Origin of the sequence: Desulfobacula sp. (genome assembly GCF_030145145.1) — a bacterium.
In the GTDB taxonomy this organism is placed as follows: Bacteria; Desulfobacterota; Desulfobacteria; order Desulfobacterales; family Desulfobacteraceae; genus Desulfobacula.
Genome location: NZ_JAQYWD010000014.1, coordinates 1 through 57,671, shown reverse-complemented (window position 1 = coordinate 57,671; position 57,671 = coordinate 1). Strand labels below are relative to the sequence as shown.

Annotated in this window: 52 protein-coding genes (1 of these 52 running past the window's edge); 9 read left to right on the top strand and 43 right to left on the bottom strand. The window is 45.1% G+C overall.

The genetic code is table 11. From position 1 onward, the window contains the following. The 5 genes from Q1Q15_RS09660 to Q1Q15_RS09640 form a co-directional block, all read right to left on the bottom strand. Positions 1 to 133 carry the beginning of a response regulator gene (locus Q1Q15_RS09660; RefSeq protein WP_300458990.1) on the bottom strand. 320 nt of this gene lie to the left of the window's left edge, so 133 of the gene's 453 nt are visible here — the first part of the coding sequence; the start codon lies at positions 131 to 133; its stop codon lies beyond the left edge, outside the window. 21 nt (positions 134 to 154) lie between these two features. Continuing rightward, positions 155 to 1,909: a PAS domain-containing sensor histidine kinase gene (locus Q1Q15_RS09655; RefSeq protein ID WP_300458989.1), complete on the bottom strand. Its 1,755-nt coding sequence runs from the start codon at positions 1,907 to 1,909 to the stop codon at positions 155 to 157. 436 nt (positions 1,910 to 2,345) lie between these two features. Then, positions 2,346 to 2,834, bottom strand: coding sequence for a response regulator (locus Q1Q15_RS09650; protein ID WP_300458988.1), 489 nt, complete (start codon positions 2,832 to 2,834; stop codon positions 2,346 to 2,348). A 117-nt stretch (positions 2,835 to 2,951) separates the two neighbouring features. Further along, entirely contained in the window at positions 2,952 to 5,027 is a 2,076-nt protein-coding gene (locus tag Q1Q15_RS09645; protein WP_300458986.1) for an SLC13 family permease, read from the bottom strand. A gap of 47 nt (positions 5,028 to 5,074) precedes the next feature. Beyond that, positions 5,075 to 7,120 carry a response regulator gene (locus tag Q1Q15_RS09640; protein ID WP_300458985.1) on the bottom strand — a complete coding sequence of 682 codons (2,046 nt, stop codon included), beginning with the start codon at positions 7,118 to 7,120 and terminating at the stop codon, positions 5,075 to 5,077. Positions 7,121 to 7,612: 492 nt separating this feature from the next. Here Q1Q15_RS09640 and trkA (Q1Q15_RS09635) point away from each other — a divergent pair, with 492 nt between their 5' ends. Beyond that, entirely contained in the window at positions 7,613 to 9,019 is a 1,407-nt protein-coding gene (gene trkA, locus Q1Q15_RS09635) for a Trk system potassium transporter TrkA (RefSeq protein WP_300458983.1), read from the top strand. Positions 9,020 to 9,025: 6 nt separating this feature from the next. Here the strand turns inward: trkA (Q1Q15_RS09635) and Q1Q15_RS09630 are convergent, their stop codons facing one another. Further along, positions 9,026 to 10,480 carry a TrkH family potassium uptake protein gene (locus Q1Q15_RS09630; protein ID WP_300458981.1) on the bottom strand — a complete coding sequence of 485 codons (1,455 nt, stop codon included), beginning with the start codon at positions 10,478 to 10,480 and terminating at the stop codon, positions 9,026 to 9,028. A gap of 320 nt (positions 10,481 to 10,800) precedes the next feature. Between Q1Q15_RS09630 and trkA (Q1Q15_RS09625) the strand changes: the two genes are divergently transcribed. After that, positions 10,801 to 12,165 carry a Trk system potassium transporter TrkA gene (trkA, locus tag Q1Q15_RS09625; RefSeq protein WP_300458979.1) on the top strand — a complete coding sequence of 455 codons (1,365 nt, stop codon included), beginning with the start codon at positions 10,801 to 10,803 and terminating at the stop codon, positions 12,163 to 12,165. After that, positions 12,165 to 13,616, top strand: a complete 1,452-nt coding sequence (locus Q1Q15_RS09620; RefSeq protein ID WP_300458977.1) for a potassium transporter TrkG — start codon at positions 12,165 to 12,167, stop codon at positions 13,614 to 13,616. Before trkA (Q1Q15_RS09625) ends, Q1Q15_RS09620 begins: the two co-directional genes overlap by 1 nt. Positions 13,617 to 13,630: 14 nt before the next feature. Here Q1Q15_RS09620 and Q1Q15_RS09615 read toward each other — a convergent pair whose 3' ends face one another. The 19 genes from Q1Q15_RS09615 to Q1Q15_RS09525 form a co-directional block, all read right to left on the bottom strand. After that, a complete protein-coding gene (locus Q1Q15_RS09615; protein WP_300458975.1) occupies positions 13,631 to 14,113 on the bottom strand; it encodes a Crp/Fnr family transcriptional regulator in 483 nt (160 codons plus the stop codon). 40 nt (positions 14,114 to 14,153) lie between these two features. After that, positions 14,154 to 14,660 (bottom strand): cyclic nucleotide-binding domain-containing protein, encoded by a 507-nt coding sequence (locus Q1Q15_RS09610; protein WP_300458974.1) that lies wholly within the window; start codon positions 14,658 to 14,660, stop codon positions 14,154 to 14,156. 16 nt (positions 14,661 to 14,676) lie between these two features. After that, positions 14,677 to 16,449, bottom strand: coding sequence for a Na(+)/H(+) antiporter subunit D (locus Q1Q15_RS09605; protein WP_300458972.1), 1,773 nt, complete (start codon positions 16,447 to 16,449; stop codon positions 14,677 to 14,679). Continuing rightward, positions 16,439 to 16,684: a hypothetical protein gene (locus Q1Q15_RS09600; RefSeq protein WP_300458964.1), complete on the bottom strand. Its 246-nt coding sequence runs from the start codon at positions 16,682 to 16,684 to the stop codon at positions 16,439 to 16,441. The genes Q1Q15_RS09605 and Q1Q15_RS09600 overlap by 11 nt, the downstream gene beginning before the upstream one ends. A gap of 51 nt (positions 16,685 to 16,735) precedes the next feature. Then, positions 16,736 to 16,882 carry a hypothetical protein gene (locus Q1Q15_RS09595; RefSeq protein ID WP_300458963.1) on the bottom strand — a complete coding sequence of 49 codons (147 nt, stop codon included), beginning with the start codon at positions 16,880 to 16,882 and terminating at the stop codon, positions 16,736 to 16,738. 32 nt (positions 16,883 to 16,914) lie between these two features. After that, positions 16,915 to 18,393 carry a monovalent cation/H+ antiporter subunit D family protein gene (locus Q1Q15_RS09590; RefSeq protein WP_300458961.1) on the bottom strand — a complete coding sequence of 493 codons (1,479 nt, stop codon included), beginning with the start codon at positions 18,391 to 18,393 and terminating at the stop codon, positions 16,915 to 16,917. Between the two features lie 37 nt (positions 18,394 to 18,430). Then, positions 18,431 to 19,909 (bottom strand): proton-conducting transporter membrane subunit, encoded by a 1,479-nt coding sequence (locus Q1Q15_RS09585; protein ID WP_300458960.1) that lies wholly within the window; start codon positions 19,907 to 19,909, stop codon positions 18,431 to 18,433. 3 nt (positions 19,910 to 19,912) lie between these two features. After that, positions 19,913 to 20,317 carry a cation:proton antiporter subunit C gene (locus Q1Q15_RS09580; RefSeq protein ID WP_300458958.1) on the bottom strand — a complete coding sequence of 135 codons (405 nt, stop codon included), beginning with the start codon at positions 20,315 to 20,317 and terminating at the stop codon, positions 19,913 to 19,915. 8 nt (positions 20,318 to 20,325) lie between these two features. Further along, positions 20,326 to 21,150, bottom strand: a complete 825-nt coding sequence (locus tag Q1Q15_RS09575) for a Na(+)/H(+) antiporter subunit B (protein WP_300458955.1) — start codon at positions 21,148 to 21,150, stop codon at positions 20,326 to 20,328. Beyond that, positions 21,147 to 21,392: a hydrogenase subunit MbhD domain-containing protein gene (locus Q1Q15_RS09570; RefSeq protein WP_300458953.1), complete on the bottom strand. Its 246-nt coding sequence runs from the start codon at positions 21,390 to 21,392 to the stop codon at positions 21,147 to 21,149. The genes Q1Q15_RS09575 and Q1Q15_RS09570 overlap by 4 nt, the downstream gene beginning before the upstream one ends. Before the next feature lie 2 nt (positions 21,393 to 21,394). Beyond that, complete coding sequence (gene mnhG, locus Q1Q15_RS09565; RefSeq protein ID WP_300458951.1) at positions 21,395 to 21,718, bottom strand: monovalent cation/H(+) antiporter subunit G; 324 nt, start codon at positions 21,716 to 21,718, stop codon at positions 21,395 to 21,397. A gap of 20 nt (positions 21,719 to 21,738) precedes the next feature. After that, entirely contained in the window at positions 21,739 to 22,026 is a 288-nt protein-coding gene (locus Q1Q15_RS09560) for a monovalent cation/H+ antiporter complex subunit F (protein ID WP_300458949.1), read from the bottom strand. After that, positions 22,023 to 22,574, bottom strand: a complete 552-nt coding sequence (locus Q1Q15_RS09555) for a Na+/H+ antiporter subunit E (protein ID WP_300458947.1) — start codon at positions 22,572 to 22,574, stop codon at positions 22,023 to 22,025. The genes Q1Q15_RS09560 and Q1Q15_RS09555 overlap by 4 nt, the downstream gene beginning before the upstream one ends. A gap of 50 nt (positions 22,575 to 22,624) precedes the next feature. Then, a complete protein-coding gene (locus tag Q1Q15_RS09550) occupies positions 22,625 to 23,098 on the bottom strand; it encodes a response regulator (protein ID WP_300458945.1) in 474 nt (157 codons plus the stop codon). A gap of 153 nt (positions 23,099 to 23,251) precedes the next feature. Then, positions 23,252 to 24,133 (bottom strand): universal stress protein, encoded by an 882-nt coding sequence (locus Q1Q15_RS09545; RefSeq protein ID WP_300458943.1) that lies wholly within the window; start codon positions 24,131 to 24,133, stop codon positions 23,252 to 23,254. Positions 24,134 to 24,166: 33 nt separating this feature from the next. Beyond that, entirely contained in the window at positions 24,167 to 24,559 is a 393-nt protein-coding gene (locus tag Q1Q15_RS09540) for a response regulator (RefSeq protein ID WP_300458940.1), read from the bottom strand. 16 nt (positions 24,560 to 24,575) lie between these two features. Next, on the bottom strand, positions 24,576 to 26,111 hold the full coding sequence (locus Q1Q15_RS09535; protein ID WP_300458937.1) for a response regulator: 1,536 nt from the start codon (positions 26,109 to 26,111) through the stop codon (positions 24,576 to 24,578). Beyond that, positions 26,108 to 28,186 (bottom strand): ATP-binding protein, encoded by a 2,079-nt coding sequence (locus Q1Q15_RS09530; protein ID WP_300458934.1) that lies wholly within the window; start codon positions 28,184 to 28,186, stop codon positions 26,108 to 26,110. Before Q1Q15_RS09530 ends, Q1Q15_RS09535 begins: the two co-directional genes overlap by 4 nt. Before the next feature lie 49 nt (positions 28,187 to 28,235). After that, a complete protein-coding gene (locus tag Q1Q15_RS09525) occupies positions 28,236 to 29,747 on the bottom strand; it encodes a sodium:proton antiporter (RefSeq protein ID WP_300458931.1) in 1,512 nt (503 codons plus the stop codon). Between the two features lie 478 nt (positions 29,748 to 30,225). Between Q1Q15_RS09525 and Q1Q15_RS09520 the strand changes: the two genes are divergently transcribed. Further along, complete coding sequence (locus Q1Q15_RS09520; protein WP_300458928.1) at positions 30,226 to 32,214, top strand: GGDEF domain-containing protein; 1,989 nt, start codon at positions 30,226 to 30,228, stop codon at positions 32,212 to 32,214. Between the two features lie 5 nt (positions 32,215 to 32,219). On the opposite strand, the gene Q1Q15_RS09515 is transcribed toward Q1Q15_RS09520, so the two are convergent. Continuing rightward, positions 32,220 to 33,524, bottom strand: a complete 1,305-nt coding sequence (locus Q1Q15_RS09515) for an MFS transporter (protein WP_300458926.1) — start codon at positions 33,522 to 33,524, stop codon at positions 32,220 to 32,222. A gap of 236 nt (positions 33,525 to 33,760) precedes the next feature. Here Q1Q15_RS09515 and Q1Q15_RS09510 point away from each other — a divergent pair, with 236 nt between their 5' ends. Both Q1Q15_RS09510 and Q1Q15_RS09505 read left to right on the top strand, forming a co-directional pair. After that, positions 33,761 to 35,263, top strand: coding sequence for an ATP-binding protein (locus Q1Q15_RS09510; RefSeq protein ID WP_300458923.1), 1,503 nt, complete (start codon positions 33,761 to 33,763; stop codon positions 35,261 to 35,263). Next, complete coding sequence (locus Q1Q15_RS09505) at positions 35,256 to 37,307, top strand: hypothetical protein (protein ID WP_300458921.1); 2,052 nt, start codon at positions 35,256 to 35,258, stop codon at positions 37,305 to 37,307. The genes Q1Q15_RS09510 and Q1Q15_RS09505 overlap by 8 nt, the downstream gene beginning before the upstream one ends. On the opposite strand, the gene Q1Q15_RS09500 is transcribed toward Q1Q15_RS09505, so the two are convergent. Continuing rightward, the gene (locus Q1Q15_RS09500; protein WP_300458918.1) at positions 37,283 to 39,301 is read right to left on the bottom strand and encodes a universal stress protein; all 2,019 of its coding nucleotides are present in this window, start codon (positions 39,299 to 39,301) and stop codon (positions 37,283 to 37,285) included. The genes Q1Q15_RS09505 and Q1Q15_RS09500 overlap by 25 nt on opposite strands. A gap of 279 nt (positions 39,302 to 39,580) precedes the next feature. On the opposite strand from Q1Q15_RS09500, the gene Q1Q15_RS09495 reads away from it, so the two are divergent. After that, a complete protein-coding gene (locus tag Q1Q15_RS09495; protein ID WP_300458917.1) occupies positions 39,581 to 40,555 on the top strand; it encodes a universal stress protein in 975 nt (324 codons plus the stop codon). 28 nt (positions 40,556 to 40,583) lie between these two features. Continuing rightward, on the top strand, positions 40,584 to 41,048 hold the full coding sequence (locus Q1Q15_RS09490; RefSeq protein ID WP_300458915.1) for a CBS domain-containing protein: 465 nt from the start codon (positions 40,584 to 40,586) through the stop codon (positions 41,046 to 41,048). Here the strand turns inward: Q1Q15_RS09490 and Q1Q15_RS09485 are convergent. From Q1Q15_RS09485 to Q1Q15_RS09410, 16 genes are all read right to left on the bottom strand, one after another. After that, positions 41,045 to 43,783 (bottom strand): cache domain-containing protein, encoded by a 2,739-nt coding sequence (locus Q1Q15_RS09485; RefSeq protein ID WP_300458913.1) that lies wholly within the window; start codon positions 43,781 to 43,783, stop codon positions 41,045 to 41,047. The two genes, Q1Q15_RS09490 and Q1Q15_RS09485, sit on opposite strands and share 4 nt — an antisense overlap. A 68-nt stretch (positions 43,784 to 43,851) precedes the next feature. After that, complete coding sequence (locus Q1Q15_RS09480) at positions 43,852 to 44,790, bottom strand: phosphatidylglycerol lysyltransferase domain-containing protein (RefSeq protein ID WP_300458910.1); 939 nt, start codon at positions 44,788 to 44,790, stop codon at positions 43,852 to 43,854. 1 nt (position 44,791) lies between these two features. Further along, the gene (locus tag Q1Q15_RS09475) at positions 44,792 to 45,223 is read right to left on the bottom strand and encodes a GNAT family N-acetyltransferase (protein WP_300458909.1); all 432 of its coding nucleotides are present in this window, start codon (positions 45,221 to 45,223) and stop codon (positions 44,792 to 44,794) included. 22 nt (positions 45,224 to 45,245) lie between these two features. Next, positions 45,246 to 46,112 carry a spermidine synthase gene (gene speE, locus Q1Q15_RS09470; protein WP_300458907.1) on the bottom strand — a complete coding sequence of 289 codons (867 nt, stop codon included), beginning with the start codon at positions 46,110 to 46,112 and terminating at the stop codon, positions 45,246 to 45,248. A gap of 76 nt (positions 46,113 to 46,188) precedes the next feature. Next, positions 46,189 to 47,025 carry an adenosylmethionine decarboxylase gene (speD, locus tag Q1Q15_RS09465; protein ID WP_300458905.1) on the bottom strand — a complete coding sequence of 279 codons (837 nt, stop codon included), beginning with the start codon at positions 47,023 to 47,025 and terminating at the stop codon, positions 46,189 to 46,191. A 144-nt stretch (positions 47,026 to 47,169) separates the two neighbouring features. After that, the gene (locus Q1Q15_RS09460; protein WP_300458903.1) at positions 47,170 to 47,868 is read right to left on the bottom strand and encodes an MBL fold metallo-hydrolase; all 699 of its coding nucleotides are present in this window, start codon (positions 47,866 to 47,868) and stop codon (positions 47,170 to 47,172) included. Positions 47,869 to 48,018: 150 nt separating this feature from the next. Further along, positions 48,019 to 48,390, bottom strand: coding sequence for a hypothetical protein (locus tag Q1Q15_RS09455; protein WP_300458901.1), 372 nt, complete (start codon positions 48,388 to 48,390; stop codon positions 48,019 to 48,021). A 157-nt stretch (positions 48,391 to 48,547) separates the two neighbouring features. Continuing rightward, positions 48,548 to 49,456 carry a universal stress protein gene (locus Q1Q15_RS09450; RefSeq protein WP_300458899.1) on the bottom strand — a complete coding sequence of 303 codons (909 nt, stop codon included), beginning with the start codon at positions 49,454 to 49,456 and terminating at the stop codon, positions 48,548 to 48,550. Positions 49,457 to 49,542: 86 nt separating this feature from the next. Then, positions 49,543 to 49,893 carry a DVU0259 family response regulator domain-containing protein gene (divK, locus tag Q1Q15_RS09445; RefSeq protein ID WP_300458896.1) on the bottom strand — a complete coding sequence of 117 codons (351 nt, stop codon included), beginning with the start codon at positions 49,891 to 49,893 and terminating at the stop codon, positions 49,543 to 49,545. Positions 49,894 to 49,907: 14 nt separating this feature from the next. Next, a complete protein-coding gene (gene tmcA, locus Q1Q15_RS09440; RefSeq protein WP_300458894.1) occupies positions 49,908 to 50,300 on the bottom strand; it encodes an acidic tetraheme cytochrome c3 TmcA in 393 nt (130 codons plus the stop codon). A gap of 1 nt (position 50,301) precedes the next feature. Then, entirely contained in the window at positions 50,302 to 51,657 is a 1,356-nt protein-coding gene (gene tmcB / locus Q1Q15_RS09435; protein WP_300458892.1) for an electron transfer complex ferredoxin TmcB, read from the bottom strand. Positions 51,658 to 51,676: 19 nt separating this feature from the next. Beyond that, complete coding sequence (gene tmcC, locus Q1Q15_RS09430) at positions 51,677 to 52,336, bottom strand: TmcC family electron transfer complex membrane anchor subunit (RefSeq protein ID WP_300458891.1); 660 nt, start codon at positions 52,334 to 52,336, stop codon at positions 51,677 to 51,679. A gap of 27 nt (positions 52,337 to 52,363) precedes the next feature. Beyond that, entirely contained in the window at positions 52,364 to 53,620 is a 1,257-nt protein-coding gene (tmcD, locus tag Q1Q15_RS09425; RefSeq protein ID WP_300458888.1) for an electron transfer complex subunit TmcD, read from the bottom strand. Between the two features lie 31 nt (positions 53,621 to 53,651). Next, a complete protein-coding gene (locus Q1Q15_RS09420; RefSeq protein ID WP_300458885.1) occupies positions 53,652 to 54,080 on the bottom strand; it encodes a response regulator in 429 nt (142 codons plus the stop codon). 150 nt (positions 54,081 to 54,230) lie between these two features. Further along, a complete protein-coding gene (gene proB / locus Q1Q15_RS09415) occupies positions 54,231 to 55,361 on the bottom strand; it encodes a glutamate 5-kinase (protein WP_300458882.1) in 1,131 nt (376 codons plus the stop codon). Positions 55,362 to 55,370: 9 nt separating this feature from the next. Beyond that, positions 55,371 to 56,666, bottom strand: coding sequence for a glutamate-5-semialdehyde dehydrogenase (locus tag Q1Q15_RS09410; RefSeq protein ID WP_300458880.1), 1,296 nt, complete (start codon positions 56,664 to 56,666; stop codon positions 55,371 to 55,373). A gap of 268 nt (positions 56,667 to 56,934) precedes the next feature. Between Q1Q15_RS09410 and Q1Q15_RS09405 the strand changes: the two genes are divergently transcribed. Continuing rightward, on the top strand, positions 56,935 to 57,671 hold a 737-nt coding region (locus Q1Q15_RS09405), incomplete at its 3' end, for a hypothetical protein (protein ID WP_300458878.1).

Sequence of the window (57,671 nt, the reverse complement as noted above, 5' to 3'; positions counted from 1 at the left end):
TTTTAAGTTTTTCAAGGGCCTCTCGTCCGCTTTGAGCCGTTATGGTTTCAACCCCTTTTTTTTCAATCAGTTTGCGGGTTGTTTTCAGATAACGCACCTCATCATCCACCAGCATAATTTTCATTTTTCTCATACCCAATCTCCCTAATGCTTATTAATGGTTAACCGGCAGGCCTATAACAAAGGTCGTGCCGATATTTAGTTGACTTTTTACGTCCATGGTCCCACCAAAATTTTCTATAATGCCGAAACAAACCGAAAGCCCAAGTCCTGTCCCTTTGCCCACAGGCTTTGTGGTGAAAAAAGGAGAAAATATTTTTTCAATGTTTTCCGGACTGATGCCGATGCCGTTATCCGTGATATTGATTTCAACTATATATTCATTTTTCCTGCAGACCTCTATTGTCAGGCGCCCCCCGGATGAACCGTGCCGTTCCTGGATGGCATCCATGGCATTATTCAACAAATTGAGGATCACCTGTTGAAACTGGGATGGATCCCCCATAAACCCGGGGACCTTTTTTGAAATATGTTGAACAATTTCAATACCACTGACCATTGCTTTTTTTTCTATCATCCGGATAATTTCAGGGATAATGACAAACGGGTGTAACACTTGTTTTTTTATTTCATTTTTACGTCCGAATTTTAAAATGGCATGGGTGATTTCCGAGCATCGGTTCACCTGGAGTTTTATCTGGTCCAATGACTCCTCAATATCCTTTATGTCTTCATTCTCTGAGGCCTCGTCTTTACTGAAGACATCATCGAAAAGCGTTTCGATCAGGGTATATTCACTTTTAATGATTTGCAGGGGATTATTGATTTCATGGGCAAACCCAGCGGCCATCTCCCCGATTTCAGCCAATTGGGTCGCCCGGATCAGCTGATTGCCAAGGCTTTCCTTTTCCATTCCCAGCTGCGCGATCCGTTTAAGGATATGTTCAGTGGTATAGACGGCAATGATGATGATAATCGCCCCACCGATGACCATGATCAGTATATTGATATATAATGCTGAATAGAAATATTTATACGCATCTCGCTTTTCCTGCCGAACCACCAGGAGCCATTCCCTGTTTTTAAGCCAGGTGGTGGCATACACATGTTTGTCCTTTGCAGCATCTGATTTAATAAAGGTATGAATGCTGTTTTCCAATTTGGGAAACCCGGAAAATTCATGATCTTTTTCCAGAAGCCCAATGCCCCCAGACCGCCTGAGGGTTTGGGCAATTCCGGTTTTATTTAAAATATACGCTTCCCCGGTCTTTCCGATTCTCACTTTTGATACCAGGGTATCAAAAAACAGCGTGTCAATGGTTGCCCGGAGCACCCAGGGGGTACTCCCTCTATCCTGCCGCACCGCAATAATAAAATGAGGAACGTTTCTATACCCTAAAAAGACATCACTGATATAATAACCGGTCTGCATGACTTTTTTAAACCATACTTCGTTCTTATACGCTTTTCCTTTCAACGGGTACTTACCGGTATACCTTATGTGAATCCCCTGGGAGTCAAAGAGTCCCAGGTCAACAAACGCGCTTGACCGGTCTTTTAAATTTTTAAATATGGTATGAATGGCTTCAGTGGCGTTAATGTCTTCAAAACTATAGGTGTTGGTAATCAGTTCAAGATCTGCCGTGCGTTCTACCAGGAAAGACTCAATCATATCGCAATGATCCTGGACGATTCGTTTTAACGTGTTGACTGTTTTGTTTTCAAGTGCTGTGGTGAAAAAATAAAAACTGACCCCAATGGCCAATAAAAATGGAATAAAGGGGACAATGATCATATTGGTTAAAATGGATCGTTTAACCCGGGGTTCTTTTTTCTTATGGTTTTGATTATTTCCATTCATCATGCGCTCATCAATTTTATGGTTATTTTGACACGATACCTCATCCAAACCTCTTTAATCCCCTAAGAGCAACTATGATGCCGATTTGATGCTCAGGGCATAAAAAATTTTAACTTACCGAAATATAGACGATTTTTTCTTTTTTTAATTGTAAATGGAAAAACGGACAAGGGTCAGCACATGTCAGTTTTTTTTTCAAATTGTAAATCAACAGCCCAACTTTCGGTCTCCAGCTTTAATGGCCAACCCCGAAAGTTGCGGCGACAGGAAATAATTGTTAGAAGTGACCGACAAATCATGTCCCCTGTTACGCCAAAAAAATATCTGAAAAGAAAGTGCCGGGAAAACTGTGTGTCTGGGGAATCATCTGTGGGAAGGCATCTGGGAGGATATCAAGGTGCTTGACCATCCGTATTTAGCTACAGATACGGCGTTTCTTTGACAGACCTGCCAGAGAAACACCCATACCTGTTGTGAACTGAAATCAGCCCTCTTTGTCCATATCTCTTAACTTGCGAAGAATCTCCCGGGGGCTGCTGGAGATGGAGATATTTAACAATTCGTTCATCTTTTTTTCTTCAATCTGCTGCTTGTTCATGACTTTCTTTTTATAGGCAGCCTGCAGGGTTTCAAGCAGTTCGTCCAGGCCGCAGGGTTTTTGAAGATAAGAATAGGCACCGCTTTTGGTGCACTCAACAGCAGAATCAATGGCACCGTGACCCGTAAGGATAACCACTTCCATCCATTGATGTTCCTGTTTAAGGCGTTTTAACGTTTCTTCGCCGGATATCCCCGGCATTTTCAGGTCCACAAGGGCGATATCAATGGCATTTTTTTTGGCCGCCTCAATGGCCTTTTCACCTCTATTCACGGCAATCACATTAAAATCTCTTAATTCCAGACTTTTGCTGATGGATCCCAAAAACTGTTCTTCATCATCCACGATGAGAAGGTTTATTCGCTTTTTTCCCATGATATTATTCCTTTCTGAACTTAGCGCGCTATCGCGCGAGCTTTTAGCATTTAGCCATTAGCGGTTCGCTAAAAACCTAAAACCTAACGGCTAAATGCAAATTCCTATACGATTAAATTACATACTGCCGATGCCAAGCCATTGCCAGTAACCGAAAAATACCCATACCCACAGCACTGCCATACTGATCAAAAAAACAGCAGACCCATGAATTAAAAAATCCTTCATTGTCACCAGCTGCTCACCTGTTTCAGGATCCCTGGCAATACTGTATACAATGGCATTATTGGGGGTACCAATGATCAGCATGTGGGCAAAAGAAGAGGCAAATGCAGTGGCAAGGCCTACCATCAGCGGCGGTGTTCCTGAAAGCGTGGCCATGGGTACGGTGATGGGTCCGACAGCAGCCACCGTGGCACCGTCGCTCATAAAATTGGTGAGAATGCCGGTGATAAAGCTGGTGGACATGCACAGTCCGGTTCCCCGGGTTAATGCATCCGGGAGGATGGAAATAAAACTGTTGGCAAGCCAGAGCGCAGCCCCGGTGGAGGCCAGGCCGACGCCCATGGCACTGGCGGCAGCGTAAAGCGCCACAACATCCCAATGGATACTGTTGATGTCTTTCCAGCGAAGGATGCCCAGGATATTTAACAGGACCAGACATAAAATAACCGGTCCGCCCATCCCCACCTTGCTGGAAAAGGTAACCCACAAAACAATCACCAGGATCAAAACACCGGCAGCCTTATATTCATCCGGTGTCATTTTACCGATTTTTTCTCCTTCCCGTTTGACTGCTGCTGCAATATTGACATTTTTAACCGTAATCTTTTTCCGGAAAACGATAAGAAAATATGCTGCAATGGCCAGGGCCATGACCGGAACAAAGGGAAGACCCATCTTGACCCACTGACCAAAGGAGATGCTGATCCCATAGTCTGAAAAAATCCCCAGCATCACGGCATTACGACCGCCGGCAGCAGGTGATCCCGGACCGCCGATATTTGCACAGAATGTCAGCATTAAAAGGAGCATTACGATCAACCCCTTATCCTTTTTGATACCGGCTGTTTTAATGGTTCCCATATATACCAGCATTAAAATCGGCGCAATAAATGCCACCAGTGCATGCTCGGAAAGGAAAGCTGCGGTCACCGCCAGAAGCGGTGCAAAGATAAGGGCAAATTTACGAAGGGAGGTGCTGGTGCCCAGCAGAAGAATGCCGATCCGTCGATCCAGACCGGTTTTACTGATGGCTGCAGCAAATGCAAGAACACCGAAAATAAAAATAACCGAATCTTTTGCATAGGCTTTTGCCACCATGCTGGGGGGAAAAATTCCGAAAAAATACATCAACACGCCCACAAGAAGAGCGGTAATACCGATGGGCACGGCGCCGGTGGCCCAGAACAGGGCAGCGACGATCAGGACGCCGATCATGACTTTGGCCCTGAACGCGACCTTGTCCACCCCGGGAGCTGTTTTGATGACGGTCCCGTCTGAATTTTTTGTTTGCGTATACAAATTTGCGGTTTTCCCATAATACTCGACAATTGTCTGGCCTTTTTCCATTTTTCGATAGTCTGAATATCCGGCAATACTTTCACTGAGATTGCCGGTTTTTTTTACAGACAAAAAGCCCGTCAATGTCTGGGGGGTGGGGATAAACACCATGGCCATAAAAAGAATCGCGCCCAAAATAATCACTCCGGGACGGGCGTTTTGCACCCCGACCAGCCAATTCTTAAGACTGGTTCCCTGGACGTCGGGGATTTCATTCCGGGCCATTGCATAAACGCGTTCCTTACTGGCTGCCATGATCTCTTTGGTTAACTCATCAATGGCACAAGGCTTTTCCAGATAGGAAAATACATCGAATTTCCCGGTAACCCGGGCCGATTCGATGCTGCCATGGCCGGTATGCATGATGACCTGGACTTCAGGCCTGATTTTTTTAATTTCTTTTAACGTCTGAATACCATCCATACCGGGCATTTTCTGGTCAAGAATGATCACTTCCGGATTATTGTGACGGACTATTTTTATAGCGTCTTCACCGTTGCTTGCAGCAAGGACATGAAACCCCCTATGGGATAACTGCTTTGCCAGGTTCTCCCGAAACCGATCTTCATCATCGACCAGCAATACTGTTCGTTTTTCATTATTGCCATTTGCTATTTTTTGCTCTTCCATAGCCCTTCCTTTTGATTAAAATGTGAATAAATTTATGGTTTGTTTCATTACGCTCTGTGAATGGGAAACGATATTGTAAAGGAACTTCCCGCGCCCTCTAAAGACTGAACATCAATGGTCCCCCCCAGGGCTTCCACAATGTTCAAAGAAACACTCAGGCCAAGTCCGGTGCCTTTTCCGACTTCCTTTGTAGTGAAAAACGGGTTAAACACCTCACTGAGTTGTTCGGCAGACATTCCTTTCCCCGTATCTTTAATCATGATATGGATGTCCTGATCCTTTCTATGGGTGGACACGGTGATTTTCCCCGGGCCTGAAATCGCATCCCCTGCATTATTGATGAGATTTAAAAAAACCTGTCGAATCTGGTCATGATCCAGCATGATTTCCGGCAGGCCGGGGTCATAATCACGAATAATTTCAATATCCGCCACCTTGAACTCCCGTTCTTTGAACCCGCTTATGACGTCATCCAGAACCTGGTTCACATCACAGGGCAGCAGCTTTGGCTCATTCTTACGGCCAAAGGCCAGCAGCTGCTTGGTGATGGTTCTGGCCCTGAACGCTGCAGAATCAATGGTATCAATCTCTTTTATGATATCTTCAGGGGTTGGATGAAGATTAAATTCAGGATCCAGCAAATCACGGATCACCCCGCTGGTTGCTACGATAATCGCCAGGGGATTGTTAATTTCATGGGCCACCCCGGTTGCCAGTTCACCGACAGAGGCAAGCTTTGATGCATGGAAAAGCTGGTGCCGAAGCTCATCACTTTTTTCGGCAGCACCCTGGGCATGGTTTATGAGCCTGCCATTGGCAAACCATATCCCGGCTGCAATCCCCAAAAAGATAACCGCAAGGATAATGCTCATGAACCGCCGGCTCTGGTACATCCCTGCGTGGGCAATATTCAGCGGCTGCCGGACAATCAATGCCCAGGGCGTTTCTTTCAACCATGCATAGCCAATGAGGATGGCATCACCGTTTCGGTTAATTTCCGTTACGCCCGATTCAATATTTTCCGGCGGGATATACTCGCTCTTGCCAAGCAACTCACCCCTGTCCGGATCGACGATTTGATAGTGTCCTTCTTTATTGATCAAGGCGGATTCAACCTCTTTTCCCCGGCTAATGGATCTCAAAAACATATAAAATTTGTCCGGGTCAAGGGTGGACCGCATAATATAAGGGTTCCCATCAATGATCTGCCGGACGGCAATGGTAAAGTGTGCTTTTTCCCTGAATCCAAGATAAATATTGCTGATATAATAATGCCGCTCCTGATTCAGCAATGTTTTAAACCAGTTTTCATTGCTGTAATCTTTTCCCTTGAGGTAGGGGAAGGACCCGGCATATCCTATCTGAATACCCTTTGTATTCAGGAAGCCGACATCGATGAAGGCGTCACTCACCTGTCGTAAATCCTGGTAGTAGTTTTGCATGTTATTCTGGGAGGGGTTAAGACTGAAATCAATGCTGTGGAAAAGGCTGAAAATATTGACCACCCGTTCCTGTAGAAAAAGATCAACCGTATTTTTCTGGCTGTTTGAAAGCGCTTCCAGATTGAGTCGTCCGGTATTTTTCAGTGTTGCCGTGAACTGAAATTGAAAATAGGCAAAAAATGCGGCATAGGGCAGCATAAAAGCGGCCAGGAGTCCAACCCCCAGTCGAAATTTCAGTTTTTTAAAATAGGCTTTCCGTTTATCGCTTTGTGCGCTGATGGTTTGTCTTTTTTCCAGGGCTTCTTGAATCTTTTCTGAGATATCATCAATATCCGCCGGCTTTATCAGATAATTTGCCGCCCCTAATTTAACCCCCTCTACTGCGGATTCCACTGTACCATGGCCGGTGAGCATAATGACTTCAATCAAGGGAAAATCCCGTTTGATTTTCTTTAAGATGGCAATGCCGTCCATGCCCGGCAGTTTGACATCTAAAATAGCCACCTGAATATGATGATTTTTCAGTCGTTCAAAGGCGGCCATGCCATTTGGGGCAGTATGAACAGTATAGCCTTTTCTTTCCAACAGCTTTTGGGTAGTAGAAAGAAATCTTTCTTCATCATCCACCAGCAGTATGTTGATATTTTCCATTTTCCCTTCCAGTCATCAGCAAAATATAATTTGGCTCTTTAACCACATTCCAAAAGAGCAATCTTTATGCCAAATTAAAATTCGCCCTCAAAATGTATTAACCATCTGAAATTTAAAATTAAATTAATTCAAAAAAAAAGCTGCTGCTCAAATAAAGAAGGACTTGTGTCGGCATTTTTTACAAATTGTAAAAAACAGGAAAACCATATGCGACCCCATACCCAGTTTGTAATTTACCCGATTGCTTCCCGGGGGAGACCACCATTTCACCCTATCTTGGCAACCGCGTGTGAAAGTTTCATGCGATTGTCCGGGGAAAAGGCATATTTCTTGACAAAAACAAGCGCATCTTTTATATATTTTTTTACAAAGGGGCTTTTTTTAGAAAATAATGCTCCCCTCTATTATCCTTAAAAACGTTAAAACAGGCTTTTCGGATCTGCTGTCCATTTTCTGGTTATCGTTTTTTTAAAGTGGAAGTTGTTGAATACCATGTATGGAAATAAACCGGCAAAATCAACCAGCATCCTTATTCTGGGGTTGGGAGGGGTAGGGTATTACCTGGCCAAGCGCCTTGTTCACGAAGGCTATGCCATCACCGTCATTGAGCAGGATGCCGCATTGCTTCGCCACGCCGACGGGAATATAGATGCCCGCTTGATCCAGGGCAATGCCATGAGCCTCGAATGCTGGCGGGAAGCCGGTGCCGGAAACATGGATTATCTCATTTCAGTGACCAACAATGATGCCGTGAATATGATGAGTTGCCTGATTGGCGATCGCTTTGGCATTCCTCGGAAAATCGCCCGGGTGCGCTTCACCGAGTTCGGGAGAGAAGATTCCATCCTGAATGCCAGGGACCTTAAAATTGACCTGATTATCCATCCGGAAGAGCTGGCAGCACAGGAAATTTTCAGACTGATTAAACTCCGGGCCGGAAACGATATCATTGAGGTCGCCAGGGGTCAAATACTGGCCATGGCCACCCGGATTCCCGATGAATCCCCCCTGGCCCACAGAAAGCTCAAGGATATTTCCCAGGCGTACAATGAATTCCCCTTCCGAATCGTTGCCATTGCCCGGGGGATCACCACGCTGATCCCAAACGGAGAGGATGAACTGTTGCCCCAGGATCAAGCCTTTTTTATGGCGGATAACGAGAACCTCACCCAATTGATGACGCTGACAGGGGTTGAACGGCAAAAACACCACCGGGTCATGATTATCGGAGGAGGACTCGTGGGATGCCGTCTGGCGGAGCTATTAGACAAAACCGTCAAAGTCAAACTCATCGAAAAAGATGAAACCGTGGCTCAAGAACTCTCTTTTGCATTGAAAAACACAGAAATCTTACACGGTGATGGATCGGATTCAGATGTGCTGGTTTCAGCCGGCCTTTTGGAAATGGATACATTTATCACCGCCACGGGTGAAAACGAAACCAATATCATGAGCTGCGTAATGGCCAAACACCTGATGACCTCGCATCGTAACCTGAAACACAACAAGCAGGCAAAATGTATTGCACTGGTTAACAAAGAAGATTATGTGGTGTTGGCAGCCACAATGGGATCCGATCTGGCGTTGAACAAAAAAATCCTGGCCGGTAACAAGATTCTAAAATTCATTCGCCGGGGAGAGCTGCTTTCGGTGGCACATCTGCATGGTTTTGATGCCGAAATGGTGGAAATCGTTGCCGCCCCTAATTCCCCCATTACCCGCAAGCCCCTTTTCAAACTGAATCCGTATTACAATGGGAAAATAATGATCGGGAGCATCCATAGAGACGGGATATGGCAGGTTGCCGTGGGAGACACCCACATTCAAGGCAATGAGCGGGCCATCGTCGTGTGTATGTCCCAGCACTTGAAAGATGTTCAAAAATTATTCCTGGCCTGAAACCATTTATTGGTGCCAGAAAGACGGATAAAAGATGACCAGGGCCGAAAACATTTCCAGCCTGCCGACCAGCATATTCCAGGATAAAAACCATTTGCCCGCATCCGAAATAAAGGCATAGTTTTCTGTTGGGCCCACCCCGCCAAATCCCGGGCCGATGTTCATCAGTGTTGCGATCACCGAACTCATGGCAGTCGTATAATCCATTTGATCCACCAGGGTCATGAAACACCCCCCGGCCAGCACCAGAAAAATATTGACAATAAAATAACAAATCGCCAGATGAATAATTTGAACGTCCACTGGACGCTGATTCAAACGGACCGATACCACTGCCATGGGTTGTAAAAAGATGCGCTTGATGGCCAGAACCCCGAATTTCCATATCAGGATATAATGAACAATTTTAATGCCACTGGTGGTCGAGCCTGCGCAGGCACCGATAAAGCACACCATATAGAGGAACATCTGTGCTGCCTGGGGCCATTGCTCATAATCTGCTGTTGTGAACCCGGTGGTTGTCAAAATAGAGGTGACCTGGAAAGTGGCATACCGGATCGAATTCATGAGATCATAGGTGTTTTCCTTCCACAGTATCCACGAGACCATTCCGCAGAAAAAAAGCATAGCGCCCACATACCATCGAAGTTCGGTATTGATTTTTATGACATGCCAGTTTCCCTGGGCCATGTGGTAAAAGAGCATAAACGTCATGCCACCCAGGAACATAAAAACAATGATCACCCAGTCAAAGTAGGCATTATTATAGTGCCCGATGCTCTCATTCCACGGAGAGTAGCCCGAAGTTGACACTGTTCCGAACGAATGACACAAGGCATCGAAAATAGACATGCCACCCAGACACAGCATCATGGTCTCCGCCAGATTCAGCCCGACATAAATTCCCCAGAGCCAGACCATTGTATCCCGGTTGCGGGGAATAAATTTTTCCCGGGTAATGACCTGACCAGGACTTGACTCGGCCCGGAATATCCGCACCCCCCCCATGCCATGGGGCAAAAATATAATGGTCAACGTTAAAAACCCCATCCCCCCGAGCAAATGGGTCTGGCTGCGCCAGAACAATAATCCGTGGGGAACCACTTCAATATCCGTCAGTATGGTTGCACCGGTTGTGGTATAGCCGGACATCATCTCGAAAAAAGCGTCAGTAAAAGAGGGAATCGTTCCATGGATCATGAAAGGCAGACCGGAAACGGCTGAAATCAGGACCCATCCAAAAAAAGCAATAAAAAAGCCGTCCTTTATGTTCAACTCCCGATACCGTCGGAAGAACCACCACAAGGGGTACCCCAGACCCATGGTGATGATCCCGGTAATGGCAATGGCAGGCAGGTCATCTTCTCTATAATAAAGTGAGCAGATCAATGGAAATACCATGGAGCCACCAGTAACGATCAATAATTTTCCCAGGACATTTGCGATAGTGGTGTAATTCATAGGTACCCAAATAATTGAACTTAGCGCGCTATCGCGCAAGCATTTAGCCATTAGCTGTTCGCTAAAAACCTAAAAGCCAACGGCTAAATGCAAATTCCTATAATATCAAATTAAACACGGCCTGACCCCCAAAGCTTCATTACCCTATACCCACCTGGGAATCGAATCAACCCAATTCATACCCCGCATTTAAAATTCTTTGATATAACCGCCTGATCATTTCGGGTTTCCCTACGTCTGGCAGCCTCAAACGATTGACACCCATTCCCTGATTTAGTAAGTTGTGACCAAATTTTTCTAATTGTAACAGGAGATCGTTTTTGAAAATCATTATTGTGGGTGCAGGAGAAGTCGGGTACAATATTGCCAGCCGACTCGCTTCTGAAAACAAACGGGTCGTGGTCATTGACAAAGACCCGTTTGCTATTCGTCGTCTTTCTGAAAACCTTGATATCCAGGCAATTACCGCATCCGGAAGTTCTCCAAAGGTTCTCATTGATGCCGGCATCAATGAGACGGATATCCTCCTGGCCGTTACCGACAGTGATGAAACAAATCTTGTTGCCTGCATGGTAACGAACCTGATATCCCCCACCACCAAAAAACTGGCCCGGATCAGAAATGCTGACTTTGATCCCTATCATGACCGTTTCAAAAATGAGCCCCCATATATTGATACGGTGATCAATCCTGAGATCGAGGTCGTTGATACCATCCGGAAACTGATGGATGTGCCGGGGGCCGTTGATGTGGGTGATTTTATTGATGGTCAGGTAAAATATATTGGCATCCAGCTTGAAAAGCATTCTCCCCTTGTGGGAATGCAGCTGGTTAATTTTCCAGACAAATTCGGTGAAGACCGGCCATTGATTGCCGCCATCATCAGAAACAATACCGTTATTGTCCCCATCGGCAGCAATAAAATGAAGGCCGGAGATCTGATCTATTTTGTCTGTGAAACCACGAAGCTTGAAAAATCACTCAAAATTTTTGGAAAAAAAAAGCAACCCATTCAAAGCGCCTTGATTATCGGTGGTGGACGAATCGGTGAACGGCTGGCCAAGATACTTGAAGCCGATAATATTAAAACAAAAATCATTGAATCCGACATTGACCGGTGTCATTATCTGTCAGAACAAATGGGCAAAACCGTTATTCTGCATGGCGACGGATCTGACCAGCGAGTCTTTCTTGAAGAAAACGCCGGTCAGAGCGATGTCATCGTTTCGGTTACCGATGATGATGAAACCAATATCCTTGTTTCCCTGCTGGCAAAAAATTTAGGTGTTCACAATACCATCACCAGAATCGGAAAATTAAGTTATTTACCCCTGCTGACCACCATTGGTATTGAAAAAGTGGTCAGCCCCAGGTTGTCAGCCGTCAGCTCTATCCTGCAATATGTCAGAAAAGGAAAGGTCCTGTCTGATATTTCCATTTTTGGGGAACGGGGGGAGTTTATTGAGGCCATTGCCCTTGAAACCTCCGGCATTACGAACAAACCATTAAAAAAAATCTCTTTCCCCAAAGGATCTATACTGGTCTGCATCATCCGGGACGGAAACATCATGATCCCGTCGGGCGAGAGTGTTGTCAAACCCGGCGACCGGATCATCCTGTTTGCGGTCAAACAATCCGTAAAAAAACTTGAAAAACTGTTGACCGTTAAACTGGATTTTTTCTAATGCGCTGGCCGTTTATCGCCCATATTATCGGTATCCTTCTGGTATTTCTGGGTCTTTCCATGATGGCGCCCTTACTGGTGAGTTTGTATTATCATGACCTGGCCCGGGACAGTTTTATTCGCACCATCGGCATTACCCTGGTGGCAGGTATTCTCCTGATCTTTCTGTCGAAAGGCCATGGCAGAGACGATTATATCAATCAAAAAGAAGGGATGGCAACTGTTGCACTGGCCTGGGCAGCCATCAGTTTTTTCGGTGCCCTGCCCTTTTATCTTTGCCCGGAATTTACAACTTTTACCGATGCCTTTTTTGAGTCTGTTTCCGGATTTACCACAACCGGATCATCCGTGATGACCCATATTGAAGGGGCAAGCAAAAGCCTTCTTTTCTGGCGGAGTTTGATTCAATGGCTGGGCGGCATGGGAATTATCGTTTTGTCCCTGGCCATACTACCATTTTTAGGCGTCGGCGGCATTCAGTTGTACAAGGCTGAGGTACCAAGCCCGGTGCCCGACAAACTGACACCTCGACTGAGTGATTCAGCTAAAATTCTATGGATGGTGTATGCGGGTATTACAGTGATTGAAATTATCTTTTTGCTCGGTGGCGGCATGACATTGTTCGAGGCGTCCTGTCACGCATTGACCACCCTGCCCACCGGTGGATTTTCAATAAAGAATGCCTCCATTGCCCATTATGACAGTGCTTTTTTTGATTATGTCATTGTCGTCTTCATGGTGTTGGCCGGCATCAATTTTTCCCTTCATTACCAGATGCTCCGGGGCAAACCCCTGGTCTTCTGGGAAGACACGGAATGCAGGGTCTTTCTTGGCCTCACCCTGGGGGTGACCCTCTTAATTACCTGGGATATCCAGGGATCTGTATACCCTTCCTTTAAAGAGGCCTTCCGGTTTGCCAGCTTTCAGGTCACCTCCATTATCACCACCACGGGATTTGCAACGGCTGATTATGAACACTTTCCGGGGATGAGTCAGGTGCTTTTGTTTATCTGCATGTTCGTGGGTGCATCTGCCGGATCAACCGGTGGTGGAATGAAATGTGCCCGGATAATTGTCTGTTTTAAATATTGTTACAGGGAATTATTTAAAATCATCCATCGAAGAAGCATCAGCCATGTAAAAGTCAATAATACGGTTATCCCGGATGAAGTGCTTCGAACCATCATGGGATTTTTAGCCCTCTATATCGGGCTCTTTATTCTGTCCAGCATTCTGCTTGCCTGCATGGGCGTTGACATGATGACGGCTTTTGGTGCGGTTGCCGCCTGCATTGGAAATATTGGACCTGGATTTGGAACCGTGGGTCCCACTGAAAATTTTGCCCATCTGCCCATGATGGGCAAATGGCTGCTGGCCTGGTGCATGCTGTTGGGCAGACTGGAAATATATACGGTCATTATTTTATTTGTTCCGGAATTCTGGAAAACATAAAATGATTGGCCGCGCTATTTTGTTTGAAGTTTTTTGATATCCGGATGGTTTACCAGAGATTGTAAAAACTGACGGGTATGCCGTTCCATCCTGAATTTAAACAGCTTCACCATTTTCAGCATTAAAATGTGTCCGATTTTGAAATCCTCTACAAACAATTGATGCATTTTTTTAGCTGAAACAATGATAATTGAGCTGGGTTCAGCACACATGGCATCAAACGAACTGGATGACTCCTCCATTAAAGCGGCCACCCCGAATATTCTTCCCGCAAATACCTCATCCAGGATCACAGACTCCCCGGCAGCTGTTGTGATGCTTAACCGGACTTTGCCGGAAACCACCATATATAAAGACTTCAGTTTCTGATTTTTTTCAAACAGAACCGTTCGTTCATCAAATGTTTCAAGATTTGCGATTGAACCTAATTTTTCAAGTATCGGGTCAGGCAAATCGTTGAGAAGAAATATTTTTTTCAGCGTGTCTTTATCAACCATTATTAGGGATCCCAGTTAAAAGTATGGCAAATGTATCCAATTAATCAATAGAAGATGATTTCAACATCACAGACATCTTCTCTTTGTATTCTCGATTCTTATCAAGGGTCTTCAGGATCATCTGAGCCCGTATATCCATGTAGCGTTTATACTGCTTTGAAACATCCAGCATCATGTAATAGGCCAGTTCATGATTTTCCTCAAACAATTGAATCATTCGCTGGCTGGAAAGGGTAATCACCTCACAGGGTTCCTGACAAATGGCCGTATAAAAGGATTTTGATCCTTCAAGGATGGAAGATATACCAAAGCAAGACCCGGACTGTACATAATCGATAATCACATCAATCTCAGGTGTCAATTCTTTTATGACAGCCACCTGCCCCATGATCAACATATAAAACGTATCCAGTCGTTCATTGATGGTCGCCAACTGGGTATCGGTCCCGAAAATTTTCAACTGCGACTCCCGGGCTATAATCTCAAGCAAATGAACCGGAACATTCTTGAACAGGCTAATCCGCTTTAAATCTTCTATTTTTACCATGTTTAAGCCTCGTGTGCTAAGTTAATACATACATCAGAAGAACAAAGGTGATGGTCACGGCAGCGCCAATACCAATGGGTAAGGTCCCTTGAAAAATATCATCATAAAGTCTGGCTTTTTTAAGTTCAAGGCGTTTCCCCCGGTAACCCAGAACCAGCCAGACATTCACCGATACGAACAGGGCAAGGTTTGCAGCCATGGTTTTAAAAAAACTAACAATCCCTTTGATAATCCTCATCAGGATACGTTCCGACACACGGTTCAATGCATTCAACCCCCTGTCGGCAATTTTGTATGCAAATCGTCCAAACTTCCGATAGGTCCAGTCTGCATCAAGATTTCTGCTTCTGACTTCCGGAACATAATAGCCGGATAAAATCAGAAGTGTGAATGCCAGGGCCCCGAACATGAGCAGCTGCAGCTGGCCGATTACATGGGCGCCGGTATAGGGTTCATAATGAACCGGAAATGGCAGCAGGTTGTACAGCGGTTGATAGAAGACACCCAAGCCCACACAAAGCGCCGCTGCAATCCCCATGGCCAGCAGCATGTTCAGGGGTGGCTCTTTGGCGCGGATACCCGAGTCATGACCAAAAAAGGTAAAAAACGGAACCTTAATGCCGGCATGATCCACCACACCGGTTGAGGCAAACTGCAATACCAGCCAGATTAAAAAGATTTGTTCATGACCGGAGGCACTAATGATCATGGATTTGGAAACAAATCCGGAGAATAAGGGAAATGCGGAGATGCTCGCTGCCCCCACCATGCAAAACAGACAGGTCAACGGCATGGTCTTGTAGAGCCCACCAATTTCCGTACACTTTATTTTCCCGGTCATTTGAAGGACAGAGCCGGCTGCCATAAAAAGGAGCGCCTTATAAATAATATGGCAGAAGGCATGGGCAACCGCTCCGTTCAATGCAAGTTCAGTTCCAATGCCGATCCCCACCAGCATAAATCCGACCTGGTTCATCAGGCTATAGGACAATACCCTTCGAATATCATTTTCAAGGACTGCATAAAATATGGGCAGCGACACCATCAATGCGCCGATAACCAATAAAATATCCGCCCCGGGAAAGGTCCGGATCAACAGATAAACTGCTGATTTGGTGGTAAATGCGCTTAAAAAAACCGTACTGGTCGGTGTTCCCATGGGGTATGCATCCGGCAGCCATGCATGGAGTGGGATGGCTGCGGCATTCAGGGCAATACCAATAAAAATCAGGTAGGATTCAACGCCTGTCAGCCCGATATAATCAAAGGCAATGGTCCCGGTTTTCTGAATGTAGAGGACAATCCCGGCCAACAAAAAAAGCCCGCCAATGAGATGAACCAGGATATATCGAAACCCTGCTTCCCGTGATGCCCGGGTCCTGGATGCAATGATCAGGAACGTGGAAGCAACCGCCATGATTTCCCAGAACAGATACAGGGACAAAAAATCACCTGCCAGGACAACGCCCAGGGTTGATCCGACATAGACAAGTCCTGACACATGCTGAAGATTGTCCTTAACATGCAGGGCAAATAAAACACCCAGGAAGGCCATAATGGTAAACACATAGGCAAAAACAAGGGACAGTTTGTCCACCCGCCCCATGATCAACTCATAGCCCCAGAATTCAACAATCCAGGCATTTCCCATGGGTAGGTTCAACAATGTGATAAATACCACGACCGGTATTGCCAGCATGTAAACGGCTTTCGCCTTACCCCGGATAAAGGGGATCAGAACAGCGCCTAATATGAATACGAGTGCAGGGGGGGGCATGTTAATGATCATAATAATCCTCTTTGCGCATGATGATTTTTCTTAAAACCTTGGCAGCAAATATCAAAAGGACATAAGAAATGAATCCGTAAACCGCATAAAACCCGTAAAAATGTTCCACTGAAAAATAACCGTGCATCTCCACAAAGCTTTCAGCGATCAAGAGCATTACCAGGGCCACAAAAAATCCCATGCGAAGCCGCTTAACATTTTTAGGATTATCAAAAATGGTTAATTCTTTTTTCATTTATTTTCCTTCATTCCATAAATTTTCATATCATCTTAAAAAAGTCTGCGTTCAGTGTGCCACATGGGAAAAAATATAAATAAAATAAATCACGGCCGCACAGATGATGATGTGAAATGCTCGTCTGAATCCGGGCTTCTCAGCATGGTCCAGGATTTCAAATTCTTCGCCATTAAATTTTTTCTTTTGTATTCCCATTTAAAGGATTCCTTTACTTTTGTTCCTTGATTTTATTTTATGGCCAGACCGACTTTTATCAGGTTGACAAAAATGGTTGGGTAAAAGAATAGACCAATTGAAATAACAGCCGTAATCATCAACGGGATAACGCAACACAGATTTGCCTCCTTGATTTTAACCGGTGTCGTGTCATCCTCGTCCGGGCTTTTCCCGAAGAACCCTTTATACACAATGGGTAGAAAATAGAATGCGTTCAGGAATGATGACACCAGCAGGACCAGCATGAAGAGGGTCTGCTGGGCTTCAAGGGTTCCTAAAATAAGGTTCCATTTGCTGTAGAACCCGCCGGTGGGCGGAAGCCCGATAACCCCTAATGCACCGATAAAAAAGGCAGCAAAGGTGAAGGGCATTCGCCTGCCAAGGCCGCTCATCTGGCTGATGTATTTCTTTCCCGTGGCCACAAATATGGCACCGGCACAGAAAAACAGGGTGATCTTGCCAAAGGCATGCATGGCAATGTGGATCACCCCGCCCAGGAGACCCTGGGGAGAAAGGAGTGCCACACCAAAGATAATATAGGACAACTGGCTGATGGTGGAATACGCCAGCCTGCGTTTTAATTCATCCTGGGAAAGGGCAATACACGAGGCCAGAAGAATGGTGACGGATGCAATGGTCATGACCACGACTCCCAGGTTAAAGTCCCCCAAAAGCTGGACTCCAAAAATACCGGTGAGCACCCGCACTATGGAAAAGACGCCTACTTTTACAACGGCCACAGCATGTAAAAGCGCGCTGACAGGGGTCGGCGCCACCATGGCTGCCGGAAGCCAGGTGTGAAACGGCATGATCCCTGCCTTGGCAAACCCGAATACAAACATCAAGAGAAGAACGGTTGCTCCAGGCTTGGACAATTGATCGGCAAAAATACCGGCAGTGGTAAATTCAAGGGTTCCGGTAACATGATAGCAATAGATCATGGCCGGTAGAACAAGCCCGATGGACGTTCCCAGAATAAAAATTAAATACCGTCGGCCGGAAATTTTAGAGGTGGCATCCTGATGATGGGTAACAAGGGGATATGTGGCCAACGATAAAATTTCATAAAAAAGATATAACGTTAATAAATTAGCGGAAAATGCCGCACCTATGGTGGCGGAAATAGCCAGGGCAAAAAAAGAAACAAACCGGGTCTGACCGTGTTCGTTAAGCCCTCTCATATAGCCGATGGAATAAATGGATGTCACGATATAAAGGCTTGCCGCCACAATGGCAAACAGCATCCCAAGTCCGTCCACCCGAAAGGCAATGGAAGCCCCGGGGGCGATTTCAAATAAGGTTAAAACAATTTGTTTTCCCTCAAGGATGACGGGAAGCATGGAAAGGATAAGAACAAGCTTTATGGTTCCTGCAATAAAAATCCATGATTCCCTTGCATTGGGTTTGCCGGAAGAAGAAACCAGCACCGGAATGACAAAGAGCGTGACTAAAACGGCCAAAAGAGGTTTAACTGAGACAATGGTTTCCATTTAGAGCTTACCTTTTCATTATAATCTTAGGTCATTCTCACTTTAAAAAAGGAAGAATGATCGAATTCACAATAGTTCCCGAGTACAGACCCACAACAATTATGGAAAGGCTGACCAGCCCGGAGACAATCAACATTGATACCGGTGCTTCTTCAATTTCCACCACTCCATGGGCAGTTTCATGCCCTCCGGCCAGGGATTCGAAAAAACAGATTTCAAAAACCTTAAAAAACAAAATAGCACAAATCAGGCTGGAAATGATCAAGGCTGCGGCAAAATGATACGCCCCCGCCTCCAGTGCGCCCAGAAGCAAATACCATTTGCTGAAAAATCCACAGGTTGGCGGCACCCCGATAATGCTCAATGCTGCCAGCACAAACCCTGCCATGGTCCAGGGCATTTTACCGAACAACCCTTTAAGATCCGGCAAATCAATAGTTTTAAGTTTATAAACCATATTCCCAACAGCCAGAAAAAGGGCAAAGGTCATCAGGGCATCATTGACAATATGTAAAATAGCGCCGGTCATCCCCAGCTGGTTACCCATCCAGGCGCCCCCCACCATATAACCGATCTCACAGACAATAATATAGGTGAGCATTTTTTTTAAGTTTTTCTGGGCCAGCGCCATCACACCGCCTGCCAGTATGGCAATGGTTGCCAGCCAGACAGCCGCATCCGCAAGGTGAAGGGTGTTAAAAATATAGTCCAGCCCAAATACCGTTACCATCAATCGGATCATCACATAGACCATGACCTTGGTCATTAAGGGCGCTACCACCCTTGAAAATGCCACGGGTGAATATGTGTAGGCATTGGGCAGCCAGACATGCATGGGAAACAGTGCCATTTTAATCCAGATACCGAGCATGCATAAAATAAATCCCACCAATACGGTGGATGAGCCTTGGATACCCGACAAAATATGGGCCACATCTGCCATATTAAGTGACCCGGTTTTAAGATACAGATACCCCACACCCAGAAGATAGAAACTGGCACCAATCACCCCGATGAACACATAGTTCAAACTGGCTATGGGCCCACGGTCCCTGTCGCCTAAAGCGACCATGGCATAGCTGGTTAAAGAGGTAATTTCAATGAGGACATAGAGGTTAAACAGATCACCTGTGGCAGTAACGCCCAGGAGCCCTGTCACAAACAAAAGATAAATGGTGTAAAATGATGCGGCCCTGTCATTTGTCTCCTGGTTCACACTCGGATAACTGGCGATCAGGTTCAAAAAGGCAATACCGGATACCAGCAGCAGTACCAGGGCATTTAACAGGTCAATGGTGTATTCAATACCCATGGGGGGGGCCCAGCCGGCCATTCGGTAATGGATGGTCCCGGAACCGATGACCTGCATCAATACCTTAAATGCAAAAAACGTTGAAAGGGCAAGGCCCATCAGGGCAATGGGATATGATAATCGGTCTTCGATCCATGCGGCAAGTCCGGCTAAAAGGGCAGCTAAAAGTGGTGTAACAACAATGAGTGCAGGGTAATTATCCATAATTTATTCTTCCGATATACGCATCCTGAGTTCATCTTCTTCCAGGGTCTGGTACCGCTGGTATATTCTGACAGCCAGGGCCATGGCAACGCCAAAGGTTGCAACAGACACAACAATAGCCGTCAGCATGAGGACATGGGGCAACGGGTTAATATAATCAGCAGCATGGATAACAGCTGCATGGGCATCATGTCCGCCATGGGCATTTTGAATAATCGGTATGGTGGCATCTGTCTTGTATCCAATGGAAACATAAAACAGGATAATGGCGGTTTGGAAGATATTCATCCCCACCAGTTTTTTGATCAAATTGTTTTTTGCAATCATGGCATAAAGGCCGATCATCATTAAGATCACATACAGCCAATAGTTGTATTTTGCCACGATATAGGGTAACGAATCCGTCATAGAGTTACCTATAGTCCTTCCTCAAGTCTGCCTTCAGAAACAATATTAATATAAATGATGACCATTACAGCCGTAACCGCGATACCCACACCGATTTCAACTCCCAACATGCCCAGGGCCCTTACATGATGGGGATCCCCCGGTAGTAAAGGTGCCAGTTTTGAATAGTCCAGAAAATTTCCCCCCATGGGCATGCAGAGGGCGGCAATTCCAACATAAATCAGCACCCCCACGGCCGCAAAAATCCCGAAAACTTTTTCTTTAATTCGCCGCACAAGGATTTTAAGATCATAAGAAATGGCGATAAGAATAAGGCTGGAACCAAAAATAACGCCGCCCTGGAATCCACCACCAGGAGAAAAGTCACCATGGGCGACAACATACATGGCATAAATCTGGATAAAGGGCACTAAAATCCGGCAGACTGTTTTAATAATCAGATCCGATGGTACCCAGTCTTTGTCAATGTGCTCAAATTCCCGTCCCACCGGCAGCACTTTTTTACTGTTTTTCACATGGAGAATAACCCCGGTGGGGATGTGGCGATAAAACCGTTGTTTTTTCTCTCTAAAATCTCGTAGTAAAAGAAAACAGGCGAGTCCGGCGCAAAAAATAACGGCCGTTTCAAACATGGTGTCAAATCCACGATAGTCTGCCAGTACGGCTGTTACCAGGTTGGGAACCTGTGTTTCCTCAAGTGCCCGTTCAATATATTCATTGGAAAGGTGAAGGGATGCCGGGGAATTGGGGTCCCCCCAATTGGAAAAATCTCCTGTCCCATACAGCAACAAAGCCCCGGTCAGACAGACAACAATAAATCCTAAAAATTTCAATCTTTTGTCCTCCTGCTAGTCCTGAAAACAGCTGCAACAAAGAAAACCGTACTGACGCCGGCACCAACGGATGCTTCGGTGAACGCGACGTCAACTGCCCCCATAACCGCCCAGAGCAAACACATCATAAACGAATAAGCGCCAAATAAAATGGCTGTTGCGAGCAGATCTTTGACAGAGATGGCAGCAATTGCGCAGAAAATGATAAAGGTTAATACAATCATATCAATGGGCCAGTGCATGATTAACCCCTTCGTTTTTTATTGGTCCAGTGTCTTAACCCGGCGCGCATACCGGCATCCACAATGGAATGGGTGGCAGTGGGGCTGGAAAGAAACACAAAAAATACAATCAGAAAAATTTTGATGGAAAGCAGGAGGGAGTCAAAGGAAAAAGGGATCAGGTTATACAGGGCGATCCCCGTCACCATTAACAAAATTCCCATGGTATCCAGTATTCCGGCCGGATGAAGCCGGGTGTAAAACCCGGGCATCCGGATAATACCAATGGCGCCACCCAGAAAAAAGAACACACCGACAAGCAAAAACAGCACAACAAGTAAGTTCATGATCACTCCAAATGTAAGAATTATTCCAGGAAGGATTCTTCGTACAGTCCTTTTCGTTTATGGAAATAGCGTGATGCTGCCAGCACCGCCACAAAATTTAGAAACGCATAGGCCAGCGCGATATCCACAAACATGTCAATGCGCTCATAGAGAAAACCGATGAGCAATAACAGCACAACCGTTTTACTGCCGATGGCATTCACGCCAACGAGCCGATCCAGAACAGTGGGTCCGAACAAGACCCGGTACAAAGAAAACAGCATCAGAAAACACAGCCCCAATGCAACGCTCAGAAAGAAAGTGGTCATATGGTTTCTCCAAATATCTGTGCAACCTTTGTTAACATGATACCAGGTAAGGCGTCAGCCGATTGACTATCAATGGCATGAACCTTGAATACACCGTCACTGTTTGCAGATACAGTGATGGTACCGGGGGTCAGTGTAATGGAATTCGCCAGAGTGGCGATGGCAATATCAGATTTTAAATGGGTTTCAAACGTGATAATCTGGGGATCTATCATCTCTTTGAGCCGCGGGTGAAAGGCCAGATACAGCAGATGAAAATTGGCTTTAATGATTTCCCAGATCACCCAGGGAACATATGCTGAGAACTTTAAAAAAATAATAAAATAACGCCGTCCCAATGCCGGAAACAGCAAATCATAAAAATTGTATGCCACAAAAAAACTGGAAATCCCCCCCAGCCATAGCAGCAGAGGGTCAAACTTTCCAGAGAGCACAATCCAGCATAAAAACATAAAAACAAAGGTCAGCAGAAAAGAAAAAAAAGCCTTAAACCAGGTGCGGGGGGGGGTGCTGCCTTTTTTGACACCACCGTTACTGGAAACAGTCAAAGAATGAACCTCCTTCCAAAAAAAATTGAAATGAAATGCTTTAAAACACCCTATTTTTCAACGCCATACAACTTGCGGAACTTTCCATACAGTTTACTTAATGCCCCATCCTTCTTTTTTCCTGTCTGGGAGCCATCCGCCCCGGAAGTGAGTCTTTCCTTCTGGACTCTGAAATCATATGCCGCATTTATGGTTTCAATGAGGGTATCCATATCCACGGGCTTTGATAAAAATTTAAATGCATTATATTTACCGCTTTCCAGGGCGTTTTCAACGCTTCCATGCCCGGTCAGAACGATGCAGGGCAAATCCGGCTGTAGATCCTTGAGGTGTTTCTGGACTTCGATCCCATCAATGCCCGGCATCTGCAAATCCACAACAGCCACATCGAAATCCTCCTTTGAAGCCACTTCAACGCCTTCTTCCCCGGAGAAAGTTGTTTTAACGGTGAATCCATCAAGAGCAAGCCGCTTGGCGAGATACTTTAGAAAAGTTTGTTCATCATCTATGAATAGGAGTTTCATAATTTATCCTTAAATAAGTTATGCTTCTAATTCCAAACCAGTTTGTGGAATATCAAAACTATGATTCTGAGTCAATAACTATTCCACATTCAGTGGAATAGTCAGGTCAGGGTTTTATTTAAATTGTACGTGTATTTTTCGAACAGACAATGGTTAAATATTTTTTTCACCAGGAATAAGGAGGCAGGGAAAAATGGATTTATCGGCAATATTTTTTGAAATGGACCCCACCCATCGCTCCAGGACAGCCGCTTTCTCACTGGAACCCAGGATAATCATACTGGCCTGGTATTCTTTGGCCGCTTTTTCAATTTCCCGTTGAGGATCACCGACATATACATGGGCCCTGGCATTGATGCCCGATTCTTCCAGTTCATCACACAGATCATCCAGTTTTTTCCGTTCCGCCTTCCTGACTTTCTGAACTTCGTGGGTATCCCTGCTTTTCAGGGCACTATCCTTTACCACATGCATGATATGGAGTTCACCAATGGCATTTTTCATGCCTTTTATATAGTCAACCGCCTTGGGACAGGTGTCAGACCAATTGGTAGCAAACAACAGCCGATCAAACAATTTTTCAGGCACAATATTATCTTCCATCATGTGTTTGAAGACAAGAATCGGCACTTGGGTCCGCCGGATTAATTCCGTGACATCAGAACCGGCATACAATTGTTCCAGGGGACCTTTGTGGGAATGCCCGATGACAATCAGGTCAGGGGTTTCTATTTCAACCACCCGAAGAATTTCAGGGATAAGGCTGGAAACTTCCATGTACGCACCCACTTCCAGGCCCATTTCAAACAAATTCTCGGCCCAGTCAATAAACCGGATATTGGCTGTTTCCTTTAACTTGACCTCCTCTTCTTTAAGGTATCCGACCCCTCTTTTCATCGCCACTTTGTCTCTTTCAATGACATTTAAAAAAATAACGTGCTCCAGTGCGGCTCTTCTGAGGGCCAATAAAGAATTCAGCGCACTATAACAAAGGTCCTCAAACTTCGTCACAAAAAGTAACTTTTTTATCTCCATACTGTCTCCACTTTCAATGGTTATGTTAATTGATTATCCCAGTTTTTTTTTGATTGCCGCAACCAACTCTTCTGGTTCAACCGGCTTTTCCAGATAGATATCAGGTCTGGGAATCTCGCCGCCATTAAATTCATCCAATGCTTTTTGGGATTTCAGGAACGATCGAAGAGCGATCCCTGTGAACATGATAATGGGAATCTGGTTAAGAGTCTCATCTGTTTTCAGCTTACGATATAATCGAATCCCGCTTCCCCTGGGCATCAGCACATCCAGGATCACCAGGTCCGGCTTTTGTTTTTCGATCATTTCAAAACCTTCTACACCATCTTGAGCGACCAAAGGTATATACTGATTTTCTTCCAGAACTGTGACAACAAATGATCGGACATCCGGATCATCATCCACCACAAGAACCTTTTTACTCATAATGTATCCTCCTTGGTCAATTTATTTCAACCGTGTTTGATCGTTCATAGGGAAGTTTAATCGTAAACGTACTGCCATCTCCCGGACTGGTTTGGGTTTCTATTATGCCTTTGTGCTCTTCTATGAGCTTTCCCGTAACAAGGAGCCCCAGTCCTGTTCCCTTTCCCCCTTTAGAACTGAACATGGGGTTAAACAACTGCCGTTGTGTTTTTTTGTCCATGCCACAGCCATTGTCTTTCACTTCAAAACAAACGTAATCATTTTTATCTTTGTAAGTTTTAATCTTTATTTCATGCTTTTTGGACGTATCTTCATCTTCAAGACACGCATCAATGGCATTCGTTACTAAGTTAAGCAAAGAGCGGTGAATGGTTTGAAAATCCGCTATAATGTCACCAATGTCAGGGTCCAGTTCTTTTGAAACAAGGATGCCCTTTAATCCAGCCATATCTATGACCAGATCAATGACTTCTTCCACAATATCATTGGGTGAACACACTTCAAATTCCGGTTCCCTCTCTTTGGAATACGTTAACAGATCCTGGGTCAGGTCCCCCACTCTCTTGATATTTCTCTTGATGGTTTCCCAACCGGTTTTAAATTTCTCTGTATTATTTTTTTGAATTCCCACATCAACCACATAACTGCCGCCTTTAAGCCCAATGAGAATATTTTTTACATAGTGAGCAAGACCACTTACGGTCTGTCCAACAGCAGCCAGGCGTTCCGACTGTACCAGTTCCTTTTCCAGGCGTTTAATTTCCGTCAAATCCTGGAAAAAAGTAACGGTTCCCATAAATTCACCTTGTTCATGGAGCACATTGCTGGCATACCGAATGGGAATTTGCCGGTCGTCCTTAGTGTGCAGGATATGTTCTTTCCATGGAAATGTACCCCGCTCTATCTCAGTTGTTGCCTGATGTTTAAAAATTTTTACGATTTCAGGCGAATAAAGGTCATCAATGGTCATCTTGTTCCTGACGTCTTTTGCTGTTTCGCCAAACATTCTTGCGGCTGCCGGATTGAAAACAACCACCTTCCAGTCATGGTTAAAGGCAACAATGGCATCGTTGGAGCTTTTAATTAACAGCCGCTGAAAATTTGATTTTCGCCGGATTTCCTCGGTGGCCTCCGCAATTTTAATTTCAAGATTTTCAGTATATTCTTCCAGCTTTTTTCGAATGGCAATCTTTGCTTTTGCCCGTTCAAGGGCAATGGCAAGCGCCTCATCCCGCACCGGTTTATTGATAAAATCGCTGGCCCCCCGCTGAAGTGCCGTGATGGTTGAATCAATATCACCATGCCCGGTTACAATGATCACTTCTTTTTCAGGATCAATTTCCTTAATCTGCTTTAACAACTCAAGCCCATCCATACCCGGCATTTTTATATCCGTGACCACGATATCAGGCGATTCAGATTTAAAAACTGCCAGTCCCTGCTCGCCACTATTGGCTGTAACCGTTTCATACCCATCACTTCGAAGGGACATGGAGAGTAAGCGGACAATGATCTCTTCATCATCAACAATTAATATTTTATTGGCTGTCATAACGGATTCCCTTGTTCAATCGCCGGAAGTTTGACTATAAATGTGGCTCCTTTACCCAATTCGCTCTGTATATCAATGGTTCCATTATAATCTTTTATAATTCCAAAACTGATGCTGGTTCCAAGGCCGGTTCCCTTACCTGTCTCTTTTGTCGTGAAAAAGGGTTCAAATATCTTTCTTTTCACGTCATCGGTCATGCCGATACCGGTATCAGACACCTTGGTGATAACCCAGCTGTCTTCAGCATAGGTTTTGATCTCAAGTATTTTTTCCACTGGGGCACCTGCTTTTTCTGCTTTTTCATCCATGGAATCAATGGCATTGGTCACCAGATTAATAAACACCTGTTCCAGACGATTATGCTCTGCACGAATTTCAGGAATTTCAGGATCCAGTTCAAGCTTGACTTTAATGGAATGAACGGTCAATTGATGTCCCAGTATTTTGAACACATCATTGATGGGATCATTGATGATCATTTTTTTAAGATCCCTTTCAGACTGCCTTGCAAAATCCCTGACATGCTTTATAACTCCGGATGCCCGGGCAACATTATCAATAATATCATTGGCCATCATCACCAGTTCATCCTCAGGTATGGTCAGTCCTTTTTTAATCATTTTCAAGATCAGATCAGAACAAATCTGTATCACATTCAGCGGCTGGTTGATCTCATGGGCCATGCCGGCGGCCATGGTGCCCAGGGTCGCCAGTTTCCCTGCCTGGATCAGCTGGGTTTCTTTTTCAACACTCTCGGTGATATCTGTTGCTGATGCGATTAAAACATCCCGATGACTGTAAGTCGCATTCACAACCTTGACATTCACAAAAAAGGAGGTCTTATTTTTCTTGAAATGCTTTTTTTTGGTAAACAGAATGTATTTTTTTTCAGAAAGTGTCTCAAGACCTTCTTTGATGGTTTCATCGGACCTGTCACCCATGTCCAGAAAAGGGGTCCCTAAAAGTTCTGTTTTCACATACCCATAATCTTCTTCCACACGATGATTCACATCCAGAATCTCAAGTGTCTGGCGGTCGATAATAAAGATGGGGTTTGGGTTGTTGTTAAACAGAGACCGATATTTTTCTTCTGATTTTTTATATTTTTCATAGAGTGTGGAAAGCTCCTGGTCCTGCAGTTCCAGTTCTTCCTGGGCTTTTTTATCTTCGGTAATATCTTTTAAGGTCTCTATGGCCCCAATCACCTTGCCATCCGGTGACTTTATGGGGGCAGCAGTAAAAAAAATCCATTTACCATCTTCCCCGAGATGCGGGAAAAACTCTTCGGCTTCATATGCCTCTTTTATCAATCCCGATTTTCTCCACGCGGAACCATAATATTTTGACACCTCTTGTTCTGACATTCCGCCCACAATCACATCTGCCATGGTCGGTCTCTTGGCAGACCTGAACGGGACCCACTGCCGATCCGTTCCCACCAATTCATAGGCATTGTGTCCGGTCAGTTCTTCACAGGCCCTGTTCCAATGCGTAATAATATGTTCGTTGCTGATGATGAACGTTGGAATCATACTGCCCTGAATGATCTGGGACATCTCTTTTTCCATCTCAAGCAGGTCTTCTCTTTCAAGCTTCAGGTACTGGTTCTCCTCCTCGGCATTCTCTTGAATTTTTGTTGAAAACTGATCAAACAAGTGTGACACTTCCTGTTTATCGATCTCTTCTGACTGAATTCGTCTTTTAATCCTATTTTTTTCTTCTTCTGCCTTTAAAAAATTCAAAAAGACCATGGCGCGATAGGTGCCAAGATCAATAATACTGACGCGCTCTGTATTGACCTTTTCCAGTATACAGCTCAACATTTCATCATTCTTTAATTTTAAAATAACATCAATCCCCTCAAGCTTGCACACTTCACCATAATCCGTGGTGGTCGGGACCCCTAATTTATTGGCATATTTGATCCCTTCGGCCTGGGTCAGGGTATCTGCAACCACCAGGACCTGGGGAGCCAATTCTTTTAAATCCGGCCCCAGTAAAATTTCAAGAATTTCCTTGCACGGGCTGTTTCCTCCGATTATGGCGATCTTTAATCCTTTAAGATTGATGTTCATTGACTGCGTGACTCCTTTTCAAGGGGTTAATTCCTCTGAAACCAGTATATTAAAAGAAAATAAAGGTTACAATAACAAAGGTTGGGATTAAAAAGATTAAAGAATACTTCAGGATATACCCAAAAAAGCTGGGCATTTGAATTCCTGACTCCGCGGCAATGGATCGCACCATAAAATTGGGCGCATTTCCTATATAACTGCAGGCACCAAAAAAGACAGCCCCAGATGAAATTGCCTGGAGATAAACCGCATTTTCAGTCATCAGCAGGGGAACGGCATCACTTTCTGCAAGGCCGGAATAAAAACCGCCCAGGGCTGTGTTGAAAAAGGTCAGATAGGTGGGCGCATTGTCCAGAAAAGCCGATAACATTCCCGTCACCCAAAAATAGTGAACCGGTTCTTTTACTGCGTTGATAAGAAATGCGAATTCACCATCTGGTCCTGCTTTCAACAATAAAAGGCAGGGAATCATGGTAATAAAAATACCGATAAACAGATAGGCAACCTCAATGATGGGAAACCATGAAAATTCGTTTTCCTCTCGAAGAACCGTTGGGGTCGCCCAGAGGGAACAAATCCCAAAAACAATGAGAAGGCCATCCCTCAACCAATCCTGGACCGCCCTGTGAACCCCCAGGGTGGACACTTCTCCCAGGTCCAGGAGACCGCTCATCAAAACAGCTCCCACAACACCGGCAAGGAAAAAGAAGTTGTAGGTGCCCACCAGCCTCAGCGGTTTTTTCTCGCCATCATCCGGAACTGTGGCCCCTTCCTTTTTGTAATGATACAGGTCCATCAAAAAATAAAGGATCAAAAGAATAAGGGTGGCCGTAATCATATGGGGCATAATTTTAAAGGTCCAGAAAAAACTGACCCCGTGAAGAAATCCCAGAAACAACGGCGGATCACCCAGCGGTGTCAGCGCACCACCGATATTTGCCACCAGGAAAATAAAAAATACGACCATAAAGGTTTTATTCTTTCGATAGTCATTGGCCCGCAGAAAGGGCCGGATCATAAGCATGGCAGCCCCTGTCGTGCCCATCCACGAAGCCAGAATCGTACCGATCAGGATAATCCCTGTGTTCACAACGGGTGTCCCCCTCAATGTCCCCTTGAGCAAGATACCGCCGGAAATGGTAAACAAGGCCCATAGCAGGATAATAAAGGGGACATAGTCTGCCAGGATAATGTGAAAAATTTCATAAACGGCAAGGCCTTTATACGCAATGATAAACGGCAGGGCAAGACAGGCGGCCCAGAAGGCAGAAATCTTCCCAAAATGATGGTGCCAGAAAGTACCGGCAATCAACGGTAACAGGGCAATGGACAACAGCATACCGGCAAAGGGAATACAACTGTACAGCGGCAGTTTTTCCCCCAGGTTCACATGAGCGTGACCGGCCTCTTCCTGTGTGCGACTTGAAACATTTTCAGCATGGCCCGCCGCTTCAATGGTGTCATGAGTGGGTCCATCAGAATGGTCTTTTGCAACAGCGGGTGTATAAAAAACGAGAAAAGCCATTAGGAATATTAGCACTGCCAACCTGTCCAATTTCATCGATCCGTTTCCTCCTGCTTATATTGGGTGTAACGCAACCTTTGAATCTTTATTTGGGCAATTGATGTTGATTTACAATTTTACTTGTGCAATGACTTTTACTTTAAAATATCGCAATTTTTTAAAGTAAAACATACCCATTGGACTATTTTATTTGATATCGAAAGTCAAGGCGAAAAAGAGATTTAATGGGCAATGGAAACATTAAAATCACGAAAAAAAAAACCAGTTACCTCATTAGGAGAATGGGCCTTGCCGTATTGACACTTTGGCTGGCTTCTGCCCTTAAATATTCAGGCTGTGATAAAAAATCAAATAAAAAAAGATAGTTATAATCATAATGAGCGTTGCTGAAAACAAAAGGCCCCTTGCATATTTGACAGGGTTCATGCTAAACTTTAAAAAGTTTTTAACTGGCAAATATTTTAACCGGAACATGATGGATTGTTTTGGCGTTACGATAATAAAGGGAAACCTCATGCTAAACCTCATGCTGCCCCTGGAATCTGACATCAAACGGGTTTTAAATCTTGAGATCAAAGAGATCCCCAGCTTCCCCCCAGTGATGGCCAAACTACTGAAAATCTTCAGTGACGCGGATGCCGACATGGAAGACCTTTCCAAACTCGTGGAAACAGATCCGGGAATTTCAACCAGGGTCCTGGGCCTGGCAAACGCTTCATTGTATGGCCTGAACAAAAAAATAACAGCGGTTTCTGAAGCTGCCATCCATCTCGGGTTTGACGAAGTGAAAAAAATCTCCTTAGGGATAACCGTTTTTGAAAAAATGGTTAAATCAAAAAGCCGAACGCCATTTGACAGACGCTTTTTCTGGCGACACTGCCTTTGTGTGGCCACCCTGAGCATGGCCATTGCCGAAGGACTTGGATATCCAAATCCGGGAGAGGCATATACCTGCGGGCTTTTGCATGATTTGGGGAAAATTTTATTTGATCTTCAAGGCCGCGTCAATTATGGTGATTTCATTGCCACGGTAACAAAGCATACAGGTCCGTTGATAACGGAAGAAAGGGAACTCATGGGCATGGGACACGATGACCTGGGGGCCTATTACAGTTCTCTGTGGGACCTGCCTGCCCCCCTTGCCCTGACCATAAGCCACCACCACCGGAGATATGGACACCTGGATCTTTCCCAGAAAGAGGCCCTGCTGATATCCATTGTTTCCCTTGCAAATTTTCTGTCCTGGACCCAGGGCATGGGATCTATTGATATCATCAGGCCACCGATTCTTCAGCCTGAAGTTGAAAAAAATATTGATTTAACCACAATTGATTTCAAAAAAATCATCCACCGGTTGGACAGGGAAATGGAAAACACGTCAAGGTTTTATGGATTTACATTTCCTTCCGCCAGCCAGTTCCGGGAAAACCTGCTCAGGGCAAACCTCCAGTTATGCACCATCAATACGACCTATTATTATCCAGAGACCCGGCAGGCCAAACCCGTTGAGGTATCGAAGATAAAGGAAAGTATCACCTCACCCCATCGCAGTCTTGACCCCAAAGCAATTATCACGGCGACACTGAAGGCCATCTATAAGGATTTCAAGTTCAACCGGCTGTATGTCATGAAGGTAGTAAAGAACCTGAGAAGTCTTAAAGTCATTGAATTTTTTGATGCTTCAGATACTGGAATGGACCTCAAGTCCATTGAAATTTCCATCGATAAAACTGCCGGTGGGTTTGTTGACTGCCTGAGAGACAAAGTCCCTGTGATGATTACCGGCAGAACGTCAGGGGAACAAAAGACCCTGATGGAATTTAATATAAAGGAAATGGTCATCGTACCTTTCTGCAGTCATAACAAGGTCATGGGAATCCTGGGCATGGACAATATTGCTTCAGAAAAAGCAATTCTACCGGATGTGGTCTCCTCCATTGCCATTGTGGCCAATGAACTTGGCATTGCCATGGAAAATGCCATCACCTACAAAGAGGCAAAAGCCATTTCCCTCAAAGACGGTCTCACAGGCCTTTTGAACCGTCTGGCCATTGACGAGCTGCTGGCAAAATCATTCAGAAAAGCTGTGGAAGGAAAGAACAAACTCTGCCTTGTGATGGTTGATGTGGATTATTTTAAAAAATTCAATGATACCTTCGGGCACCAGGCTGGAGACAATATCCTTAAACTGATCGCCACCACCCTGAAAAAGCTGTCCAGGCCCTTTGACCATGTGGGTCGGTATGGCGGCGAAGAATTTATTATCATCCTGAACAATACTAATTTGTCAAATGCCCTGGTCTATGCCGAAAGGATCCGAAGAGAGATAGAGCAGTTGGGCAGACTCCTGGCGAACCGGTTCCCGGGCCTTTCCCTCACCGTGAGCGCTGGTGTCAGTGAATATCAAACGCATATCAAAACACGGGACGATCTTATCAAAACGGCCGATACAGCACTTTACCAGGCAAAAGAAACCGGTAGAAACAAGGTGGCCTCCGGTTAAGCGGGTTAATTGTTTTCCTGAAGTTTAAGGAAAAAGGGGACCACAGCACCGAAAAAAATAAAAATACCGACCACCACAAAACCCATGGAAAAAGATCCTTTTTCCCCCAAAATCCCGATGACACTTGGAACAACGCCCCCGCCCACCAGAAAGGCAAAGGGAATGGTAAAGGAAACGGCAATATTGCGGGTTTCTTTAGACCCGATATGGGACAGGGCGGCAAATGCAGGCGGGAAAAAACAGACCGCAAGCACTGGCTGGCAAAAAATAACAGCCGTCATGGGCCAGCCGGATAACAGGCCGATCAACAGGGTTGAAATACCGGTTAATAAAAGGACGGCTGCCAGCGTCTGTTTCAACCCGAAACGATCTGACAGCCAGCCGACCAATAGTGCAATGGGCAATGTTAAAATCCTGGACAGGGTAATCAGTGTATTGGCCTGGGACTGAAGCATGCCGTGCTCGTTAACAAGATATAAGGGCAGCATGGAATAAATCCCCATGGTTCCGGCTACGCCTAAACTGAACAATGTCATCATCATCCAGAAAGAGGGGGTTTTTACAAGGGGTAAAATGGATTTGAGTCTGGGGGATTCTCCAGGAAAATCCACGACATTGGAAAACTTTAAAAAAGTAATACCGGTCAAAATGGAGGCGCCACCGATCACCATCAAAACACTTCTCCATGAAAGCCACAACAGCAGCCCTTCACTGATGATAGGGGCCAGTAGAAATCCTAAATTTGGGGCCATTTCATGAATACCGATGGCCTTTCCCCAGTTCCGACTGCTGATGGATGCTGTAAGCATGGCAATGCCTGAAGGAATATACAAGGCAGATGTCATCCCGACAACAAACAGCCCTAACCGCATTGTCAACAGGCTCTGGCAGAACCCTGTGGCGATAAATGCAATGCCGGTGGCCATTGCTGAAAAAACAATTGTTCGTTTGTGCTGGAGCCGTGAAGAAACAAATCCTGAACATAATAATGAAATAAAATACCCGGAAGCCGATACCAGAAAAAAAGAACCGGCCTGATCCCGGGTCAGGTGCATATCGGCCAATATGGTTGGCAGCAGGGGTGAAATGATGATCCGGATGATAAAATTCAAGAAAAAAATAGACGTCAAAAAAAACAAAGGCAACAATTGTGCCTGGAGAGAGTCTTTGTCCGGTATATCTGAAATGCCTGAAATGTTATGTTTCATTTTTAACCTGTTTCCATATCCGTATGCCAGGATATCATTCTGCTGAAATCCCCCCACAATGCCCCCAAAAAGGCCTTCCTGAAACCATGAAAGAAGAGTCATACTAAATTCTTGGGACAAAAACAATACCCTTCATGCGCCCGGCAGGTCACGACCGGTAAAGCAGTCACTGGTAACAAACCGATTTATTTCCACACGCTTTTGCAATTAAACAATTGATAACCTTTTTAGCCTTTGATATCATTGCCAGACAGTCAAAACGACTGCAACGGCCATCGCGTTACCGGCCCCCAAAAAGGTCACCGACATTTACACTGCCAACTTCAAACAGGTCAACAATGAAACCCACTATTTTACTGATAAATTATATTGAAAATTCGATTTTGGATCTTGAAAAATCTAAATTTTATGACCGGATGGAATTTAAAACAATTGCCCTTGACAAGGACCTTTATTTTCCCGCCTCAAAACCATTCCCGGATATCCTGGTTATTTTTATCCCCGAGGGAAACCCGGGATGCCTTGAAAAGGTCGCCACAATTACGAAACCATTCATCCATATGGAAATCCTTGCCGCGGTTCATAAGAACCATCCCGAGACCGGGGTAAGGGCACTTCAACGGGGTGTATCTGATTTTTTCACCCTGCCCACAACCCAGCAGATATTTGATTTTTATATCAACCGGTCTCTGGAGCACCGCTATCTTCATAAACACCTTTGTTTTAATGAAAGCTGTTATAAAAGCAGATTTGCCCGATCGGAAAAAAATTACAAACAATTGTTTAACGAAGTCCCCTGTTTTATCTATGTTCGGGACCGGGATTACCAGATCACGGATTCCAACCGCAAATTTAAAGAATATTTCGGTCACCATACAGGAGAATACTGTTTTGGTATCTGTAAAAACAGGGATGAGCCCTGCACAAAATGTCCGGTGGAACAAACGTTTAAAGACGGGAATAATCACGCTTCTGAAATGGAAATTATTTCCTCAGACGGGGTCAAACATATTGTGCTCAGCTGGACAGCTCCCATAAAGGACAATAACGGCGAGATGACCCATGCCCTTGTCTTGCTCACAGATATCACTGAGGCCCGGAGACTTGAAGACCATTTAACGTCCCTGGGATTTATGATCGGTTCCATATCCCATGGCATCAAAGGGCTGCTCACCAGCCTGGATGGAGGGATTTACATGATGGATACGGGATTCAAGACCAATGACCGGGGAAAAACCAAACAAGGGCTTGAATTATCCCGGCAGATGACCTCCCGTATAAAAAAGCTGGTGCTGGATATTCTTTACTATACCAAAACCCGTCAGATGGAGTGGAACAAACTGTCTGTCAAACAATTCATGGAAGACACCATCAGCATTGTTACCACGAATGCCCGAAAAAATAATATCACCATCGACCACTCCCTGGACATATTGACCGATGATGATTTGTTTGAAATTGATGAAAAAAGTCTCCAGGCTGCCATGATCAATATACTTGAAAACGGCATTGAAGCCTGTATCGATAATCCGTCAAAAAAAACCCATACCATTTCCTTTAGAGCACGGATAGATCGGGAAAAAGTCCTGTTCCGCATTCAGGACACGGGTCTTGGAATGGAGCCATCCGCTTTGAAAAAGGTTTTTACGATTTTCTTTTCCTCCAAAGGCAACAAAGGAACAGGCCTGGGACTGTTCATCACCAACAAGGTCATCCAGCAACACCGGGGAGACATCAAGGTAAAATCCACACCAACCAAAGGGACCTGTTTTATCATTAAAATACCGCGAACCGTCCCTCAAACCGCCAGAAATCCCCGGGGTGTAGCCCAAAGTGACTAGCAGACACTCCCAGACCGCAACCGGATTAAAAGACAAGAGCCGGGTTCTTGTCATTGGTTGCGGGCCGGCAGGATCTTTTTTTGCACTCCATCTTCTCCGGGAGGCAAAAATAGCCGGAAAGACGATTCAGGTCACCCTCATTGACAAACGGGTGACCCGGGAATTCCCTGGCGGTGAATGGCGCCTGAAGGGGTGTAATTCCTGTGCAGGGGTTATTTCCCCCCGGCTGTACAATGCAATGGCAAAAAGCAACCTCAAACTGCCCCGGAAGGTAGTGGGCACAGAATTCTCCCACATATGGATCCATGGGCTCTGGAAAAATTTTCCCCTGAAAGTGCCTTCCCCCCAAAAGCTGTATTCGATTTTCCGGGGTGTCCTGCCCCTGGACCGGAAATGCCGGGGCGATGGATTTGATAATTTTCTTTTAGAAAAAGCCGTTGAAAAGGGTGCATCCGTTATCACCGGAATCGTCGAAACCATCGGTTACACCGGCACCCGAACCCCGCTTTTGACCATAAAAACCCCTTTGGGAAAGCCGCTCTCCATCAAATCGGATTTTGTCTGTATCGCCACAGGAATGAATGCCCCGGCAGCCCCCCCCCATACCTTAAACCGGTTTCTGACGTCCTACCAAACCCTGAATCCCCGGTTCACCCCCCCCGGTGTCAGACCCGCCCTGGTGGTTGAGCTCAAGCCGGGTCGGGCCTATCTTAAAAAATATATGAACAAAGAATTATACCTGATTGTCTCTGGTTCAAAAAGGTTGCGTCTGGATCATATTGTCCTTGTACCCAAACGAGAGTACCTCACCATCGCCCTTTCCGGAAAAAGTATTGACACGGCATCCTTTCCTGACGACACAGAAAAAATTATCCGACAATTTCTATCGCTTCCCCACGTTCAGGCCATTTTACCGCTTATAACCCTGGAGACCACCCCCATTAAATGCTCCTGCTGCCCCAATATGGTGGTAACCCCATCCGTGTCCCCATTTGAAGACAGGATTTCAATGGTGGGCGATGCCATGGGGGCACGGCTCTACAGGGATGGCCTCTACTCAGCGTTTATAAGTGCAAAAAGCCTGGCACGAACCGTCATCCATACGGGGCTGGATAAAAAAAGCCTGGCCCGGGAAAATCGCTGGGTGATGCACTGGCTTAAAAAAGATAACCGCTATGGAAAGGTGATCTTCGGCTTGATACAGGTGATCTTAAAATCTGAGATCCTGAGCCGCATTCTCTACCAGACCTTTGCCACTGAAATGAAATTCAAAGGGATGAACAAATGGCCCCTGGGAAAGGTTTTATGGCAGATTGGCAGCGGGGGAGCGGATTATGGAAAAATCTGTCGGGATCTTCTTTGTCTCCCTGTTTTTTATTCGCTTCTGATAGGGGTCGTCAAGACCCTGCGAAATGTTCTCACGGAAATTTTCTTCGGGTTAAACTGGGGAGCCTATGGCCGGTATCCAACGGTCATTCTCAGGGAAAAACGCGATTACATCAAGCAGTCCATATCTGCCCCCCTGGGGATAACCCTTGACACCATGCCTGAAATGGAACGAATGTATTCCATAAAGATCCGGGCGACATCCCATACCATATTTAAAGAGTTGGGGAAATTCGGAGATGACACGGCCGGATTTCTCAGGCTCAGATTTGTAGATGTCCGAAGGATCTCAGGATTGCCAAACCATGTGGGGTCCATTATCCGGTACAAATTAAAAGCCCTGCCGATTTCCATGGATATCCGCCTTGCCCGGTGCATTCCGAACAAAGCACTGGTGTATGCCCCCCAGGAACTGTTTACACGCCAGGGAAAACTGCTGTTTGATATCACGCCCACGAAAGATGGCAATAATCGTTTGGTCATTTACACTGCGTTTAACTTTAAAAAAGGCCGGGGCATCATCCGGCAAAGTTTCTGGAAACTGTTCAAACACCTGTTCCCTGCCTATGCCCATGACGTGGTATGGAATCATGCCATCTGCTGTATCAAGGCCCAGGCGGAACACTGCACAGATCAATCAATTAAAAACAGGGTCTGATCTGTAAGATGGCGAAGAACGCCTGCGGAAACACTGCCCAGCAACCAGCGTTTGATCCCGGAAAGACCCCGTTTTCCCATGATGACTGTCCCATATTTATGGGTTGCCATGGCCGCCACCAGCGTCGAGACCACGGTTGTCTTTGGCCGGACAAACACCAGCTGAGTGTTGAGGTCAAAATCGGTAATTTTTTTCATTTTCGCCCACTGACGTTCAACCGGGTCTGATTTACCGGTCAGGACATGGACAAAATGAAGGCAAAAACCTTGTTCCTGCATCAAGGTTTTTCGCAGGAATATCATGACCAGCAGGGTCGCAGGAGACAGATCAACCGGCACCATCACCTTGTCCTGACGATTGTTCGCGCAAAGGCGTACCATCACCTTTCCCCGCTGTTCATACAATAGTCGATCCCGCCAGGGTTCAGTTGGGTTTGAACCGATAAAAATCCGTCCATAATCCCCCAGACCGATTTCATCCTGTACGATTTTTTCCCGGTTCCCCTTATGTTCTCTCACAACCCAATGTACTTTTTCTTGACTGGATCTGAGTGGATCGAAAATATTTTCCATCCATTTGACAAACTTTTTTTGTGCCAGATCAAACGCTTGATCCGGCACAAGGGATTTAAGAATCAAAACCGCCGGGATAAACGTCTGCTGTTTGCCCTGGAGAAGAATCGGTAGAGACTGTTTAAAAATTTGAATATCCCGGGTGTCCGCAATCACCCATAGGGGTTTATAATTGCGTGTCATCAACTGATGCTCCAGTGCGGTTCGTTCCCGGAAGACTTCTGGCCAGCGGCTGCAGTTAAATCCCTGTTCCAATACCACCCGTTTCAGACACCAGTTACAATTCTTACAGGTGGCTATATGACGGGTTTTATCCCTGGACATGGCCTTTGCCACCCATTGGGGGTCAGCCCTCAAAGAGCGACCAAGGCCGATTAAATCCGCAACACCATCCCCAATTAATTTATCGGCCATGGAAGGGGTGATGATCCTTCCGGATGTGATGGTGGGAATCCTGACCCTGGCCGTCAATTTGGCCATATCTTTTGACAGGTAGGCTGCTTTGCCCATCCATTTTAATGCACCAGGGGAAAAGATGGAATTATAGGTCCCTGCAGAGGCAGAAAGATAGGCAATCCCCTTTTTTTCAAGCACCTGGGCAAACGCCAGGGCCTCAGGCAGATCAATGCCGTCCGGCACCCATTCCCTGAGGATAATCCGGAATCCCACAGGGAATGCAGTGGGGACACATTTTTTTACTTCCTGTATGACGGCAAGGGGAAATGTGGTCCGACCCTGGAATGTCCCCCCGAAATCACCCTCTATTTTGTTCGTAAAAGACGACAAATACTGGCATAAGAGATAGCCGCTGGCCCCATGGAGTTCAACCATATCAAAACCGGCCTCACAGGCCCTGGCAGCGGACATGCCAAAGGCCTCAATCACCCTGTTCCGGTCATCGGATGTCATGGCCTGTCGCCATTTATTCAGCTGACCCAGAAGGTATCGGGTAAGACTGAATCTTTTTTCCAAAGGAAAAAATTCCATAAAATCCTTTAAAGATTCCACATTAAAGGATAAATTTTCACTGGTCACAGGAGAGGGTAACAGTGGCCGGGCGGTTTTGGCAAACCGCCCGGCATGATTCAATTGAAGGCAGGCAAGGGCTCCCCTTTTTTTTATCGTTGCTGCGAGTTTGGCCAGGGCAGGTATAAATGTATCCTTATCAACTCTCAGGTTGAACTTAGAAACAACACCGTCACTGGAAACCGCCGCATTTGCGACAACCACCATGGCCACACCAGAACCAGCCAACCGGGCATAAAACTCATTCATCCATACACTGACACCACCGTCGGGATAGGCAAACCCGGTATGAACGGGCAACGCCACCAGCCGGTTTTTCATTTGAAACCCGCCCATTTTCAGTGGGCTGAAAAGGAATGGATAGCCGGTAATATCTTGTTTCTCAGACTGATTCATGATGAATTTCAACCTTTATATCCGTGTTTAAAACCAGTATATCATAGATTGCCCAACGGCAAATAGCCCCTTACGGATATATTGAATTTTTTCTTGACGTTCCCGGCCGAAGAAGATTACAATACAGGTAAACGGATCGGTTATTGGCATCCCTCTTCTTTTTACCGGTTTTCGTACTTCAGCCATGCAGGCGATTGTTCGAATAAAGCGACCCCAATGGAAAAAGAGACCCTCCAGGGTTTTTGACGCCATCACCAATGATAAGAAAGGAGGAGAATTATGAGGATAGAACCCAAAAAAATAATGTGTGCCATCGATTTTTCAGACTTTACCAATCTCATCCTATCCTATGGCAAATCACTGGCTTCAGAATTTGATGCCACACTTTGCCTGTGCCATATTGTATCGGGCCCCCTTATGGTTTCAAGCCACATGCCGCCCTATCTTGACTATGCCGGCATTGAGAGTGAGCGCATCCAGAATGCCCAGGACAAACTTGAACGAATAGCGGAAAAAATGGATATGCAATGTGAAATCCGGGTCTCAACCGGTCAACCCGCCGAAGAGATCGAACAGATAACCCGGGAAAACAATATCAATATGGTTATTGCCGCAACCCATGGCGGATCCGGTATCAAACGGTTTTTAATCGGTTCGGTCACCAACCGGCTGGTCAAAATATTGTCATGCCCGCTTCTGGTGCTGCATGCAAAGGAAAAACATCTGGATTCCCCGATTGAGGGCAGTATAAAGTTAAACCGCATTCTTGTGGGATGTGATTTTTCACCGGACTCCCAGCTTGCTTTCGACTATGCCCTGAGTCTGGCCCAGGAATTTCAGACACAGCTTTACCTGGCTCATGTGATGAAGCCAAAATCCATTCCAATCCCTACGGCTGACTATGTGCCGGGGGGGGACCAGGTCAGCTGGGCCCGGGCTGAATATCCGGGACTGTCGAAAAAAGAACTCTCTGACAATAAAAAAGCCAGAGATGCGCTGTTAAAAAGCCTTGAAGATAAGCTGACCCACATGGTCCCGGAAGATAGCCGGAATTGGTGTACGCCCATTACCATCCTGCTGGAAGGTGAACCTTACAAAGAACTGATCACCTATGCTGAAAAAGAGAAAATAGACATGATCATTCTTGGGGTACACGGTTACAGTCTTTTGGAACAATTTCTGGTGGGTTCCACAACAGATCGGGTCATCAGCAGGGCTGGCTGTTCGGTTCTAGCGGTCCGCCATATCGTCTGAAATTCACAGATACTAAAGGAGACATCCCATGATAACAGCCAAGGATATTATGGAAAAAAATGTGATATCCATTTCCCCTGACACAGAGATTGCCAAAGCAGTTGAACTTCTTTTGAACAATCATATCAATGGGGTTCCCGTAGTTGATGAGAATGGAATCCTTCAGGGACTTTTATGCCAGAGCGACCTGATTTTTGCCCAAAAAGACATCCCCATACCCCCCATTTTCGTCCTTCTTGACGGGATTTTCCCCTTGTCATCATCTAAAAGACTGAATGCGGAGCTCAAGAAGATTTCAGCCACCACCGTGGGGCAGGCCATGGTAAAAAACCCCGTGTCTGCCCATCCGGATATGCCGATTTCCGAAATCGCAAGCCTGATGGTTGAAAAGCATTTTCATACCATTCCCGTGGTGGAGAATAATAAACTTGTGGGCATTATCGGAAAAGAAAATATTTTAAAACTTTTAGTTGCCCGGGATAAAGGAAATTAGACCGGTTGATCCAGTATCTCCCGGACCAGCATGACCAGTTCTTCATTGGAGACCGGTTTTTGAACATATTTTCGGATCCCCATTTCAAGGGCTTTTGCCTCTGAAATAGTTTCGCTGTAACCCGTGCACAAGATGACCGGCATGCCCTTACGAAGACGGAGCACATTTTTAGCAAGTTCTTCACCCGTCATCCGGGGCATGGTCATATCCGTAATAATCAGATCAAATTGATCCGGGGCTCGTTCAAAGGCTTCAAAGGCTTCAGCCCCATTTTCAAAGGTGGATATCGAATAACCATAGCGGGCTAAATACGCCTGAATAACCCAACGAATATTTTTTTCATCATCTACAACCATGATTTTTTCAGCCCCATGTTTCGATCTTTTTTCTTGTTTTACCCGGGGATTAAAATGGGTCTCCTGATCCACCACGGGCAGGTAGACTGAAAAACAGGTGCCCTGCCCCACCGCGCTGCTGGCTTTGATATACCCACCGTGTGCCTTGACAATGGCATGAACCAGGGACAGGCCTAACCCGGTCCCTTTTCCGGCCGCCTTGGTTGTAAAATAGGGGTCAAACGCTTTTGACAGGGTCTCTTCGTCCATACCGATACCCGTATCAATGATCTCAAGTTCAAGATATCTTCCAGGGGGTATCACATGACTGAAAATATCTGTAGTATTTAGAATTTCACGTTCTCGAACTCTTATGGTCAGGATGCCGCCTGTTTTTTCCATGGCATGGTAAGCATTGGTACAAAGGTTCATCATCACCTGATGAATCTGGGTAGGATCCGCCAGAACCATTGCCGTTGAAACGATATTTTCACTGATCTCAATGGTGGTGGGAATTGATGACCGTAATAATTTAAGGGCTTCCTTTACCACGAGACACAGACTGAACGGGTGTTTTTCATATCCGGTCTGGCGGCTGAAGGTCAGGATCTGCCGGGTCAGCTTGGCGGCTCTTTTGGTACCTTTGATAATCTGTGCAATATTTTCCCTGGCTTTTATGGGATCATCCAGGTCCAGCTCTGCCAATTGTGCATATCCAAGGATCCCTGACAGAATATTATTAAAATCATGGGCAATTCCGCCGGATAAGGTTCCAATGGCCTCCATTTTCTGGGATTTTTCCAATTGCACGGCTAAATTTTTCCTTTCCCGGGCAGCCAGTTTATAAGCGGTGATATCCCTTCCTTCGACAAGAAGAAATGCCACCTCACCCCCTGCATTAAAAATGGGTTTTATTGAAAAATCAATACTTCTGATTTGACCTTCTTTTGAAATATTGGTGGTTTCATATCGCACGAATTCACCCCGGCCGGCCTTTTTAATGGATGTTCTCAACTGGTGTTGAGTCTTTGAATCATGCTGCCACCAAGGTGTTTGCCACAACGGCCGATGCACGACATCCTCAGTTGTGCATCCGGCAAATTCAAGCCCGGTCCGGTTCACCTCTTCAATGATCCCCGAAGGAGATAATATTCCTGTGAGCTGAAAAGAATGATCAAACAGGCTGCGAAGCTTCAGGTCCTTTGCTACAAGTGCTGCCTGGACGTCCCTGTTTTTTTGAATTTCAGCAGCAATCTTTTTATTGTTTTGTTTCAACCGGTCCATAAACGCGTTAAAGTGTTGGGCCAGTCTGCCAAACTCATCCGGGGAACCTTCTCCCATACGAACGGAAAAATCACCATGCTTTGCTTCTTCGAATTTTTCCATTAGCGATGTAAGGGGTTTTGTTATGGATCTGCTGATAAAATAAGTGATCCCGACACAGAATAAAAGGACGAACATCAACCCGGCAATTAATAAATTTCTGAAAGTGTCCAGGGGTAAAAAGACCTCTGCTATATAGCTTGAAGAGGCAACAATCCATTTGTATTCCGGTAAGTGTTTGAACAAAACGATCTTTTCCCGGGGTGTTGATTCACGGGGGTTTTTCCAGAAATATTTGATAGTTCCATTTTTCTGTTCAAGTATTTGCTTTAAAAATTCAATGGGCTGGTCTGACTGTGCAAACAGGTTTAGCCCCTGGAGATACTGATGGACCAAAATTGTACCGGCTTCATCCAGGACATAAGCATAACCTGTTTTTCCTGATTTGTAGGAAAGGATACTGTCCCTGAAATCATCCATATCCACCAGATAGTTGAACTCGTCTCGATAAGAAGACACGGAAATAATCCAATCAAGCGGTTTAAAATACACCATATAAAGGGCTTTTGCCCGTTCATGGGATTCACCTGGATTTTTCCACTCATATTCCAGGTATCCATCTTTTATTTCCATTTGCTGCCTGACAAAATCAAATTCGGACACGTCTGTATTCAATAAGGTGTCATTGGGGTGAAATGTCACGATGCCCTTACTGTTCAGACAGTAGATATACCCACTGATGCCCACGGACTGGTGTAAAAATATTTCTTCGATTATTTGGATCGCTTCCGCCCGCCCTATAAGTCCGGATTGATATTTATTATAGTAATACGAGGCAATCTCCAGATTTTTTTCAGCAATAGCATGCAATCGGTTTTTAATGGACACGGATGCAGATGTTTTTATCAAGTTGGTTAACGCATCGTTTGTACTCTGAAGCTCATTTTCAATACTGGTTTGAATTGTTTTTTTAACCTGGTAGTACGCAAGGATGCTGCCCATTAAAATAAATGGAATAAACCCTATCAAAAAGGCGAAGAGCAGCTTGTTTCTAAACTTTAATTTTGCAAACCCCATAAACCGACTCCATCCTGCCGCTTCTTAACGTGATGTCAACAGATTAAAGTACCCCCCCGAAACTTGCGTTAATTCAAAGGGGAAAGCGTGAGGCTGTAAGGCGTAATCAAATGTACAGGATCATAGGAAAGTTTTGCCTGGCGAAGCCCCTTAATACCCAGATCCTGCTCCCGGTTCAGGTAGTCACACTTATTTCTCAGATATTGTGCGGTTTCATGGTTGATCATCTGGGCCGCCCCTTTAAAATCCATATCCGATTTTTCAAACTGAATATCATAGGTTGATTGGGACAATGAACTGAAAACAGAAAAAGCAATTACTTGAGTTCCCAGTGTTATGACAAGCCCGTCTAAACCCAGTTGCTCAAAATAGTCAAAGGATGTCTTTAGGGCAGAATACTCCTGATCAAGATCTCTTGACCGCCGTTTGCGCCGGTTCATCAATTGCTGGGCGAGCCCCAGCGCTTTATCTTTGTTTGCTGCTGTTAACCGGTGGACTTCAAAATCAGGAAAGGCACGCTTGAACTGTGAGATCAAATTTCTTTTTTTGTGGAGTTTTACACCGTTTAGGTCACACAGGTTGTCAACATCATAGATGTATTCTGCATAATCCCGCTCTTCTTTAACAACATAATAATTTTCAATCTCAGGAAATTTTTCCAGATAGTCAGATGTGACAAGACAGAAATTTGGTGCCAGACCCAAATTTTTTAAATTTAATGACAAAATGACCAGTTCTTCGGGATATAAATCTTCACCCAATGGCATGAATCCACATTGAGAGATACCATCATAAATCAAAAGTCGTTCCTGGTAAATGGTCCAGGTGAGGTGATACGCATCCTGCCAGGCAAAAAGATTTGAAAAATTATACTCACAGGACAAGGGGGTGAAGGTTTCAATATAGGCTTGAATCAGTTGCCGGTCTTTTAACGCAAATCGATTCAACTGTTGAGATCTTATTCTTTTTTTCTGAGGTATATCTAACACCGCTTCCGCCGTAACCATTTTATTTATCCTTATATTTAAACGGAACATGGCCTTTGAGAACTTCAAAACCAAGTTTCGTATAAAAGGAAGCGGTTCCTGGCTGGGCAACAAGGCCGATCCAGTCAACACCGCTTTCCTTTAAAATTTTGATTAACGTTTGAATAATTTTCTTACCAATCCCCTTGCCCCTGAATTCTTTTAACACCGTAACATCCTGAATATAAGCATCACTTGCAAGATCGGAAAGGGCACGCCCCATTCCAATGAGCCTTTCCCCCCAAAAAACCCCCACAAAAAGGGCTGAATCTTTCACAATGCCGGTTAAAAATTCAGGATGTTTTTCATAGGAAGGCTCCCACCATCCAGCCTCCTTGTAAAGGCGCATCAATTCCTGTTGTGAAGCGGATTTAATGGGCGTTATAATCAGTTCCGCTAAAGGGTCATCTGACATTATTTGACTCTCTTTTATTCATTTATATGGAGTCAAAAAGGGTTTTGGCAAAATACGGTAGAACAAAAGAGGCTTCATGGATTTGGGGGGTATAATATTTCAATTGCTGTTGAAACGATTCAGACAGGGAGCGACACGGTTTTTTTACTTCCGGCCCTAAAGATCCCAGGCAGATACCGATATGACCGCCAGGATACGTGGGTACCAGAATAGATGAATATCCCTGTACCACAAACAACTCTTTTGTGATTTTTACCAGGTTGGCGACACACTCCTTGTGCATAAAAAATGATTCGCCCTGGGTGGCAATCACCCCATTGTGTTTTAAAGCGGATTTTAACCCTTCATAAAACGGTTGTTCAAACAAAATCTCCCCCGGGCCGATGGGATCCGAGGAATCCACGATAATTACATCATACTTATTTTTGTGGCCATGGATATATGCATTGCCATCTCCAATATGAACCCGAACCCTGGGATCGTCAAACCCACAGGCCATATCCGGCAAAAATTCTTTTGACACGTCAATGACGGCTTCATCAATTTCACAAAAATCAATAATTTTCACACCGTCATGGCGACCCACTTCCCTTAAAACCCCCCCATCACCGCCACCAATGACCAGAACCGTTTCCGGGTGGGGATGGGCAAACAAAGGAACATGGGCCAGCATTTCCTGATACGCGAATTCATCTGATTCCGTCAATTGAATAATGCCATCCAAAACAAGCATTTTCCCGTGGTTGCGGGTCTGGTAAAGGTCAATCTGCTGATAGGGGCTTTTTTTACTATAGAGGATTGCTTCGATCTCAAGGGATAATGATATCCCGGGCCACATGGGACATATTTCTGAAAACCAGCCGTCGTTTATTTTGCTATAATTTTTCATTTTAATACAGTATATACCCCATCTACCCAAGAATTAAAAGCACCTTCACTTTCAGGGCAATTCCAATTGGATTGAATTATTGTCTTAGAGCGATCTGCATTTTATAATGCCTGCCTTTAAAAAATGACATGGCAAATTCTGCAACTTCCCGGGGTTCATAATATTTGCAACTAAAAACATCCAGGTAAACCCTGTTTGATGCATTGGCAAAATGACCTGAAATCAAGGAGGTTTCAATAAGTTGGGTCATGCTGAACCCCGCTACTTTTTCATCTTCTCCGAAATGGACGACCTGACACTCCCCAAATCGCTTCATATCGATAAGATCGCACAGTTCATATACAAACCGCTCAATGCTGTTCGCATCCCGGATAATCTGCGGGTCACTCTCATAAATGTCCACAGAGGTTAAAACGCCCCAGGGATTTTTCCGTTCAACCTCTTTTTTCCAGGAAATCGGATAGATTTTTGAATTGTTAACCATTTGACCCATTTTCTTTTGCTCAAACGGCTTGGCAATAATCCCCCTGTTTTGATCAGAAGACACAACCACATTTTCAGATTTAAAAGACGCTTTCATGGAATTGATGGCAATTTCCAGGTCAATATTGTCTCCGCAGGTGAATATGTCCACTGCAGCATAATCATGTTCCGGCCATGCATGCACGGTAAAATGAGACTCTGCTATAATGACAACACCACTGACGCCCTGGGGATCAAATTTATGAAACGAAGAACTGATAATAGTGGCACCACTTTCTTTAGCCGCTTTTAACAAAATCTTTTCCACCACACCCTCGTCTAAAAGGACATTTGCGCCGCATTCATAATACTCAATGGTCAATTGTCTTCCCAGGGCAAAACAAGCGTCCGCCTGGGAATCATCGAAAACCTTAATATTTTTATCAAGCATTAATGCTCTCTCCAATACTGAATAATAACCACCTGTTATGGTCCTGCGAAATAGCAGGCCCCCTAAATATCGACGTACGTTGCCCCTTATAATAAGGCGTGAATACTGAATGATCAAGGGCATCAAACCAGGGAAAAATAACAATCAATAGATTTCCATTATGCCATTAAATCTATCAAACTCAGTATCCACAGGCATGTTCCGCTTCTGTAAATTTTTTATCATTGGCGGAGCATTAAACCGGATGTATGGATTTACCCTTAATTCATCCGCCAAAGTGGAGACAACTAACCCGGGAGTATATTTTTTAAGGTATGCTTCTATATGCGGGTTTTCTTTTTCAATGGTTTTTGCCATTTCCATGGATTCGATCACATAATCATGCCCCCCATAAATCTTGAAATGTCCCGACAACGACATCAGGCGTTTCAAGGAAAGAAAAAAAGCATGAAGATCACCGGTGAAACAATTGCCGACGGTCCCATTGAACAAGGTATCCCCTGTGATCAAAAAGTCATCGCCCTTGAATGTCACGGAATCATCTGTATGACCGGGGGTGCAAAACACTTCCAGGCTCTCCTTGTCAAGCATCAGGGTCTGATCGGATCGAATCTGTTTACAGTCAATAAATTGAGCATTCGTTCGCTCAAGGATGGCTGCATTCCCCTGGGTATGATCATGATGAGAATGGGTGTTGATGACATATTTGATGTGAAGTGCATTTTTCTCAGCAAATGCCAGCATATCGTCCACGCCCCCGGCATCAATGGCAATCCCTTCACTTGTTGAAAATACCAGATATCCCAGGTTATCGGCGGAATATTTAAATTGTTTAACAAACACAAAAACCTCACTTTAGTACATTAAAATTAGCGCATTAAAATCATATAAAATCAAACTGAATGATACGAATATCATTTTTAACTGAATTGTCGAGCTGATTTAGAACCTGCTTTTACAAGATTTATCATAAAATTAAAAGCGGTATTACCCTTAATATTCCAGGTCCTCCTCGTCATCAAGACCAATATCCATATCTGCATCAGTATCATCAAAGTCTTTATCAAATATATCAGGAATGTCACCCTCCCCTGAATAATCAGCATCAACAAATGACAGGTCATCATTCTCCTCAACAAGGGTTGTGATGGCATCTTTTAGATTTCTTTCAAAACTCTCTGAAAAATCCCCTTCCAAATCCGGCCAAAAGTCAAATTCTTCATCATACTCATCAATTAAATCATAGAGGTCTGAGATAAGACTGGGGTCTTCCAGGTCTTCGCCATATGATTCGATAATCTCTTTATACAGATCATAGCAATCGAATTCATCAACAGCCATCTGTATCGTCAGTCTTTTTGTCATCTGCCACACCTCACACCAAAAGTTCATACCTTAAATTATGGAAAATAAATTAAGAGTTAATCTTTGTCAATATGGCATGGCGTTAATTTTTTAAATCTGAAAAAACAGGTATGGGGAATAAAAGATCCTTCCTGCCAAAAGCTGGAGGACATCTCTATCAATGGCAGTTCACACTGATCACGGGGCAGGCGGATCGAAGCACCACCTGCTCGATGGTATGACCGAAAGCAATGGCATCAGACGTATACGCCCTGCTGTGATGGGCCATTACAATAAGGTCACCGGATGTTTCCCTGGCAAATTTTAATATCTCCACCGAGGGACGGCCTTCCCATACAGCGATGGTATAATTATCAAAATTGTGCATTTGAGAAACATATTGTTCTTCTATTCTGACTTTTGCCTCATCTATTTGGTCTTCAATCTGTCGTTGGCTGGGAATGGCTTTTGTATGAGATGGACCTAACGCCAGGGCATGAAAGATATGCAGTTTACACCCGATATAATCTGCCAGTTTATAGGCGTATTGAAAGGCAGACATGGACGCTGTTGAAAAATCCGTTCCAAAAACAATCTGGTTAAAATACCAGAAGCTGGTTTCACAAGATCTTGCAATACTCAATACCGGGCACCGGGCTTTTTGTGCAACCGTTTGAAGGGTCTTACCCACAGTTCGCCTGACGTCTGTCCCGGCAAGATCGTTTTCCCGACCATGGGCGCCCATGATAATGCAATCCACGTTGTTTACGGATGCGACCTTAAGAATTTCTTCGGAAGGCTCCCCTTCCAGCACCGTGTATAAGGGTGCTGGCGATTTTATATCCAGGTCCCCATCACCCGTTTTCATGCATTTTTTTTTGACCCATGCAAGATAATCCGGCCCAGGACTTGTCTTGTTTGATGCCGGCATATCCGGAACAAACCGGCAGCTTTCACTTGAAACCTCCGGATCAACGCGAAGCAGGATGAGCTCAGAACTATATTTATGCGACAATTCAAAAGCAGTTTTGACTGCCAAATCACAGGCAGTAGACGTATCAGTAGCACATAATATTTTTTTAAACATAACGACCTCAAAGGGCTGACCCGTGTCAGGGCACTCCTTTTGTCATTGACCTGCTATTTTACAAATGCCCTTGGCGAATAAGGGTCTCAGCTCAACAAATCAGATACTTTTTCCACCAGCTTCTGGGCATCAAAGGGTTTGCCGAAAATGGCAGCTGCCTTTGGAATCGAATACTGGGTGCTGGACAACCCACTGATAACGATGACAGGCGTATTAAACGCCTTTGACTTGCTGATTTTTCTAAAAAATCGGGGACCCCATTCTTCCGGCATTTCAAGATCAAGTGTGATCAAATCCGGTTTTTCAGCCGCATACACTGCCTCGGCTTTCTTACCATCCACTGCAATACAGGTGTCATACCCATTGTCAGTAAAAAGTGCTTCCAGATATTTTGTTATGGCCGGATCATCATCCACGATCATAATTTTTTTACTCATCCTGTCCCTCCTGACTATTTGATATGACATTCACCGCAAAGAACCGGCCCTTTATTTGTCTCAAAATGGCAGTTTCTGCATCGTTTATGATAGGCCACCGAAAGGGATATCAAATTTTCCGGGTTGGCCTTTAACGAATGACATTCAGAGCAGGGGCTGTCTTCACTGGATTCCCCCTCAACCCTGTTTTTACCATCATACACATGGTGACAAACATCACAGTCCTCTATGCCGGCCATTTCATTATGATCGTCATGCCCAAAAACAGCCCCCGGTCTCTGGGGCTTTTCAAATGCTGAAGTATCCAGTCTTTCTAATTCATCTGTTCCGGGCTCAGTATTGGAAAACGCCACAACAGCCGTGAATAAAAACAATATGAAACCCATAAAAACAAGCGTTCGTGTCATCTTAATCTCCCGGGTTAAAGATTTTCTTTTCCATGGTTTCAAAAATAATATCCCCTAAAAACTTCACTTCCATATTCAAATCATAGTGATGAACAATGTCTTCAAGTCCGCTGTGACAATTATGACAGGGCGCAATCAACACTTCAGCGCCGGTTGCCTTTAATTGTTCAGCCTTTACGCGGTTGTTGATCATCCGCTCGCCTTTATAAGGAGGGCCGCAATTGATCACACCGCCGCCGGCACCGCAGCAATAATTATGTTCCCGGTTGGGGGTCATTTCAATAAAGGAGTCACACACCATATTTGTCACTTCCCTTGCCATATCGTGCAATCCCCTTCCCCTGGAAACGTTGCAGGGATCATGAAGTGTAACGGTTTTTTTATATTTATCCGCAATGGTAATCCGGCCGGATGTCAGCAGTTGATGATAGAACTCAATGGCATGCACCACTTCAAAGGGCGGCATGGCCCATCCCACCCACCGATTTCCCACATCATAAATGGACCGGAAGGCATGACCGCACTCCCCCATGACAATACGCTTTACCTTCAGCCTTGCCGCAGTTTCGTAAAATGCCCGGGCAATACGGCCGGAAATTTCATTGTCCCCTGTAAACATGGCCATATTACTATTGTCCCACCCGGGACTTGAAGGCATGGTCCAGTCAATCCCTGCGGCATGCATAATCGTGGCGGCCTGGTAGATTAAACCGGCCTGAAATTTCGGTTCAGGCGCGATAACCGAATACATGATATCCGCCCCCACTTTATCCAGGGGAATTCTTAAATTCTCAAACTCTTCCCTGGCATCCTCTTCCTGCCATTGAAGGGTGTCAATCCATTCATCTTCCTTGACCCACATCTGGTTCATGGTGGCGGAATGGCTGTTCACGGTATCCTGGATATATAAAGGGGTGATTTCAAGCTTATGACAGATTCTGCGAACCATCAACATCAAATAGGCAATATCAATCCCAAACGGACAGTACATGGAGCAGCGCTTACAGACATTGCATTCCGTATGGGCGATATGAACGGCCCGTCTCAGGAAATCCGTTGATACATCACCTTTTTTTTCCAACATTTCCCAGATGGTCTGTTTTACCTTACCTGCCGGAGAATAGCTGGGATCACGATCATTTGACAGGAAATAGAGGCAGGCTTCGGCACATAAACCGCAGTGCATACAGGTTTCGACATAGGCTTTAAATTTGGGCCCGGTCTCATTTTCAAGCACCTGGTTGATGGTGGTTTTTATTCGTTCCGGTGTCAGTCTGGCCAGGCCGGCTTCAACCGCTTCATCCGTATTCTTTTGTTTCACAATGGGTACGTCCTCCGTTGTTGTTTCCTTTGGCATGACAATCTCCTTTGGCTGATTACCAATCTTTTGCATGTCTGACATTTCCGAATTCAGATCCCATGTAAGCCCTTGTCAGCGGCGCCATCACCATATGGGAAAATTTTGAAAACGGAATGAGAATAAGGACCAGCTCGCCCGAAATCACATGGGCGATGACCATCTGTCGATAGAAAAAAAACTGATGATATGCCAGAAATCCCGTGATAAAAGGCAATGCAACAATTATAAGTAACACATAATCATTAAAGGACGTTAAATACTTTACTTCCGGAACCGTTTGTCTTCGGACGGCAAAAAACACCAGGGCAAGAACCACTATAACCGTTAATATATCGGCCAGGGTGTCGTCCAATGCAAACCAGGACAATTGGAACGCCTCATTGACCAAAACAATGTGGGACATCAAAAAAACAGGCACAATGAACAACAGCAGATGAAAGATATACGATATGGCATAAAATACCGGGCTTTGTCTCGTACTTTGGGGAAAAAATGGAATTAACCAGGCAAAGATGGATCTCAGACTGTATTTTACACTTAAATACGAATAAACATAGGACTCTCTGGCATTCACATCTTTGATAATGACAACCAGTTTAAAGATCAGACCGAGGATGAAAATCAAAAAAGCAATCCAGACCATGGGTCCCATAATAAACGCTATAAAGGCATTCATATTCATCTCCTTTGGTGAAATATCCTTTTATAAAATCTTGTCCAGTGAAAGTATCTGTCGCTGATACACACCGTTTTTTACTGCCTTTTGTAAAATTTTAGTGCTATCGGGGCTGATCACTGGGGTTGTCATGAAATCAAACCCAGTGGGGATGATATGGTTGTTTACCACCAAAAAATATTGACCTTTTTTTTCAATCACAACACAAACAATGCTGCCATCCGGGCTGACACACGGATCAAACACCTTATCCGCCGCAAGATCCCATTTTTTTTGATTCACTGCTAGTGTCCAGCACTCTTTATCCTTGAAAACAGCCACCAGAGTTGACCCATCCGCTGAATAAACAATATCGAAGATCATCTGATCAATGCTCAGGTCCCAGGAAACATCATTTTCTGCAACCGTCCATTTACCAAAATCATTTGAGACAATGGCCGCAATTTTTCCGGTTTCCGGGGAAATCGCCAGTTTCCACAATTGGTTATACGGGGTTTTCCAGAACGGTTGGTTATCTTTGTAAAGCATCCATTTACCACCGGTTTTAACCGGTGCGATGACCGAGGTGTCCCCGGGTAAAAACAGGGGTTTCCAAACCGATTGAAACGACGTGTCCCAAGGACTATCGTTGACCGCAATGCTGTAGCTGGTTCGATCCGTTCTCACCCCATAGGCCACGTTTTCACCGGATGTATCAAAGCTGATATCCCAGATATTTAAAAAGTTTTTTTCAATGGCTTTTCCATTGACGGCACAGGAAAAAACTCCCTGTTTAAACGCTTCTATATCTGCAGCTGCCATTGAGGATACCTGTACGACAGCCGCAGAGTTCCCGGTATCACTTAAGACCATTTCATTAATGTTTTCATACATCCGGTCCCAGGGGTCATCATTGACCACCATTCCGTATTCTGAATCCTTCTGAACGGCCAGGCTGATATGGGTGCCATCATGATTCATCTGGAAATTCCAGATAAAATCAAACCGGTTCTCCCATTCATTGCCGCTGATGCTCACTGTCCATTCCTCATCACTGCTGACACACGCGGCAAATTGACCGTCCGGAATTGGCCTTAAACACCAGGCCTTTTCATACTCGCTGTCCCAGGTTTTACCGTTTTCACAGACAGTGAACACGGCTTCCTCAACATTTACAATGCTGGCAATGGTCTCCCCGTCCTGACTGACATAGGGTTCCTCCACCCAGACGAACCGGTCTTTCCATTCCCGGACAGGCACTTCCTTTAAATCCGTACTCCAGTCAAAAGATTTGCTCTCTTCCATTTTTATCTCCGAATGTCCTAGTAAACGTGCATTAACTTTTTAATTCGTTAATAATTGTATCCAAAGATGCTACGGTCAGCGGCTTTTCTATGAATCGATCTATTCCGGCTTTGAGTATGTCAAGCTTTAACTCATCATTGACAATCGTTGCCATTAAAATTCTAATGATATCCGGATTACCAATGGCCACTTGATTTAGAAATTCAACACCGTTCATATCCGGCAAAAAATAATCTGAAATCACCATATCAATTTTCTGGTATTTGAGAGAATTCAACCCTTCAGATGCGGATTTAAATATCAAAATTTTCATCTGAGTGCTGTCAAAGAAGACTTTTAAGGAATCCCGAACATGATCATCATCATCGACAAACATGATCTGAGGTGATTTTTTAGGTTGTTGATCCATTATATCCAAAATTAAATGATTAAATACTAACATCGTGAAAGCAGAAACCATGCCAGAATCCAAATTAATAAATTAAATATATAAAATCAAATAGTTATAAATCTCTCAGTTGGGCACTTTCATTAGACCATACCATAGTTATCAAAAATTAGAAAATAAATTAGAAATATTTCTAATTTTAGAGAATTTTAGAAGTCCTCATCACCCACAACAATCTTTCAACACCAGATTGTCCCGATGAATGATTTCATCATAATGTTTATCACCAAGGCAGGCTTCTATCTGATACGTTTTTAATCCTTTTATCAAGTTAATGTCCACAGACCGGTAGTTGACCAAGCCGGTACCGATGATTTCATTGTCAGACGTTTTAAAGCAGACCGCAGCCCCTTCTTCAAAATCCCCTTCCACTGCGACAACCCCTATGGGCAGCAGACTTTTCCCATTCTGCCGGACCGCTCGAACGGCCCCGTCGTCAATCACAAGGCTGCCTTTGGTGTCAAGGGTATAGGCAATCCAGCATTTCCGGCTGGCCATTCGTTCTTTTCTTGGAACAAAGTAGGTGCCCAGGCTCTCACCTTCAAACAGCCGCAACAGGACATTTTCCGTATTGCCCCGGGCCACAATCATGGGAATTCCGGCGGATGTCACTTTTTGAGCCGCCTGAATTTTACTGAGCATTCCCCCGGTGCCCAGTGTTCCGGGAATATGGCTGGCAAAGTCTTCAATTTCTTTTTTAAAGGTGGCAACCTTGGGAATCAGCCGTGCATCGGTAAAACGTCTCGGGTCTTTATTATACAACCCGTCAATATCGGTTAAAATGAACAAAAAATCAGCATCCATCAATAGGGTGATCATGGCGGCAAGATTGTCATTATCCCCCAGCTTAATTTCTTCCACCATGATGGTATCGTTTTCATTAATGATGGGGACCACATGCCATTCAATGAGGGTACGAAGGGTATTTCTTGCATTCAGATAGCGCTTCCGATTGTTTAAATCTTCCCCGGTCAACAGAATCTGGGCCACTTTTTTATCACAGTCGGCAAAGGTTTTTTCATAGGCATTCATCAGTCCGCTCTGACCAAGTGCTGAAACAGCCTGGCGTTTGGGGATCTCAACCGGGCGCCGGGTCAGTCCCATTTTTCGGAGCCCGGCTGCCATGGCACCGGAAGAGACCAGGATCACCTCAATGCCCCTGTCCATCAAGCAGCCGATCTGCCGGGAGATGGATTCGATCACTTCCAGATTCAAACTGTTCTTTGCAGTGATCACATTACTGCCCAATTTTACGACCACTCGTCTGGCTGTGATCAAACGTTGTTTTGGCATACCCCGCCTCTAACTGAAGTTTTTGTTTAACGGTTTATGGGTGAAGGGTTTTGCCCCATCGCCGGTATAATCCTTTACCATGTGCCCGTCCCCGATCATCCGCCACTGGTAAATCATGAGTCCTTCAAGTCCCACAGGTCCTCTTGCATGGATCTTATTGGTGCTGATCCCCACTTCAGCGCCCAGGCCGAACCTGAACCCGTCGGCGAATCGGCTGCTGCAATTCCAGAACGCGTCTGCAGTATCCGTATGATCCATAAAATATATTGCCCGGTTCTTATCACCGGTGACAATCACATCGGTGTGACCTGATCCATACCGGTTAATATGGGCAACAGCATCTTTCAACGACGGGACAACCTTAATGGAAACCATCAGGTCAAGATATTCGGTTTGCCAGTCTTTCTCCGTGGCTGTTTCGACATCTATGACGGCAATTGTGCGAAGGCACCCATAAATTTTAACCCCTTGGGCTTCCAGTTCCTTTTTTAAAACCGGAAGAATCTCAGGGGCCAGGGATTCATGCACCAGGATGGTTTCTGCGGCATTACATACGGCCACATACTGGCATTTGCTGTCCACGGACAGATCCACGGCCATTTTGGGATCGGCATCCCGATCAATATACAGGTGACAAATCCCGTCTGCATGTCCCAGCACAGGAATAACCGTATGGTCCATGATATAGCGCACAAATGCATTACTGCCCCGGGGGATAATCAAATCCACATAGCGGTCCAGCCTCAACATCTGATCCACATCACTACGGGTTTCCAACAGCCCCAACCATCCTTCGGGCAACCCTGAATCAACACCAGCCCTGGAAATAATATCTGCCAACACCTGGTTGGTGGTTGAAGCTTCACTGCCGCCTTTGAGCAAGACGGCATTCCCGCTTTTCAGGCAGAGCGCGGCAATCTGTACCAGGGCATCCGGGCGGGATTCAAAAATCACCCCGATCACGCCAATGGGCCGGCTCACTTTAAACAGGGTAAGCCCTTTGTCCAGTTCTGTGGCCGTCAACGTCTTTCCCACCGGATCTTCCAGTTTTATCAGACTGGCAATTCCTTCCCGGGCTTCGGATAATTTGGCATCATCAAATTTCAACCGCTTCATCAACGGGGCATCCAATTGATCTTTTTGCGCCTGGTCAAGATCGGTTTGATTGGCATCAACAATACGGTCCCGATTGTCTTCTAATGCCATGATAATCTGCTGCAGAGCAACGTCTTTTATATCTTTTGAAAGGGCTGACATCGAGATGGCAGCGCTTTTACATTGAGCGGCGAGTGCATGAATATCCATTCTTTTATCCTTAAACGTTAACGCTTTCAATTCTTATAGTCAAATCGCTATTCAACCATTAAATTCGTTTTTCTGTCAAGGGTAAAAACCACCCCCGAGCAAGGTATTTGCATGAGAATAAATGCGGTGTGAACATAACCGGTGCGGTTGCTGTCTGTCTGCGGTTAAGTGCTTTTGTATTGATTTGTTGGAAACATTCCTCTATAAGGTTCAATTTTAATAACTCAACTTTTTTTATATGCTGAACCGCTCATCGAAAAGGAACCCTATGCACCCGAGTTTTCCAATACCCCATCGCTTTTTCATGGCCCTAATTGTTTTACTTTTATTCATCTTTACTACTTTTACACCGACAATTGCTGAAACCGCCCACCCGATGCTGTACGATAGTGATAAGAATGATAAGCTGAGCTTCAATGATATTATTTACGATCTTCAGGTAGCCTCAAAAATAAAAACGGCAGTCTCCTATTCCCCTTCCGACTTGACCGGCACCTGGTATTCTGTGGGAACCCGAACCCCGTCTATCAATGCCACAGCCGAAGACTTGACCGGCAACTATGGCGCTGAAGCAGGAACCCTGACAATTCAAAGTGACGGAACCTACCAGTGGACAACCAACGATGATGCAGACACCGGAACGGTATCCATCTCGGCAACCGGACAGATCAGTGATACAGGTGCCGATGACATTCTCGGCTGGTATATGAGTGCAGAAAAAGACGTGATGACCCTTGTTTTTCATAACACCCGTCATCATGAGCAGGGCACCATTGTCCTGGTAAAAGCGGCTGACACTTATTCCCCTTCCGACTTGACCGGCACCTGGTATTCTGTGGGAGCCCGAACCCCGTCTATCAATGCCACCCCGGAAGAACTGACCGGCAACTATGGCGCTGAAGCAGGAACCCTGACAATTCAAAGTGACGGAACCTACCAGTGGACAACCAACGATGATGCAGACACCGGAACGGTATCCATCTCGGCAACCGGACAGATCAGTGA

Bases quoted from the DNA above. Each gene is read 5' to 3' on its own strand.
- Q1Q15_RS09630 (WP_300458981.1), bottom strand. From the start codon at position 10,480: ATGAATTACACCACTATCGCAAATGTCCTGGGAAAATTATTGATCGTT.
- Q1Q15_RS09580 (WP_300458958.1), bottom strand. From the start codon at position 20,317: ATGACGGATTCGTTACCCTATATCGTGGCAAAATACAACTATTGGCTG.
- Q1Q15_RS09590 (WP_300458961.1), bottom strand. From the start codon at position 18,393: ATGGAAACCATTGTCTCAGTTAAACCTCTTTTGGCCGTTTTAGTCACG.
- Q1Q15_RS09640 (WP_300458985.1), bottom strand. From the start codon at position 7,120: ATGGAAAATATCAACATACTGCTGGTGGATGATGAAGAAAGATTTCTT.
- Q1Q15_RS09490 (WP_300458915.1), top strand. From the start codon at position 40,584: ATGATAACAGCCAAGGATATTATGGAAAAAAATGTGATATCCATTTCC.
- Q1Q15_RS09525 (WP_300458931.1), bottom strand. From the start codon at position 29,747: ATGAAATTGGACAGGTTGGCAGTGCTAATATTCCTAATGGCTTTTCTC.
- Q1Q15_RS09600 (WP_300458964.1), bottom strand. From the start codon at position 16,684: ATGAAAAAAGAATTAACCATTTTTGATAATCCTAAAAATGTTAAGCGG.
- tmcC (WP_300458891.1), bottom strand. From the start codon at position 52,336: ATGAATGCCTTTATAGCGTTTATTATGGGACCCATGGTCTGGATTGCT.
- Q1Q15_RS09455 (WP_300458901.1), bottom strand. From the start codon at position 48,390: ATGACAAAAAGACTGACGATACAGATGGCTGTTGATGAATTCGATTGC.
- Q1Q15_RS09615 (WP_300458975.1), bottom strand. From the start codon at position 14,113: ATGGTTGATAAAGACACGCTGAAAAAAATATTTCTTCTCAACGATTTG.
- Q1Q15_RS09500 (WP_300458918.1), bottom strand. From the start codon at position 39,301: ATGAATCAGTCTGAGAAACAAGATATTACCGGCTATCCATTCCTTTTC.
- tmcA (WP_300458894.1), bottom strand. From the start codon at position 50,300: ATGACACGAACGCTTGTTTTTATGGGTTTCATATTGTTTTTATTCACG.
- Q1Q15_RS09535 (WP_300458937.1), bottom strand. From the start codon at position 26,111: ATGACAGCCAATAAAATATTAATTGTTGATGATGAAGAGATCATTGTC.
- Q1Q15_RS09450 (WP_300458899.1), bottom strand. From the start codon at position 49,456: ATGTTTAAAAAAATATTATGTGCTACTGATACGTCTACTGCCTGTGAT.
- Q1Q15_RS09605 (WP_300458972.1), bottom strand. From the start codon at position 16,449: ATGATCATTAACATGCCCCCCCCTGCACTCGTATTCATATTAGGCGCT.
- Q1Q15_RS09610 (WP_300458974.1), bottom strand. From the start codon at position 14,660: ATGGTAAAAATAGAAGATTTAAAGCGGATTAGCCTGTTCAAGAATGTT.
- speD (WP_300458905.1), bottom strand. From the start codon at position 47,025: ATGCTTGATAAAAATATTAAGGTTTTCGATGATTCCCAGGCGGACGCT.
- Q1Q15_RS09420 (WP_300458885.1), bottom strand. From the start codon at position 54,080: ATGGTTTCTGCTTTCACGATGTTAGTATTTAATCATTTAATTTTGGAT.
- proB (WP_300458882.1), bottom strand. From the start codon at position 55,361: ATGCCAAAACAACGTTTGATCACAGCCAGACGAGTGGTCGTAAAATTG.
- Q1Q15_RS09475 (WP_300458909.1), bottom strand. From the start codon at position 45,223: ATGTCAGATGACCCTTTAGCGGAACTGATTATAACGCCCATTAAATCC.
- Q1Q15_RS09520 (WP_300458928.1), top strand. From the start codon at position 30,226: ATGCTAAACCTCATGCTGCCCCTGGAATCTGACATCAAACGGGTTTTA.
- trkA (WP_300458983.1), top strand. From the start codon at position 7,613: ATGTATGGAAATAAACCGGCAAAATCAACCAGCATCCTTATTCTGGGG.
- Q1Q15_RS09495 (WP_300458917.1), top strand. From the start codon at position 39,581: ATGAGGATAGAACCCAAAAAAATAATGTGTGCCATCGATTTTTCAGAC.
- Q1Q15_RS09650 (WP_300458988.1), bottom strand. From the start codon at position 2,834: ATGGGAAAAAAGCGAATAAACCTTCTCATCGTGGATGATGAAGAACAG.
- tmcD (WP_300458888.1), bottom strand. From the start codon at position 53,620: ATGGAAGAGAGCAAATCTTTTGACTGGAGTACGGATTTAAAGGAAGTG.
- Q1Q15_RS09530 (WP_300458934.1), bottom strand. From the start codon at position 28,186: ATGAACATCAATCTTAAAGGATTAAAGATCGCCATAATCGGAGGAAAC.
- Q1Q15_RS09550 (WP_300458945.1), bottom strand. From the start codon at position 23,098: ATGAAACTCCTATTCATAGATGATGAACAAACTTTTCTAAAGTATCTC.
- Q1Q15_RS09540 (WP_300458940.1), bottom strand. From the start codon at position 24,559: ATGAGTAAAAAGGTTCTTGTGGTGGATGATGATCCGGATGTCCGATCA.
- Q1Q15_RS09510 (WP_300458923.1), top strand. From the start codon at position 33,761: ATGAAACCCACTATTTTACTGATAAATTATATTGAAAATTCGATTTTG.
- Q1Q15_RS09545 (WP_300458943.1), bottom strand. From the start codon at position 24,133: ATGGAGATAAAAAAGTTACTTTTTGTGACGAAGTTTGAGGACCTTTGT.
- Q1Q15_RS09585 (WP_300458960.1), bottom strand. From the start codon at position 19,909: ATGGATAATTACCCTGCACTCATTGTTGTTACACCACTTTTAGCTGCC.
- Q1Q15_RS09620 (WP_300458977.1), top strand. From the start codon at position 12,165: ATGCGCTGGCCGTTTATCGCCCATATTATCGGTATCCTTCTGGTATTT.
- divK (WP_300458896.1), bottom strand. From the start codon at position 49,893: ATGAGTAAAAAAATTATGATCGTGGATGATGATCCGGCCATAACAAAA.
- Q1Q15_RS09570 (WP_300458953.1), bottom strand. From the start codon at position 21,392: ATGCACTGGCCCATTGATATGATTGTATTAACCTTTATCATTTTCTGC.
- Q1Q15_RS09515 (WP_300458926.1), bottom strand. From the start codon at position 33,524: ATGACTCTTCTTTCATGGTTTCAGGAAGGCCTTTTTGGGGGCATTGTG.
- Q1Q15_RS09485 (WP_300458913.1), bottom strand. From the start codon at position 43,783: ATGGGGTTTGCAAAATTAAAGTTTAGAAACAAGCTGCTCTTCGCCTTT.
- tmcB (WP_300458892.1), bottom strand. From the start codon at position 51,657: ATGCCAAAGGAAACAACAACGGAGGACGTACCCATTGTGAAACAAAAG.
- Q1Q15_RS09480 (WP_300458910.1), bottom strand. From the start codon at position 44,790: ATGGTTACGGCGGAAGCGGTGTTAGATATACCTCAGAAAAAAAGAATA.
- speE (WP_300458907.1), bottom strand. From the start codon at position 46,112: ATGAAAAATTATAGCAAAATAAACGACGGCTGGTTTTCAGAAATATGT.
- mnhG (WP_300458951.1), bottom strand. From the start codon at position 21,718: ATGAACTTACTTGTTGTGCTGTTTTTGCTTGTCGGTGTGTTCTTTTTT.
- Q1Q15_RS09560 (WP_300458949.1), bottom strand. From the start codon at position 22,026: ATGACCACTTTCTTTCTGAGCGTTGCATTGGGGCTGTGTTTTCTGATG.
- Q1Q15_RS09645 (WP_300458986.1), bottom strand. From the start codon at position 5,027: ATGGAAGAGCAAAAAATAGCAAATGGCAATAATGAAAAACGAACAGTA.
- Q1Q15_RS09595 (WP_300458963.1), bottom strand. From the start codon at position 16,882: ATGGGAATACAAAAGAAAAAATTTAATGGCGAAGAATTTGAAATCCTG.
- Q1Q15_RS09410 (WP_300458880.1), bottom strand. From the start codon at position 56,666: ATGGATATTCATGCACTCGCCGCTCAATGTAAAAGCGCTGCCATCTCG.